Genomic DNA, 57,671 nt, shown 5'->3' with positions numbered 1-57,671 from the left:
CTACAGACGACCGTTGCCTTCTCGATCACGCTCATAGTGCCGAGCGAGCGCAAACGCCGGCAACCAGGCCTCACGCCGCACCGTCCAGCTTTCGTAGGTAGGCGTGAACTGGTCAGGCGCATCGAATGAACCCAGGTTCACTTCGACCTCGTCATTGCTGCGGGCAAACACCGACGAGCCACAGCGAGGACAGAAATGGCGCCCGGCATAGTCCCGGGTTTCGCCCTCGATCGTCACCGCGTCCTCAGGGAATATCGCCGAAGCGTGAAAGAGCGCCCCATGGTGCTTGCGACAATCGAGGCAGTGACAAAGACCGACCCGGTACGGTTGCCCCACCGCCACAAGCCGGACATCGCCGCACAGGCATCCACCCGTAAATCGTTGCATGTCTGCCCTCCTCTCCAAGGGTTTGAAAGTAGCCACTCAACGACTGTAGAGGCTAACAAAGCCTTCACAGCAAAAACTTGCGAAAAGCGACAGTAGGCTAAGCTTACGTCAGCTTATTGCCCTTGATGCTCGCGGCGGCAGTTGTTGGTTTTTCTGGAGAGCGTCTGCAACAGCTATCTCAGACAGGCCCAGACAATTTGCGCAGGATTGCCGTGATGACCGAGCCGTTACTCAGTTTTGACCAACTCAAGCGTGCTGCCGCCTCAGGCGAAATCGATACCGTTCTGGTGTGCATGGTCGACATGCAGGGCCGCCTGGTGGGCAAACGCTTCCAGGTCGAGTTTTTCATCGACAGCGGCCATGAAGAAACCCACTGCTGCAATTACCTGCTGGCCGACGACATCGACATGGAGCCGGTGCCGGGTTACGCCGCTGCCAGCTGGAGCAAAGGTTACGGCGACTTCGTGCTCAAGCCCGACATGCGCACCTTGCGCAAGGTGCCCTGGCTCGAGTGCACGGCGCTGGTGCTGTGCGATGTGCTGGACCATCACCATCGCCAGGACTTGCCCCACAGCCCGCGGGCGATCCTGAAAAAACAGGTCGAGCGCCTGCGTGAACGCGGCTACACCGGCATGTTCGCCTCGGAACTGGAGTTCTACCTGTTCGACGAGAGCTACGAGGCCATCCACAAGCGCAACTACCTCAAGCCAAAAACCGCCGGGCACTACATCGAGGATTACAACATCCTGCAGACCACCCGCGAAGAGCCGGTGCTGCGGGCGATCCGCAAGCACCTCCAGGCCAGCGGCATCCCGGTGGAAAATTCCAAGGGCGAATGGGGCCCGGGCCAGGAAGAAATCAATATCCGTTACGCCGATGCCATGACCATGGCCGACCATCACGTCATCATCAAGCACGCTTGCAAGGAGATCGCTCAACTCCAGGGCAAGGCGATCACCTTCATGGCCAAGTGGCGCTATGACGCCGCCGGTTCCAGCAGCCACATCCACAATTCGCTGTGGGACAAGAACGCCAAAAAGCCGTTGTTCTTCGACGCCAAGGCCGAGTTCGGCATGTCCAAACTGATGCGTTCGTGGGTGGCCGGGCAGCTCAAGTACGCCAACGACATCACCTGTTTCCTTGCGCCCTATATCAATTCCTACAAGCGTTTTCAGGCCGGCACCTTTGCCCCTACCCGAGCGGTGTGGAGCCGGGACAATCGCACCGCCGGCTTTCGCCTGTGCGCCGAGGCCAGCAAATCGATCCGCATCGAATGCCGCATCGGCGGCGCCGATCTGAACCCTTACCTGGCCTTCGCCGCCCTGATCGCCGCCGGGCTGGCGGGCATCGATGAAAAACTTGAGCTCGCTGCGCCCTTCGAGGGCGATGCCTACGTTGACGAGCATCTGCCTGAGGTCTCCAAGACTTTGCGTGAGGCCTGTGCCGCACTGCAGGAGTCCAGCATGTTGCGCGAGGCCTTCGGCGACGAGGTGATCGACCATTACGTGCACACCGCCGAATGGGAACAGAAAGAGTACGACCGGCGCATCACCGACTGGGAACTGCAGCGCGGCTTCGAGCGCTACTGAGAGCATCATGACCAACACTGTTCAACTCATCTCGCCGGTCGATGGCCGGGTCTTCGCCGAGCGTCAGTACGCCGATATCGTACAGATCGAGCAGGCACTGGCGGCGGCCACCTGCGCCCAGGCGCAATGGAAGCGCCGGCCATTGAGCGAACGCGCAGCTTTTTGCAGCGCCGCGGTGGACGCGATGCTGGCCATGAAGGATGAGATCGTCCCCGAACTGGCCTGGCAAATGGGCCGTCCGGTGCGCTATGGCGCCGGCGAACTGCGCGGCTTCGAAGAGCGAGCCCGGTACATGATCACCATTGCGCCGCAAGCCCTGGCGGCGCTCGAAGTCGAACCCGTCGCGGGCTTTCGCCGGTACATCAAGCGTGAGCCAATGGGCACCGTGCTGGTGGTCGCTCCGTGGAATTACCCCTACCTGACAGCGGTCAATACGATCATTCCGGCACTGATGGCCGGCAACAGCGTGATCCTCAAGCACGCTTCGCAAACGCTGCTGGTGGGCGAGCGATTTGCCGAAGCCATGCGCCGCGCCAACCTGCCAGAAGGGTTGTTCCAGAACCTGCTGCTCAGTCACATCCATACCGGCGTGGTCATCGGCTCCAGACAGGTGCAACAGGTGAACTTTACCGGCTCGGTGGCAGCCGGCATGGAAATGCAACGCGCTGCGGTCGAGGGTTTCCTGCGGGTCGGCCTGGAGCTCGGCGGCAAAGACCCGGCCTACGTGCGGGCCGACGCCGACCTCGAACATGCCGTGGAAAACCTGGTGGACGGCAGTTTCTTCAATGGCGGGCAGAGCTGCTGCGCCGTGGAACGTATCTACGTCGACCAGAACATCTACCCGGCGTTTGTCGAACGCTTCGCCGATTTGACCCGTCAATACGTGCTGGGCAACCCGCTGGACGAAGCCACTACCCTCGGACCGCTGGTGAGTCCGGGGGCGGCGGATTTCGTCCGCGGGCAGATTGCCGATGCGCAGGCCTTGGGCGCGAAGGCACTGATCGACCCGCGGGCGTTTGCCGCCGACGTGCCGGGCAGCGCCTACCTCGCCCCGCAAGTGTTGGTCGACGTCAATCATCAAATGTCGGTCATGCGCGATGAAAGCTTCGGCCCGGTGGTCGGCATCATGCCGGTGGACAGCGACGAGCAAGCCATCGCCTTGATGAACGACAGCGAATTCGGCCTCAGCGCTTCAATCTGGACCCGCGACCTGGCCGCCGCCGAACGCCTGGGCGACGAGATCGACACCGGCACCCTGTTCATGAATCGCTGCGATTACCTGGCCCCGGCCCTGGCCTGGACCGGGGTGAAAAACAGTGGACGCGGCGTCACCCTGTCATCCATGGGTTATGAACACCTCACCCGCGCCAAATCCTTCCATCTGCGCCACGAGACCTGAACCATGAGCCTGACTGGAAACTGGAACTACCCTACGAGCATCCGCTTCGGTGTCGGCCGCATCGCGGAACTGGCCGAGACCTGTTGTAGCCAGGGGATCCAGCGCCCGCTGCTGGTCACTGACAGTGGCCTGGGACGCGCGTCGATCACCACGGCTGCGCTCGACGCTCTGCGCGATGCCGGGCTGGGCGCTGCGCTGTTCTGCGACCTCAAGCCCAATCCGGTCGAAGCCAACCTGGCCGGCGGGCTCGAAGCCTGGCGCGCAGGCAACCACGATGGTGTGGTGGCCTTTGGCGGTGGCAGTGGCCTGGACATGGGCAAGCTCATCGCCTTCATGAGTGGCCAGACCCGGCCGGTCTGGGATTTCGAAGACATCGGCGACTACTGGACCCGCGCCGATGAAAGCCGCATCGCCCCGGTCATTGCAGTACCGACCACCGCGGGTACGGGCTCTGAAGTGGGCCGTGCGGCGGTGATCATCGATGATCGCACCCACACTAAACGCATCATCTTCCATCCGAAAATGATGCCACGGGTGGTCATCAGCGACCCGGCCCTGACCGTCGGCATGCCGGCCAAAGTCACCGCCGGCACGGGCATGGACGCCTTGGCGCACTGCCTGGAGTCCTACTGCGCCCCGGGTTTCCACCCCATGGCCGATGGCATCGCGGTCGAAGGCATGCGCCTGGTGAGCAATGCCCTGGTGCGCGCCGTGCACACCCCTTCGGACCTCGATGCCCGCGGGCAGATGCTGGCGGCGGCGGCGATGGGCGCCACTGCTTTCCAGAAAGGCCTGGGCGGGATGCACGCCCTCGCGCATCCGATCGGCGCGCTGTACGACACCCACCACGGCATGACCAACGCCACCCTGATGCCCTATGTGCTCAAATTCAATCGCCCGGCCATCGAGGAACGCATCACACGCCTGGCCGCGTACCTGCACCTGCCCTCCCCGGGCTTCGACAGCTTCCTGGCCTTCGTCCTCAAATTGCGCAAGGACATCGCCGTGCCCCATACGCTGTTCGAACTGGGCGTGGATGATCAACGGGCTGACCTGATCGCGGACATGGCAATAGTTGACCCCAGTGCCGGCGGCAATCCGTTGCCGTTGACAAAGGCCGGCGTGACGGAAATTTTCCAGGCGGCTTTCCATGGCCGTCTCTGACTCGATCGAGGGTCCATGATCGAAACAGCAACAGGTTAGCGGTTGTAAACAGGAGCAGTACGACAAGGGGTTGAAAACCAACCCATCCGGAACCCCGGATGGCTGCGTATCAAACCTGAAGGGGCACACAACGATGAACCCAGCAAGCCAGCCCGGCACCGACGCGCCGCACGACGATGACGTCAAGGTGCTGCACAGCATGGGCTATGCCCAGCAGTTGTCGCGACGAATGGGGGTTTTCTCCAACTTCGCGATTTCCTTTTCGATCATCTGCATCCTCTCCGGCGGCATCAACTCACTGGCCCAGGGCACCTCGGGTGCGGGCGGCGCCTCGATCGGCATCGGCTGGCCGATCGGTTGCCTGATTTCCGGGGTGTTCGCCCTGGCCATGGCGCAGATTTCCTCGGCCTACCCCACCGCAGGCGGCCTGTATCACTGGGGCTCGATCCTTGGCAACCGCTTCACTGGCTGGCTCACGGCCTGGTTCAACCTGCTGGGGCTGGTCACGGTGCTCGGTGCGATCAACGTCGGCACCTACTACTTTTTCTTCGGTGCCTTCGGCCCGGCACTGGGCATGGAGGACACCACCACGACCCGGGTGATTTTCCTGGCCATCCTCACCGGGCTCCAGGCTTTGTGTAATCACCTGGGCATCGGCCTGACCGCCAGGCTGACGGACTTTTCCGGCTACCTGATTTTCGCCACCGCACTGGCGCTGACCATTGTCTGCCTGATCTCGGCCCCCAGTTTCGAGTTCTCCCGGCTGGTGACCTTCGGCAACTATTCCGGCGAAGCCGGCGGCAGCGTCTGGCCACAGGTGTCCAACGGCTGGATCTTCATGCTCGGCCTGCTGCTGCCGATCTACACCATCACCGGTTATGACGCTTCCGCGCACACCTCCGAGGAAACCCGCAATGCCGCCATGTCGGTGCCTCGGGGCATGGTCATGTCGGTGGTCTGGTCGCTGCTGTTCGGCTGGGTGATGCTCAGCGCCTTCGTGCTGATGCTGCCGAGCATGGACGAGGCGGCCAAGCAAGGCTGGAACGTGTTCTTCTGGGCGATGAACACCCAGGTCAATCCGCTGCTCAAGGACGCGCTGTACGTGGCGATTTTCATCTCCCAGGTGCTCTGCGGGTTGGCCACTGTCACCTCGGTTTCGCGCATGATCTTCGCGTTTTCCCGTGACGGCGGCCTGCCCTGCTCGAAAGCCCTGTCCTCGGTCTCGCCGACCTTTCGCAGCCCGGTGGCGGCAATCTGGACCGGCGCTACCCTCGCCGTGCTGTTCGACTGGGGCTCATCGGTGATCTCGGTCGGTGAGACACCGGTCTACACCATCGTGGTCTCCTGCACGGTGATCTTCCTGTTCTTCTCCTTCATCATTCCCATCGTGCTGGGCCTGTTCGCCTACGGGACCTCGAGGTGGCCGACCATGGGGCCGTGGAACATCGGGCGCTTCTGGTACACGGTGTTTGCCCTGCTCTCGGTCCTGTCGATGGTGATCATCTTCGTCATCGGCATCCAGCCACCGAACGACTGGGCGTTGTACATCACCATCGGCTTCCTGGTGTTGACGGCCATCGTCTGGTTCGGCTTCGAAGCGCGCCGCTTCCAGGGCCCGCCGGTGGGCGACATGATCGTCAAGCGCCAGGCCGAAATTGCGGCGGCTGAAGCGGCGTTGAATAAACGCTGAAGTCCTGGAGGAGTTGACTTGTCGGGCCGCCGCATCGCAGCGAAGGCGGCCTTGAGACTTGCGCTGCTCTTTCAGGCCCCAGCGCTGGCAAGCCAGCTCCTGCAGTAGTCAGGTGCATCCGCGCAAAAGCCCCTTCCTCGACATCGGCGGTCGCCATTCACGGCAGGCTCGCCCCTGCCGATGACCCTGTCCCTGGCAATAAAACAAAATCGCCATGTGCTCCCTTCGTTCCTTCATGCGTCGCATGACTTCACTGCCCGTTCCCCCGTCTGGAGTTTCTCAATGCCCTCGCCCCATTCCCTGTCCGCCGCATTGCTCGGCCTGGCCCTCGTCTGTCCGGCGCTGGCCGAGGCCCAGGGCCTTGAGTTGGGACAAGTGCTGATCGGGGCCGAGGACCAGAGCGACGAAGACCAGGGCATCGAGGAGGCCAAGGCCCGGCTCGAGCAGGTGCCCGGCGGCACCAACCTGGTCGACATGCGCCGCCCCCTGCAGGGCCGGGTGGCGAGCAATCAGGATGTGCTGGCCTATCAGCCGGGGGTCTATGCCCAGTCGGCGGGCAACGAAGGGGTGAAGATCTCGATCCGCGGTTCGGGGATCAACCGGGCGCCGGGCGCCCACGCCTCGGGGCTGTACGCCATGCTCGACGGCCTGCCGCTGACCGGCCCCGGCGGCACGCCCTACGAACTGCTGGAGCCGCTGTGGCTTGACCACGTCGAAGTCCTGCGCGGCGCCAACGGTTTCGACCGCGGTGCCCTGGCCCTGGGCGGGGCCATCGACTACGTCAGCCACACCGGCTACAACGCCCCCAAGCTTCAGGTGCGCTACGCGACGGGCAGCCACGGTTATCAGCAGCGCCAAGTCAGTTCCGGGCAGGTGCTGGGCGACTTCGACTACTACATGGCCCTGACCGATGCCCGCGCCGACGGCTATCAGGATCACACCGCCAGCGACAGCCAGGGCGTCATCGCCAACTTCGGTTATCGCTTCAACCCGAACCTGGAAACGCGCTTCTACCTGCGCCACCGCCAGACCGACAACGACCTCGCCGGCCGGGTGACCAAGCACTCCATCGAGCACGACCCGCGGGCGGCCAACCCCGCCTACGTGGCGCGGGACGATCGCCGTGAACAACCGGGCAGCACCTTTATCGGCAACAAGACCACCTACTACATCGATGACGACTCAAGCATCCAGGCCGGCCTTGCCTACCATGACTACCCCATGGACCTGCGCGAGGGCCCCAATCGCCTGAAGGTGGCGTACACCGATGTCAGCGGCACGTTCGACTACAAGCGTCGCGACACCCTCTGGGGCCTGCAGAGCCAAAGCACCCTGGGCCTGCGCGTGACCAGGCACCTGCCCAATGCCGGTGCCAGCGAGGAAGTACGCATCCCCAGCGGCAACACTGCCGGTTATGCGCCGGGCACCGCCATGCGCAACTTCACCTACCAGGGTTCGGACAGCGTCCTGCATGCGGGCAATGACCTGGAGATCGCCGACGACCTGTGGCTGACCACTGGCCTGGCGGCCATCTACACCCGCCGGGAAAGCGCGGTGACTTACCCGCCAGGGGGTGGCAAGACCAGTATGGGCGACTGGGACTACGCTCCGCGCCTGGGCCTGCGCTACCAACTGACCCCCGACCTGCAACTTTTCGGCAATCTCAGCCGCTCGGTCGAGGCACCGCACCCCTGGTCGCTGATCTACAGCTCGAACGTTCGCTTCCCGGCAGACAGCGGCCCGGCTACCGGCACCCAGCGCGATCCGATCGAGCTGCAGAACCAGACCGCGACCACCCTGGAACTCGGCGGTCGCGGCGACAGCGCGATGGGCCAATGGAGCCTGGCCTGGTATTACGCCCAGGTACGCCACGAACTGCTCTCGGTGTTGCCGGACGCCAACGCCACCACACCCTACGAGCTCAACGCCAGTCCGACCGTGCACCAGGGCGTGGAAGCCAGCCTGCTGAGCAACCTGTGGTCGGGCAACGATGGCGCAGAATTGAGCCTGCGCCAGAGCTATACCTTCAGCGACTTCCACTACCAGGACGACGAACGCTTCGGCGACAACCGCCTTCCGGGCCTGCCGATGCACTACTACCAGGGCGAACTGCGCTACGACTGGCCCCAGGGTTTCTTCGCCGCGCTGAACACGCAATGGGTGTCCAAGGTGGCGGTCGATTACGCCAATAGCTACTACGCCGATCCCTATGCGCTGTTCGGCGCGACACTGGGCTACAACGCGCCCAAGGGTGACTGGCAGACGTGGGTAGACATGCGCAACCTGACCGACAAGCACTACGCCGCCACCGTCACGCCGGGCTACGACGACAAAGGTCAGGACGCGGCGCGCTCGACGCCGGGCGAAGGCATGGCGGTGTATGTCGGGGTGTCGTGGAGCCTGTTGTGAGGTCCTGACTTGCGGCCAAGGCTCCACGCCCAACACAAAACATTGTAGGAGCTGGCTTGCCAGCGAAGAGGCCCAAAAGATCACCGCAACATTCAAGGCCGCCTTCGCCGGCAAGCCGGGCTCCTACAGGTCCGCGGTGCCCACGCCATCAAGCCCAACACAAAACATTGTAGGAGCTGGCTTGCCAGCGAAGAGGCCCAAAAGATCACCGCAACATTCAAGGCCACCATCGCCGGCAAGCCGGGCTCCTACAGGTCCGCGGTGCCCACGCCTCCACGCCCACACAAAACATTGTAGGAGCTGGCTTGCCAGCGAAGAGGCCCAAAAGATCACCGCAACATTCAAGGCCACCATCGCCGGCAAGCCGGCTCCTACAGGTCCGCGGTGCCCACGCCTCCACGCCCAACACAAAACATTGTAGGAGCTGGCTTGCCAGCGAAGAGGCCCTAAAGACCACCGCAACATTCAAGGCCACCATCGCCGGCAAGCCGGGCTCCTACAGGTCCGCGGCGAACACGCCTCCACGCCCAACACAAAACATTGTAGGAGCTGGCTTGCCAGCGAAGAAGCCCAAAAGACCACCGCAACATCCAAGGCCGCCTTCGCCGGCAAGCCGGGCTCCTACAGGTCCGCGGTGAACGCGCGCGGAGCTACGAGGTTCGCGCCCCCGGGTTCTGCCAGAACGCGGGATCGGCACTCTTGAGCCGCTCGACCGCGTTATTGATATGGTTGAGCGCAGCGTGGCGCGCGCCTTCAGGGTCGCGTGCGGCGATGGCGGCGTACACGGCAAAGTGTTCGACCCGCACCGTCTTGGCCAGGTCGCGGCGGCGCTCCTCGTTGGAACGGGTGATGCGGATCGCTTCCTTGATGTACTGGGCGATGAATTCGTGCAGTGATGGGTACAGCGGATTGCCCGTTGCCCTGGAAATCGAGTGATGGAACCCCAGGTCTTCCTCGACGCCATCGCGCCCCGCCTGCTCGGCGGCATCGATGGCCTTCAGCGCCTGGTGGATAGCCTCCAGCTGCGCTGGCGAATGCCGCTGTGCCGCCAGTGCCGCCGCCTCCCCTTCGATACCGCGGCGCAGCTCGGTAACCCGCAATACGGCCTCGATAGACCCACTGACATCCAGGTCAATGGTGAACGCCTTGATGTGCGCACCTTCGCTGACGACAGTGCCGCTGCCCTGGCGAACCTCGACCAGACCGGCAGATTTCAGTCGCGAAATCGCCTCGCGGATGACCGTCCTGCTGACCCCGAAACGCTCCGATAGCACGGGCTCCGTGGGCAGGCGGGCACCTGGCAGCACCTCGCCATTGGCGATATAGGCCTTCAGGGCCGCCGTCACCTGGTCGGACAGCGTGCCCTTGGCGGAGTCCTTCAGAACGGCCAGCGCCTCGGCGGAACAGGGAGTTTTGTCAGGAGTGGGCATAGGCATCTCTGGGCTCAAATCGGTGAACGGTACTGCATTTTAGACCCGTCGTCCTCCCTGACTTCTGCTTCTTGAATTCGTATGACGTATTATGATAAAAAACCGACCTTCATGTTAATCCGATAAAAACAAACGTCACCCACTACAAAAATAAGGATGGGGGAAACACATGACTGAATCAGTGATTCAAACCGGTGCCATCGCGCCCGCCGATCGCTTCGAGGACCTGGCGTATCGCAAGGTCGCATGGCGAATTCTGCCGCTGTTGTTGCTGTGCTACCTCGTCGCCTATCTGGACCGGGTGAACGTGGGTTTCGCCAAATTGCAGATGTCCGACGATCTGCAATTTTCCGAAGCCGTCTATGGTCTTGGCGCAGGGATTTTCTTCATTGCCTACTTCCTCGTGGAAATTCCCAGCAACCTGATCCTGCATCGCGTCGGCGCGCGGTTGTGGATCGCGCGCATCATGATCACCTGGGGCATCATTTCCTCGGCCATGGCCCTGGTCAGCACGCCCATGTCCTTCTACATCATGCGCTTCCTGCTGGGGATCGCCGAAGCCGGGTTCTACCCGGGTGTCATCCTCTATCTGTCCTACTGGTTCCCGACCCATCGCCGCGGCAAGATGTACGCCCTGTTCGCGACGGCAGTGCCGCTGTCCGGGCTGATTGGTGCGCCCCTGTCCGGCTGGATCATGAGTGCGTTCAACGGTGACCATGGGTTTGCCGGCTGGCAATGGCTGTTCTTTCTCGAAGGGCTGCCTTCGATCGCCGTCGGCATCCTGGTGATCTTCTGCCTCAGCGACCGGATCTCCAAGGCGAGCTGGCTGACCAGCGAAGAGAAACACCTGCTGCAGACCCGCATCGACGCCGAAACCGCTGGCCATCAAACCCACAGCCTGAAAGAGGTGTTCCTGCAGCCGCGTATCTGGCTGCTGACAGCTATCTACTTCTGCATGATCGCCGGCTTCTACACCGTGGGTTTCTGGTTGCCGACGCTGATTCGCCAGGCCGGCGTCAGCGATGTATTGCAGGTAGGAATGCTCACCGCCATCCCTTATGCCGCCGCGGCCATGACCATGATCCTGGTGTCGCGCAGCGCCGACCGGTTGCGCGAGCGTCGCTGGCACCTGGCGCTGACCGCGGTGCTGGGCGGTATCGGCCTGTTCATCTCCGCCACCTGGAGCGACAACTTCACGGTATCCATGATCGGCCTGACCCTGGGCTCCATGGGCGCCATGAGCACCCTGCCGCTGTTCTGGAGCCTGCCGACCGCGTTCCTCGGCGGTACCGCAGCAGCTGCCGGCATTGCCCTGATCAACTCCTGGGGCAACCTGGCGGGCTTCGTCTCGCCGTACCTGATGGGCTTCCTCAAAGACACCACCCACAGCACCACGATCGGCATGTATGTGATGGCAAGCGCGCTGTTCCTCGGTGCCCTGCTGGTCTTCAGAATTCCCGGAAAACTCGTCAACCGTTGACGTTTGGAGTAACTCATGAAAATTCTCGTGACCGGTGCCGCCGGCTTCCTTGGCCGCCGCCTGATCCAGGCCCTGCTGTCGCGTGGTTCGCTCACCGACCGCGCCGGCCAGTCCCAACCCATCAGGCAAATCGTCGCCTTCGACATGGTTGCACTCCAGGGCATCGATGATCCGCGGGTAACCGTGGTGTGTGGCGATATCGCCGACCCTGAAGTGCTGGACAGCCTGATCGATGCCAGCACTGACAGCATCTTCCATCTGGCTGCGGTGGTTTCCAGCCAGGCGGAGGCCGACTTCGAACTGGGCATGCGCATCAACTTCACCGCGACCCAGGATATGCTCGAACGCATTCGCCTGCTCGGCACCTGCCCGAAATGGGTGATGACCAGCTCCGTCGCGGTGTTCGGCGGGCAACTGCCTGAAAAGGTCCGCGACGATCAGGTCTGGGCTCCTCAGAGTTCCTATGGCACGCAGAAAGCCATGAACGACCTGCTGCTCGCCGACTACAGCCGACGCGGTTTCGTCGACGGCCGCAGCCTGCGCATGCCGACCATCGTTGTGCGCCCGGGCAAACCCAACCTGGCCGCTTCGAGCTTCGCCAGCGGCATCATCCGCGAACCACTCAACGGCCAGCCCAGCGTGTGTCCGGTGGCCCTCGATACGCGGCTCTGGCTGATGTCGCCAGCGCTGGCCATTGAAAACCTGATCCATGGTCATGAGCTCTCAAGCGAGCGATTGACCGAGGGCCGGGTGATCAACATGCCAGGCCTGTCGATTACCGTCGAACGGATGATCGATGCCCTGCGCCAGATCGCCGGCGAGGAAGTGGCCGCACGGATTCGCCTGGAGCGCAATCCGGCGATCGAGCGCATCGTCGGTTCATGGCCCGGGTCCTTCTGCGCCACCTATTCCCGGGACCTGGGGTTCACGGCGGATGAGGATTTCAGCGCCGTGATCGAGCAGTTCATGACTGAATATCTGCCCGGATGAACCCCAAGAAGGAGCTCGACATGTTGAATGCCCCTGCCCGCCCTCTGCTGGGCTGCATCGCTGACGATTTCACCGGTGCCACCGACCTTGCCAACATGCTGGTGCGCGGCGGCATGCGCACCGTGCAAAGCATCGGCATACCCGCTGCCGAGGTCGCCGGGCACCTCGATGCCGACGCGATCGTCATCGCCCTCAAATCCAGGACCCTACCCGCCGCCGATGCCGTGAAGGAGTCGCTCGAAGCCCTGCGCTGGTTGCGTGAGCGTGGCTGCGAACAGATTTTCTTCAAGTACTGCTCGACGTTCGACTCGACCGCCGTCGGCAACATCGGCCCGGTCAGCGAAGCCCTGCTGGAGGCACTGGACAGTGATTTCACGCTCGCCTGCCCGGCTTTCCCGGAAAACGGCCGCACGGTGTTTCGCGGGCATTTGTTCGTCCAGGACCAGTTGCTCAACGAGTCGGGCATGCAGCATCACCCGCTGACACCGATGACTGACGCGAATCTGGTGCGGGTGCTGCAATCGCAGAGCCAAGGCAAAGTCGGCCTGCTGCGGTATGACACCCTGACCCAGGGCGTCGAGAGCATCCGCGCCCGCATGACCCAACTGCGCGCCGAAGGTGTGCGCCTGGCGGTCGCCGATGCCGTGTCCGATGCGGACCTGCACCTGCTGGGCGAAGCCTGCGCAGGCCTTGCACTGCTGACGGGGGGCTCGGGGCTGGCGCTGGGCTTGCCGGATAATTTCCGCCGTGCCGGTAAACTGCGCGACCTGGACGCTGCTCAAGTGCCGACAGTCGAAGGCAGCGAAGTGGTGCTCGCGGGCAGCGCTTCGCAAGCCACCAATGGACAAGTGGCAAGCTGGCTGCAGGCAGGTCGCCCGGCCTTTCGGATCGACCCGTTGGCATTGGCAGCGGGAGAGCCGGTCATCGAGCAGGCACTGGCCTTCGCCGGTGACCATACCGAAACGGTACTGATCTACGCCACCAGCGCGCCGGAGCAGGTCAAGGCGGTGCAACGCGAACTGGGCAGCGAACGCGCGGGGCACCTGGTCGAGCAGGCCATCGGCAGGATAGCCAGCGGGCTGCACCAGGCCGGCGTGCGGCGCTTTGTGGTCGCCGGCGGGGAAACCTCCGGGGCCGTGGTACAAGCCCTGGATATCCAACTGTTGCAGATCGGTGGGCAAATTGACCCGGGGGTGCCCGCCTGCGTGAGCACGCCCGGAGAACCCATGGCCCTGGCGCTCAAGTCCGGCAACTTCGGTGGCCCTGACTTCTTCGCCAAGGCACTCCAGCACCTGGCGGGAGTTCAAGCATGACCAATGAAAACGCCCTGCGCGAAGAAATCTGTGACGTCGGCGGCCTGTTGTACAGCCGCGGCTACACGGTCGGCAGTGCCGGCAACATCAGCGCCCGCCTCGACGATGGCTGGCTGATCACGCCCACGGACGCTTGCCTGGGCCGCCTGGACCCGGCGACGATATCCAAGGTCAACCTGGCAGGGGAATGGGTCAGCGGTGACAAACCGTCAAAGACCCTGGCCCTGCACCGTCAGGTCTATGATCGCAACCCGAGTGTCGGCGGCGTGGTCCACACCCACTCGACGCACCTGGTGGCGCTGACGCTGGCCGGGGTCTGGCAGCAGGATGACATCTTGCCGCCGCTGACCCCCTACCAGGTGATGAAGGTCGGGCACATCCCGTTGATCAACTATGAACGTCCCGGCTCGCCTAAAGTGGCCGAGCGTGTCGCGCAACTGGCCACCAGCGTGCGCGGGGTCATGCTCGAACGGCTGGGGCCGGTCGTCTGGGAAAGCTCGGTGTCGAGGGCCAGTTATGCCCTGGAGGAGCTGGAAGAAACGGCGCGCCTCTGGTTGATGAGTAACCCCAAACCGGCCCCGCTCGACCAGGCGGCATTGAATGAGCTGCATGAGGTTTTTGGCGTGCAGTGGTAACCCCCTTTGCCTTACGCTTGTATTTTTGCTTTCAGGAGTCTCCATGCCTCGTTTCGCTGCCAACCTCAGCATGCTCTACCCGGAACATGAATTTCTGGACCGCTTCGCCGCGGCCGCCGCCGATGGTTTCCAGGCGGTGGAATACATGTTCCCCTACGACTACAGCGCGCAACAATTGAAACAGCGTCTGGACGACAATGGCCTGGTCCAGGCCCTGTTCAACGCGCCACCGGGCAATATGGCGGCAGGCGAAAAAGGCACCGTGTCCTTGCCTGGCCGTGAAGCGGAGTTTCGCGCCGGCTTCGACCAGGCCCTGGAATATGCCGCGATCCTGGGCAATGACCGTATCCACGTCATGGCCGGGCTGCTGGCGTGCGAAGCAGACCGTGCCCGACACCACGAGACCTACCTGGAAAACCTCAGCCACGCGGCAACAGAAGCGGCCAAAGTCGGCGTCACCGTGTTGCTGGAGCCGATCAATACCCGTGATATTCCGGGCTTTTTCCTCAACCACCAGCATCAGGCACAGGCTATCTGCCAAGCCGTGGGCAAGGCCAATCTCAAGGTCCAGTTCGACATCTACCACTGCCAGATCGTCGAGGGTGACGTGGCGACGAAGCTGCGTCGGGATTTCGCCGGCATCGGTCATATCCAGATCGCCGGAGTGCCGGATCGCCACGAACCGGACATGCACAACGAGTTGAATTATCCCTACCTGTTCGAGCTGATCGATAAGCTGGGCTACAGCGGTTGGGTGGGTTGCGAGTATCGGCCGCGCGGCAACACCAGCGAAGGTTTGCAATGGCTGCGCGATTGGCAGGCCCGCTGAATCACTGACAGGCAGCCCCCTTTTTCCAAAGCGCCAGGATCTGCGAAAAACCGGCTCAAACATCTACAATCACGCCTTTCACCGCAGATCAGAAAGGTTTTACAGGTTATGGCGCTCGATCCTCCCACGATGTTGACACTCTCGATCGCCCTCGCAGCGGCCGCCGCGCTGTACCTGGCGATCGAATGGCGCAGCATTCGCGAGCCCTCGCTGCTGTTCTGGAGTGCGGGTTTTGCAACGATCAGCCTGGGGTCGACACTCGCCTTGCTGCGCGGGATCGGCCTTTTGCTGGTCGGTATCTGGTTCGCCAATGGCCTGCTGGTGGTGGCCCACTGGTGTTTCCTGCTGGGTGTCGCGCGCTTCACGCAAACGCGCCTGTCACGTGCCTGGTACCTGATCTTCGTGGTCTGGATGGCCTTGCTGTTGTTGCCGGACGAGCCGTCGTGGTCGAAGGTCATGCTGCTGGCCAATTCGCTGCTGGTCGCGGTGGTGACCCTCAGGGCCAGTTTCCTCCTGCGCCCCCATGGCAAGTCGTTGAGCGTGGGCGCGGTGCAACTGCGTTATGTGCTGCTGGTCCATGGGCTGTTCTATCTGGCCAAGTCGATAACGGCGATCGTTCCCGGCACACTGATCGATCTTGCCGCCTTTCGTGGCGAGATCATTCAGATTTCACTGGTCGAGGGCACGATGGCGATCATGCTGATTGCCTTGTCCATGACCGGTACCGAACGCTACAGGCGCGAAAAGCGCATCGCCCGGCTGGCCGCGCGCGATCCGTTGACCGCCCTGTACAACCGCCGCGCCCTCGAAGTACGGGCAGCGCGTCTGCTCGAAGACATCTCGCCAGCGCGCCCCGGCGCCTTGCTGTTGATCGATATCGACAATTTCAAACAGGTCAACGACCTGTACGGCCATACGGCGGGCGATCGACTGCTGGTCACGCTGAGCGACATGATTCGTTCGGTCCTGCCCGACCGTGCACTGGCGCCGCGGCTGGGCGGTGACGAGTTCGTGATCCTGCTGCGCAACGCCTCGAATGAGCAAATCGTCGGGCTGGGCAGCGCGCTGCGTGAGCAGTTTCAGCACGCTGCCGCACAGACATTCGCCACCCCCGCAGCGGTGACCCTGAGCATCGGCGCCAACCTGTTCGACCATCCGCCAGCCAGCCTGGCGGCATTGATCGAGCAATGTGATGCGGCGCTCTACCAGTCCAAGCGTGGTGGGCGCGACAGCATGCGCTTGTTCGAACACACCTGACCCCTACCCTGCAGAAGCTGTCGAACGAAACGAGGCTACAAGCTTTTGATCCAGAAAAATCAAGGTCAAAAGATCGCAGCCTGCGGCAGTTCCTACAGGATCGTCGCTTACCTCATCGACTTGAATCCGGCCCGCACTTCCCGCGAGAATAGCGCCGGCTGCTCCCACGCGGCAAAGTGCCCGCCCTTTGGCACTTCGTTGTAGTGCACGAGCTTGGGATAAGCCTGCTGCGACCAGCTTTTCGGCGCCGCATACAGTTCATCGGGGAACACGCTGACCGCCACCGGGATCTTGACGCCCTTGACCGCGAAGAAGGTCGAGCGGTTTTCCCAGTACAACCGGGCGGAGGAAATGGCCGTGTTGGTCAGCCAGAACAGCGTGATGTTGTCGAGGACGTCATCAGGTGTAAGGCCCTCCGGTTGCCCGTCGATGGAGCGCGCGATCATGTCGTAGCTTTTGGGGTCGTGATCGAGCATGAAGGCCGCCAGGCCAACGGGTGAATCCGCAAGGCCTGTCAGCGACTGCGGCCTGTCCCCCATCATGATCGCGTAGCCGATGTGCTTGTAGGTGAAGGCAAGTTGATCCGCCGCACGCGTCTCCTCCTGGGAAAGACCCGCGGGTACCGGTTCGCCGCGAAACAGCGCCGCATCGAGTTCAGGCGGGATGACCCCGGGCATGTTCGAGTGAATGCCGATCAATCCAGCTGGCGCCCTGACAGCCATCAGGTCGACGACAATCGAACCCCAGTCACCGCCTTGAGCCCCATACCGGGTGTAGCCCAGACGCTGCATCAGCTCGATGTAGGCATCGGCGATGCGCTCGGGATTCCAGCCCGCCTCGGTAGGCTTCTGCGAAAAACCGTAACCAGGCATCGATGGAATGACCAGGCTGAACGCATCGTCGGCACTGCCACCGTGGGCCGTCGGGTCGGTAAGTGGCCCGATGACTTTCATTAACTCGATCACCGAGCCGGGCCATCCGTGCGCCATCAGCAGTGGCAAGGCGTTTTCATGTTTCGAGCGGACATGGATGAAATGGATATCCAGGCCATCGATATGGGTGATGAAGTTTGGAACGGCGTTTATTTTCGATTCAATGGCTCGCCAGTCATAGCGGGTTGCCCAGTGGCTGGCCAGTTTCTGGATCGTCGCCAGTTGAACGCCTTGGGAAGCGTCATTGACTGTTTCCTGGTCCGGCCAGCGGGTGGCGGCAATACGCCTGCGCAACTCCGCGAGTTCGGCTTCCGGGGCGTAAAAATGGAAGGGGTGTATGTCTGTTTTTATTGGAGTGTTGCTCATAACGTCAAGATTCCTGGGCGCGAAGTGATTCGCAGAGCCAACTTTTGACTGGCTGCTGTTAATGGATTTTTTGAGATTCAGGTTTAACGAAGTCAGCTATCTAACTGACAGGATTGATTTTATAGGGACGCCCCCAGTGCGAATAGAACGGAAAAAACGATCACCTTCGCCTTTTCCGTCCACCTCCGCTGGTCGCCAGATCAACACATTGGCTTTGACTTCATCGCATCTTTGCTTGAGTATTAATCGCGTACGATCTAATCGCTAACGTCATTTATCCCTTGAGATTTGGCCATGAGTAACCACCACAAAATGTTTAGTCCTACCGATCACGCTTGCCATGGCCACAACGGTAACAACTGGATCACTGGAAGCTGTGCCGCATGAAACTGGTCCAGCTTCGAGCCTTCTGCTCAGTGGTCGACAGGGGCAGCTTGCGTTCGGCGGCACGGGAACTGGACATTGCCCAAAGCACGTTGACGGAGTCGATTCAAAGCCTGGAAAGAGAACTGGGCGCCACCTTGCTGGTACGCTCCAATCAAGGCATCAGCCTGACCCCGGCTGGCAAGGTTTTGCTGACCCGGGCGCGCTCGATCGTCGTCGATTGCGATCGCGCGGTGCAAGACGTGCGACAGTGCAATGGCCAGCACGAAGGCCAGATCGCATTGGGCGTTACCGCAGAGCCCCTGGCGGCGTGCCTGATGCCGGTCTTCAGCAGTTTTACCCGCCGCTTTCCCCAGGTGCATCTGCACGTCGCCAGTGGCAAGACCAGGACGCTGATCGAGATGATTCGCGCTGGCCGACTCGACTTCGTGATGTGCCCTCTTACACCCAACGTCTGCGACATCGACCTGCACATCGAGCGGCTCTATCAATCCAAGGCCAGCGTCATTGCGCGCAAGGGGCATCCCCTGGCGAATGCGCGCTCGGTGCACGACCTGGTCGATTGCCAGTGGGTCAGCGTGCGCCCGGCCGGGGTTGCAGGCAGCACGGAGAAGCATCTGCTCGAGTTGTTCCGCGCCCAGGGCTTGCCACCGCCGAAGATCGCGATCACCACCGAATCGCTCCTGGAAATCCTGCAAATCATCTGCGAGACGGATTACCTGACCATCGAGCCCGGCATACTTGCCGACACGAAGCTGTTTTCCTCGGCGCTGGTCTGCATCGAGATTGGCGAGCCCCTGGAGTCCCGTGAGGTGTGCCTGATCAGCCGTCGAGTGTCGCCCTTCACCCAAATGACCCAGGAACTGACCAGCATGCTGATTTCATACTCGCGCTTGCGGCACCGGGCCAGAGGGTGAGGCTTGCATCGGCGCAGAAAGACCAACGGATTGGAAATCACAAGGAAGATCGGCATCTGGATAAAGAAGCGTAAAAGGATCTCTGACGGGCACGCACTTCATCGCCTGGGCACAACGCTGGATCCAAAAGACTTGCGAGTCACCCGGCCTGTTCTACACTGCGAAAGATTCGCAAATACTACTGAGGGCCACAGCGGACGTGGCCTAACGCATTGCCCGGGTCGTTCCTCGCCAAGTCACCGAAGGTCGCGATCATGCCCAGAGCTTTCAGCGTCCGTTTCCTTGCACTCTGCGCGAGCGCAGTCGCTTTGGCATTGAGCGGTTGTGCGACCTGGCACTCCGCTGGACCGGCGTCCCCTGCTCTGCGACAGAACCCCGAATTCACCTACGATGCCCGCGGCGTAACCCACGCCACGCTGACCGCGGCCGAGCAGCAGGTCAATGTGGGCAATGAACGTTACGTGTCCTTGGTGTTCAACGGCGATTACGATTCGCCACTGATTCGCACGCGCCCCGGCGGCACCATGGCGATCCGCCTGGACAACCGCATGGACGAGATCACCAACCTGCATTTCCATGGCATGCAGGTGTCGCCCCTGGACCAGGGGGACAACATTTTCCGCGTGACCCCGCCGCATCAGGTCGCTGAGTACAACGTCAAGCTGCCGCTCGAACATAGCCCTGGCGCCTATTGGTATCACAGCCATTTCCACGGCGGTTCACAGCGCCAGGTGTCGGCCGGGATTGCCGGGCCGATCCTGGTCGATGGCATGCTCGATCCGTTTCCCGAGCTCAAGGGCATCAAGGAACAGGTGCTGGTCCTGCGCAACTTCCAGAAGACCCTGACCGGCAAAGTGGCCAGCGATATCATCACCAGCGCTCCTTCGATTCGCACGATCAACGGCCAGGAAGTGCCTGTCATTGACATCAGGCCCGGTGAGACCCAGCTCTGGCATTTCATCAACATTGCCGCCAACCAGTACTTCCGCATCCGCATCAATGGCCAGTCGATGCAGGTGTTGTCCCGCGACGGCAATACCGTGACCCGCCGGGTCGACGCCGACCAGGTGCTGATCGGGCCGTCGGCACGTTTCAGTGTGTTGGTGGTCGGGCCGCCGGCCGGTTCCTACGAAGTCGAAACGGGTTCCGGAAACACAGGCCCCGCGGGCGATGATTACCCGGCGGCCAAGCTTGCCGTGCTACGTTCCAGCGGCGAACGGGTCGCGACCCGGCAGATCACCAGCGCCTATCCGCCAGCCGAAGACTTCAGCAAGATCGCGGTGAACAAGACGCGCCAGTTCGCCTTTCAGGACTCGGACACCGACCCCAATGCGTTCCTAATCAATGGCACGCGCTTCGAGCTGGACCGGGTCAACACCACGGTCAAGCTCGGTGACGTCGAGGAGTGGCGGCTGTTCAATCCGTCTCAGGAACTGCACCAGTTTCATATTCACCAGGTGGATTTCCAGGTCACCGAGATCAATGGCAAACCAGTGCAATTCAGCGGCTACCGGGACAACGTGTTCATCCCCGCCACGGGCTCGATCACCGTGCGCATCCCGTTTCGCGACCCGGTGATCCTCGGCAAGTTCGTCTACCACTGCCACATCCTCGAGCACGAGGACGGCGGCATGATGCAGGCGATCCAGGTGGTCAAGCCCGAGGACTACGAGCAGGCGGTCAAGCTCGAACCCCTGGGCGGCCTGTACGGTGAAAACAACCAGTTGTGCTCCTACCTGCGCAACACCGGACAGGGCACGAAAGCGTCCAGCCCGCTCATCAAGTAAAGGGGGGGCCGCCATGAGCAACTATCGCTTGGCTGTGTTGTTGCTGGGATCGGTGTGTGGCGTCGAGGCGACGCTGGCCGATGACGGGCAGTACCCCAATGTCGGCATGGATTACGACGCGACCTTCCAGTATGACCATGTGCATGCCGACGTGCCCCAGGGGGGCAATCGCAACAGCACGGACGCCTACCCGGACATCAACAGCACCTTCTACTTTCGCTTCACCCATGACCAGCAGATCCAGCTGTCCACCGAGATCAATCCCGTCGACGGACCGGAGCCCGGGCAGAAGCGCTTTTTCGAAGACGTAGGCCTGGTGATCAACGACCTCAACTACTACCAGAACAATGCCAACTCGGCGTTTTCGGTCGGCAAGTACCACGTGCCATTCGGTCGTGCCCAGGACCAGGCACCGGGTCTGTACACTAACGATTACGTCGCCACCTACGATCTCGACGGCATGCTCGGCGGCACCGTGGCGTATCGGTTCTTCGATCAGCAACTGGGCATGATCGAGCCGAACCTGAGTGTCTATACCGCAGACAATTCGTTCCTCGGCCGGCCGTACCTACGCCATGGCGAGAAACTGCAGCGCAGCGACGGCGGCCCGTCGAACACCGGCAAGCTCGATTCCTACGCCGTGACGGTGAACTGGATCGCCATTCCAGCGGTGCCTTATCTGGAAATGCAGGCGGGCTACATGTTCAACAAACAGGCCGAGGATCAGACGCAGCCCGATCCACCTGGCGAAGACGATGAAACCATCAAGATCGCTTCTGCCCGCTACATCTGGGCCTATGCGCCGAGTACCGATCTGGAGCCGACGCTGGCCGGGCGCTACTTCGATATCGTGCCCTTCGTCGAGTTCGCCGATGTCGACAACGAAGACGGCATCAAAGGCAATGACACCCGCTACCTGACCACCTCGCTGACCTTCGATTTCGGCGACTGGGCCCTGGGCGCGACCCGCACTGACAAGCATCGCCAATCGACGGGGGGCGCGGATCGTCAGGATTACCTCAACGAGTTGAGCCTGACCTACAACATCACCGGGCAGATCAAGCTCGGGCTGTCCGCCGGCACCCAGAAAGAGGATGGCCAGATGTCCGAACTGGTCGGGCTGGCGCTGACTTATTCCGGAGGATACTGATCGATGAGGTGGTTACGCGCGGCAGCAGCACTGCTGTTGATGGCACTGGCAGGCATTACCGGCGCCGCCACCCGCAGCGACATTGGCGGGCCCTTCCAGCTGACCAACCAGAATGGCCAGCGGGTCAACGAGCGAAGTTTCGGCGAACCGGTATTGCTCTACTTCGGCTTCATGACCTGCCCCGCCATCTGCCCCACTGACCTGGCGAAAATGGCCCGCATCAGCCGGCAACTGCAACAACAGCAAGGCATCAAGGTGCGGCCGGTCTTCGTCACCATCGACCCGGAGCGTGACACCCCCGGGAAGCTCAAGGCCTACGTGAAATACTTCGCCAGCGATTTCGTCGGCTTGACCGGCTCTGCGCAAGAGATCACTCGCATCACCGATGCCTACCACGTCTATTACAAGAAAGTGTCGACCGGCGATAAACCGGACCAGTACATGATGGACCACTCTACCCTCCTGTTTTTACTCGACAGCCAGGGTCGCTACCTCAAGCACTTCGGGCGAGGGCTGGACGAGAAGGAAATAGAGAAACAGGTGGTGACTGCGCTGGTTGACGGGACATGAGTTGGACGAAAAGAAGTCGCCGGTCAGTTTGAATGAAGATATCTGCACTCATGTCTTGACCTGTACGACGGCCATTGCAGGGTTTATCACCTGGGCGATCACCGTGCATTCAGTGCCTGGAGTAACTGCAAGGACAAATCTGCATTCGGCTTCTTCGTTACCGGGGGATCGTTCACAAACGAATCCGCAGCGCTCCAGTACTTTTCTCGACCCCACGTTTTCCTTGAATACGTAAGCCACCAGTTGCGTCAGTTGCCAACGGTGCTGCGCCTGCTCGATCAGATGCCTGAGCGCCTGTGTCGCCAGGCCCCGGCCGCAAGCGTCGCGATCGATCCGATAGCCAACTTCGGCGCAACCCTTCGCCGGGTCGATGCTCTTGAGGTTGGCTCGACCGACAATCCTTTCACTGGCGTCTTCGATTACCAACGGATGCCAGGCGCCGACGGCGAAACCGGATAGATAGCCTTGGATATGCTCGGCGACGCCCTGCAATGAGTAAAAAGAAGAATCGCGGGCATCGATATGGGATTCGAACCATTCACGGTTGCGGACTTCGAATGCGAGCAACGCTTCGGTGTCGTTGCTTTTCAGCTCGCGAATCTTGAATGTCTTCATTCATCAACACTCCTGTGTTTCAGGCCGAAAGCGTGGCTGTCAGGTGCCGTAGTGCCCGGCGGAAGACCGGATGACAATCGGCAATCGGCAACTTATCAAGCGGGGCCCAGAAAAAGCTGAAGGCGTGGCCATGGTCATCGAGTGTTTGGTAGGTCCATTGTTCCGGCAGCGGCGCCTGCGCGTGGCACAGTTGAAACGACCATACCTGCTCGAGATGTTCGGCGTTCCAGCAACCCAGATCACTGACAACCGAGGCGTCGTCTATTCCAGACTCCTCGCTCAATTCACGAAGAGCGGCTTCTGCGGGTGTTTCTCCTGGCTCGATTGTGCCTTTGACCAGTTGCACGCCTGCCAGGGGATGGCGGAACAGAAGGATGCGCGGGTCAGCAATGCTGGAGAGAATGACGGGGCACGCCTTGTTCGGCGACATGGCGATCTCCTTATCGACGATGAAGCTAACATCATACGGTCTTTGACCCATATTTGTAGGAGCCGGCTTGCTGGCGATGGCGGCGTGACAGCGGACGGAGTACATATCCATTCCTGCGGTAACGGCCACTTAGGGTTCCGCTCTTACAGCGGGTCACTTTGAAAAGCGCAAAGTAACCAAACGCTCTTGCCCCTGGCGTTCGGTGCCTCGCTGTGGCTCGGCCTCTCGATGGGGCAAGAAAAATCAAAAGCCAAATCAAAAGCCAAATCAAAAGCCATATCAAAAGCCAAAGCGAGGCGGCCTACCGGCCGGCCTTACCGGAAGCCGTACCCTACAGGTGACGGGGTTATCGCTGCGGATCGAGGTTATCCAGCGCGCGATTTACCGCGAGGTCGGCGAGCATGATCACCTGTTGGATGCCCAGCAACATGCTGCGCTGTGGTCCATCCACGAATGTCGCGAAATCGGTGGCCATGACGCTGGCGGATGCCAGGGATTCACAGGTGTGGGCCAGGAGTGTTTCGGTGTCGATGTTTGGGCCGATGAGGAACATCGTACTGGGGTTGTGAGGGGCGGAGGATTTCAGGATGGCGGGTTTGAGGTGAAGCTCGCGGGAAGTTGCGGATTCGGGGGGATTGGGGGTGGGTTTGGGCATGGTGAAACTCCGTTTATACCTTGTGAAGCCACCGCAACCTGTCGCTAAACAAGTAAGGGTGGCAGCTGTGCGCAGGTTAGCGAACCGAGAGGTATAAGACCCGGCAGACCCGAGAGTCTCCCGTGCACAGCCACCATATCGAAAATCGCATGCATAAAAACGCATGCGATTAAGACAAGTGTCTTATTGCGCTTATACCTTGTCGGATCGCTAAATCCGGTCACTGATTGGCAGCGACCCGAAAACGATAAAGACAAGGTACAAGGCGCACAAGCCGGCGGATTCTGGCGTAGTTGTAGGCAACGGCGCAAGGCAATGTAGCCTCGTATTTTTCCTACAGATGTTGCCTGGGTCGGGTACAAGCGTGAGAGATTGGTCGAGTGTCAGGCCGCCTTCGCTGGCAAGCCAGCTCCTACAGGGGAATGCGTTCGCCTGAAATCCGGTCGGCTCGTAGGCCGCCTCGCTTTGGCTTTGGCTTTTCTTGCCCCATCGAGAGGCCGAGTGGAGGTTCTGCGCAGTGGGCCCACGGAGCAGGACCGGAGCGAGGGCATGCCGAGCCTAGGCGAGGCACCGAACGCCAGGGGCAAGAGCGCTTGGTTACTTGGCGCTTTTCCAAGTAACCCGCTGTAAGAGCGGAACCCTAGGTGGCCGTTACCAAAGGAATGGATATGTACCCGGTCAACAAATAACAGGTCGGCTGTCAGGCCGCCTTCGCGAGCAGGCTCGCTCCCACAATTGATCGGGTATGGCCGTGGGAGATGGGTCGCCTGTTAGGCCGCCATCGCAGCGATGCGATACCAGTAGTGGACGGCGGATTCAGTGCAGGCTAAAAAGAAACGTTACCGATGCTGCGTCGGGAACATTTCCCGGCTCTCCAGATCACCCGGCAAAAAAGGGAGTTTGCAACGTGACTGAAGATACCAAAACCAAAGGACCCGCCTCGTACTTTCCTTCAATCGAAAAAAAGTACGGGCAGCCGGTCAGCCACTGGCTTGACCTGCTCAAGACCCTCAACAACAAGAAGCACATGGAAATGGTCGCCTGGCTCAAGACCGAGCACGGCCTCGGTCATGGCCATGCCAATGCTCTGGTCGCCTACTACCTGGCCCACGCAGGTTGAAGCAAGCTCGTCACGCAAGCTTGATAGCGCCACCCTGGATCTCGTCACGGGCGATGCGCAAATCGATGGCGTCCTGGTTGAGCCGATGGATCAGGTTGAGCAGGCGCTGGCGCAGCACCTCGTCCTTGAGCTGTTCAGCGGCGCGCATCACATCAAGCGCCGCGCCCTCGTTGTTGGAGGCCACGGAGTCGAGCAGTTTGCGGATGCTTCTTGATGGCCGGTTCATGGGTCGCTCCCTCGGTTTTGGTTGAGGCGGATCATAGGCGCGTTATGTTTCGTCCATGTTGCAGCCACCAAAGGTTTGCACGGCTTTTCAACAGGGTTGCGATGGCATGGGCTAATCTGCCCTCAGGCTCGACAGGCATGACCGTCCCCCATCAGCTCAAGGCATTGGCAATATGATCATTTCGTCCGCATCCGACTATCGCGAAGCAGCCCGTCGCAAGCTCCCGCGTTTTTTGTTCGACTACATCGATGGCGGAGCCTATGCCGAGCATACGCTGAGGGCCAACAGCGCCGATCTGGCGGACGTCAGCCTGCGCCAGCGCATCCTCAAGAACGTCGAAGCGTTGAGCCTGGAGACCACCCTGTTCGATCAGCGACTGTCCATGCCCATCGTGTTGGCGCCGGTCGGCCTGACCGGCATGTTCGCCCGCCGTGGCGAGGTGCAGGCGGTCAAGGCGGCCGAAAACAAGGGCATCCCGCTGTGCCTGTCCACCGTGTCGGTGTGCTCGATCGAAGAAGTCCGCGCCAATACCCGACAGCCCATCTGGTTTCAGCTGTATGTGCTCAAGGACCGGGGCTTCATGAGAAACGCGCTGGAGCGCGCCAAGGCTGCCGGCGTGCAGAACCTGGTGTTCACGGTCGATATGCCGACGCCCGGCGCGCGCTATCGCGATACCCATTCGGGCATGTCCGGTCCCTATGCATCGTCGCGGCGTATGTTGCAGGCCATCACCCGGCCCGACTGGGCCTTCAACGTCGGCCTGATGGGTCGCCCCCATGACCTGGGCAATGTCTCGAAGTATCTGGGCAAGGCCGTGACCCTCGAAGATTACATCGGCTGGCTGGCCAACAACTTCGACCCGTCGATCAGCTGGAGCGACCTGGAGTGGATTCGCGACTTCTGGAAGGGCCCGATGATCATCAAGGGGATTCTCGACCCCGAGGACGCCAGGGATGCGATCAGTTTTGGCGCGGACGGCATTATTGTCTCCAACCACGGCGGGCGGCAGCTGGATGGCGTGCTCTCCACGGCCCAAGCGCTGCCGCCGATCATGCAAGCGGTCGGCAATGACCTCAAGGTGCTGGTCGATTCGGGGATCCGCTCGGGGCTGGATGTGGTGCGCATGTTGGCACTGGGGGCCAAAGGGGTACTGCTGGGACGCTCCATGGCCTATGCCCTGGCGGCTGACGGTCAACGCGGGGTGGAAAACATGCTGGATATCTTCGCCAAGGAAATGCGCGTGGCCATGACCTTGACGGGGGTCACCTCCATCGACCAGATCGACGAATCCATTCTGGTACGTCATCCCCTCAAGTAAAGACACTCACGGCCAGGAACCGCCCCATGCGCATCGCCCTGCTTTCCGATATCCATCTGTCCGTCGAGGCCCTGCCGTTCCCGGCGGTTGAAGCCGACATCGTGGTCCTGGCCGGAGACATCTCCCGGCCGGCCGCGGCCATCGAGTGGGCCAGGGCATGCCCGACACCGGTGCTGTACGTGGCCGGCAACCACGAATTCTACGGCAGCGACCTGATCTCGACCTACGAGCAGTTGCACAGCTTGTCCCAAGGCACATCGATCCACGTGCTCGAACGCACGGCGCACATTCACGACGGGGTACGGTTCCTCGGCTGTACGCTGTGGTCCGACTACCGCCTGTTTGATCGAGAAGAAGATCGGGCGCAGGGTATCGACATGGCCACCAGACTCATGCGCGACTTCAGCCGCATCAAGGTTGCGCCTGATTTTCCAGACCTGTTTACCCCGGCCATTTCCCAGCTGATTTTCCTGCAGACAGTCGCCTGGCTCGAAGAGTGTTTTGCCGCCGACCGCAGCATTCCCACGGTGGTGATCTCGCATTTCGCACCGACCCGCTCGAGCATCAGCCCGGCGTTCGCCGATTCGCCGATCAACGCGAGTTTCGTGTCAGACCTCGAAGCGCGGATCAAGCAGTGGCAGCCCGCACTCTGGCTGCATGGCCATACCCACGGCAGCTTCGACTACCGGATCGGCAACACCCGGGTCATTTGCAACGCCCGGGGCTATGCCAAAAATGGCATCAATGAAAACGCTCAGTTCGAGGCCGCCCATGTGATTGATCTGAACCTCTGAACCCCCAGCTTTCATACCAAAGCGTTACCCTGCTACACCCAGGTCTGGTGGTCGGCGGCAGGATTTGCCCCTACATTGCCCGCGCCCATGGCCCCGGCGCAAAAAGCGTATCGCACGGAGCATTGCTGGATTTAGAATCAGTCGAGGCCAACCCACCCGCCCCTATTGGCAGTTTCGCCGACGGACATTGACCCATGGACATCGCACCCCGTTTCATCATCCATGAAACCGCCCACTGGATCCTCAACCACCATATGTCTTCGGCGCTCCCCGGCTATCTGGTCCTGGGCACCCGGTACAACGTCAATTCACTGTCCGACCTCCCCGAGCAGGCCCTGGCCGAGATGGGCGTTCTGCTCGCCAAGGTCCAGAAAACACTGCAAGCGGAGCTGCAGCCCAAGTGGCTCTACATCAGCCGGTTCGGCCATGATCCGCGTTTCCCCATCCATTTCCACTACATCCCGGTGTACCCCTGGGTCGAAGACCTGTTCTGGCAGGATGAGCGCTACCGCCTGCTGGAAAACTTCGGCGACAGCGCCAGCGCGCACACCTTGACCGACGGCGCGGAAATGACCCTGTTCATCTGGCGCGAATTCGGCGAGAGCCCGCAACCACCGGCCATCGAGGGCCCTTCGATCGACCAGGTCATCGAGCGCTTGCGCACCTGCTTCAGCCCGGCGAGCCAACGCCTGCTCGTTCAAGCCGGCAGCTGACATCGGCGAACGCGGTGCTAACATGACGGGCGTACCCGGATGCCTCACCAGCGCATCCCTCACCCACTGTCGGCAGTCACCGCATGATCGAAGTCACCGAAGTTTCCATTGCCCAACTGCGCGCTGCGCTCGAATCCGGCCAGACAACCGCCGTCGAGCTGGTCCAGGCCTATCTCGCCAGGATCGATGCCTACGACACGCCCCAGACGCCCACCGCGCTCAACGCGGTAGTGGTACGCAACCCCGATGCGTTGCAAGAGGCACAGGCCAGTGATACCCGTCGCGCCAAGGGCCTGGCCCTGGGCCCGCTCGATGGCATTCCCTATACGGCCAAGGACAGTTATCTGGTCAAGGGGCTCACCGCCGCCTCCGGCAGTCCGGCCTTCAAGGACCTGGTCGCCTATCGCGATGCCTTTACCATCGAACGGCTGCGCGCCGCCGGCGCCATCTGCCTGGGCAAGACCAATATGCCGCCGATGGCCAACGGCGGCATGCAGCGTGGCGTCTACGGTCGCGCAGAAAGCCCGTACAACGCCGACTATCTCACCGCCCCCTTCGCCTCGGGCTCGTCTAACGGTGCCGGGACGGCCACCGCCGCCAGCTTTGCCGCCTTCGGCCTGGCGGAAGAAACCTGGTCGAGCGGTCGTGGCCCGGCCTCCAACAATGGCTTGTGTGCCTACACGCCTTCGCGCGGGGTGATCTCGGTGCGCGGTAACTGGCCGCTGACGCCGACCATGGACGTGGTCGTGCCATTTGCCAGAACCATGGCCGACCTGCTCGAAGTGCTCGACGTGGTGGTCGCCGAAGACCCCGACACCCGCGGCGACCTGTGGCGCCTGCAACCCTGGGTACCGATTCCATCAGTCGCCTCGGTGCGCCCCGCGTCTTACCAGGACCTGGCCGCCAACCCCGCGGCATTGGCTGGCAAACGCCTGGGCGTGCCGCGCATGTACATCAATGCCGACCCTGAAGCCGGCACCAGCGAGGCCCCTGGCATCGGCGGCCCGACAGGGCAGCGCATCCACACCCGGCCTTCGGTGATCGGTCTGTGGGAACAGGCACGCCAGGCCTTGCAAGCCGCTGGCGCCGAAGTCGTCGAAGTGGATTTCCCCCTGGTCTCCAACTGCGAGGGCGATCGTCCCGGGGCGCCGACGGTGTTCAATCGCGGAATCGTGTCCAAGGAATTTCTCCATCACGAATTGTGGGACCTGACGGCCTGGGCGTTCGACGATTTCCTCCAGGCCAACGGCGATCCGCAATTGAACCGCCTGGTGGATGTCGACGGGCCGCTGATTTTCCCCCATGACCCGGGCACCCTACCCAACCGCGAAGGCGACCTTACCGCCGGCATGGACGAGTACGTGCGCATGGCCGAGCGTGGCATCACGCCGTGGGACCAGATCCCAACAGTGCCGGACGGCCTGCGCGGCCTTGAACAGACGCGCAAGATCGATCTTGAGCAGTGGATGGATCGGTTGGGCCTCGATGCGGTGCTCTTCCCGACCGTCGCAGACGTCGGCCCGGCCAATGCCGACGTCGACCCGGCAGCGGCGGACATCGCCTGGAGCAACGGCGTCTGGGTGGCCAACGGCAACCTCGCGATACGCCATCTGGGGGTTCCGACGGTCACCGTACCAATGGGCGTCATGCCGGACATCGGCATGCCCGTGGGGCTGACCTTTGCCGGTCGCGCCTACGACGACTCGAGCCTGCTGCGCCTGGCTTCGGCGTTCGAGGCCACAGGTTCGAAGCGCTTGATCCCGCCGCGCACCCCGGCGCTGGGCAAGTGACAGAGCGGACGGGACCGGCGCTAACGGCGTCGGTCCCGCCCCCGCCACTCACTGGTGCATCCGGGTGCGGGTGGCGCTTTATAAAAGTGCAGGATGCATCGTTGATTTGCACCGACGCTCGACGATCTCCCCTTGCCCGCCCACGTATCGGCAACGATCACGGCCTGAAAGGCATTTCTGGCGCGTGACTTGCTAGGTACACCTCAACCCTGCAGTCAACGCTGATTGCATGCATACGACAAAGGCGCCGTGTGTCCCCCGTTTTCCTGACGGTGGGCCGCATGGCGCCTTTTTTGTTTCCGGCATCGGCAATGGCCGGCAAGAAATTCGAGGGGCGAGGATGGCAAGCAAAACCGTACGCAGTGTATGTCCCTATTGTGGTGTGGGCTGCGGCATCGTCATGCAGGTGGAAAACAACCGGGTCGTCAAGGTCAGCGGCGACAAGGCCCACCCGACCAACGCCGGCAGGCTCTGCACCAAAGGCACCACCTGTGGCCAGGCCATCGCCGAGTCGGGGCGGATGGAACATGCCTACCTGCGCCAGGAACGCCAGCGAGATCCGGTGCGCATTGCCATGGACAAGGCCATCAGCGAGACGGCCAGCCGGTTGCGCGACACACTCGATCGCCACGGCCCCGATGCATTGTCGTTCTACGTGTCGGGGCAAATGTCGCTGGAAGCCCAATACCTGATCAACAAGCTGGCCAAGGGTTTCGTCGGCACCAACAACATAGAATCCAATTCCCGCCTGTGCATGGCCAGCGCCGGCAGCGGCTACAAGCTCTCCCTCGGTTCCGACGGACCTCCGGGCTCGTATCAGGACTTCGATCGTGCGGACCTGTTTTTCGTCATCGGCGCCAACATGGCCGACTGTCACCCGATCCTGTTCCTGCGCATGATGGATCGGGTCAAGGCTGGAGCGAAGCTGATCGTGGTCGACCCACGGCGCAGCGCCACCGCAGACAAAGCCGACCTGTTCCTGCCGATCCTGCCTGGGACCGACCTGGCATTGCTCAATGGCTTGCTGCACCTGCTGGTGAAAAACGGCCATACCGATCCCGGCTTCATTGCGGCGTTCACCGAAGGCTGGGACGCCATGCCCGAATTCCTCGAGGACTATCCACCAGCCAGGGTCGCGCACATCACCGGCCTGCCCGAGGCGGACATTCGTCAGGCCGCGCAATGGATAGGCGAGGCCGCCGAGTGGATGAGCTGCTGGACCATGGGCCTGAACCAGAGTACCCACGGCACCTGGAACACCAATGCCCTGTGCAACCTGCACCTGGCCACCGGCGCGATCTGCCGGCCAGGCAGCGGGCCGTTTTCCCTGACCGGGCAACCGAACGCCATGGGCGGTCGCGAGATGGGCTACATGGGACCAGGCCTGCCCGGCCAGCGTTCGGCGCTGGTCGAGGCGGACCGGGCGTTCATCGAGGATCTCTGGCGCATCCCCCGCGACAGCCTGCCGCGCGCCGCTGGCGGCGGCACCGTGGCCCTGTTCGAAGACATGAGCGCAGGCAAGATCAAGGCCTGCTGGATCATCTGCACCAACCCGGTAGCCTCCGGCCCCAACCGCCAGAAGGTCATCGACGGCCTGCAGGCGGCGCAATTGGTGATCACCCAGGACGCCTACCTCGACACCGAGACCAACCGCTACGCCGATATCCTCCTGCCCGGCGCGCTCTGGGCCGAGGCCGAGGGCGTGATGATCAACTCCGAGCGCAACCTGACGCTGATGCAAAAAGCCGTGGAGCCCCCGGGCGAGACGCTGCCCGACTGGCAGATCATCGCCCGCGTGGCCTGCGAGATGGGCTTCGCCGACGGGTTCTCATACAGCACTGCCGAGGAGGTGTTCGAAGAGATCAAGCGCGCCTGGAACCCCAGGACCGGCTACGACATTCGCGGCGCCAGCTACCCGCGCCTGCGCGACCAACCGCTGCAATGGCCGTGCGCGTCCGAGGCCGCCGCGCCGCGCAATCCGATTCGCTACCTCAACGACGGCGTGAGCCAGACGCTCAAGGTCGAAGCCGATGGCAGCCAGCCGGCGATCGTGTTTGCCACCGAGCGCGGCAAAGGCTTCTTCCTCGCCCGGCCGCACATGATGCCGGCGGAAATGCCGGATGAAGCCTTTCCCTTCGTGCTCAACACCGGGCGCTTGCAGCACCAGTGGCACACCCTGACCAAGACCGGCAAGGTGGCGACCCTGAACAAGCTCAATCCGGGGCCCTTCGTCGAGATCCATCCCGAGGATGCCAGCGCGTTGGGCATCAAGGACAGGGACCCGGTCGAAGTTCGCTCCGTGCGGGGTCGGGCCGTGTTGCCGGCGGTGGTGACCGACCGGGTGCGCCAGGGTAATTGTTTTGCGCCTTTTCACTGGAACGATGTGTTTGGCGAGCACCTGGCGATCAATGCCGTGACCAACGATGCCGTCGACCCGATATCGCAGCAGCCTGAGTTCAAGTTCTGTGCGGTCGCCCTGCAACGCGTCGAACTGATTGACCATCAGTTCCTGCAAACCCCAACGCCTGCTGCCATCGCCCCCTCCCCCGTGCCAGAGGAACTCGCCATGTCGAGCATCGAGACCTTCGCTGATCTGGCGGGCATCCGTCGCCTGCCCTCCCCGCAACTGAACGACAGCGAGCGCACCTACCTCGCCGGTTTTCTCAGTGGCTTGCAATCGACCGCCGGACGCCAGGCGGCTGGTGTGCCGGTGCTGCCGCCCAGCGCGCCTCTGGCTACCGAGACTCGCCTGTGGCTGGACGGGCTCCTGGGCGGGTTGTTCAGCCGGGTCGATGGGGGTATCGCACAACTGGGCAACCAGGCTGAAACTCCGGCACCCATCATCACCGACGACGCGCCCGCCGTGACATTGCTCTGGGCCTCGCAAACCGGCAATGCCGAAACCCTGGCCGAGCGTCTGGCCGCGCGCCTGCGCGACGGCGGTTTCGCCGTGGAGCTGAGCGCTATGGCCGACTTTCCCGCCAGCAAGCTGGCCAGCACGCAGAACCTGGCCCTGATCAGCAGCACCTTCGGCGATGGCGATCCGCCGGACAACGGCGAAGGGTTCTGGCACACCCTCAGCACCACCCAGACTCGCCTGGAATCGCTGCGCTTTGCCGTGCTGGCCCTGGGTGACCCGGCCTACGACCAGTTCTGCCGGCACGGCAGGCAACTCGACCAACGCCTGCAGGAACTGGGCGCCACTCGCCTGCTGGAACGGGTCGATTGCGACACCGAATTCGAAGAGCGCGCCGATACATGGCTGGCGCAACTGCAGAAGACGCTCAAGCCCGAGCCTGCGGTCGTTGTCCAGACGCACGGCGCCGCCAGCCCCGCCGAAACACCCGGCAAGGCCAAACCCCACGCCTCGCGGTTGCTGGCCAATCTTCACCTGAACAGCCAGAGCCCGCACAAGGAGACCCGCATGTTTTCCCTTGACCTGGCGGATTCAGCGCTGGGTTATGAGGCGGGGGACGCCCTGGGCGTGCATCCGCGCAATTGTCCGGAACTGGTCGATGAGTTACTCGCCCTGACCCGGTTGAATGCCGAGGCGACGGTAAACATCGAAAAAGGCGGCGAGGTGTCGTTGCGTCAGGCACTCACCGAACACTATGAAATTGCCCGGCCCAACAGCGACACCCTGGCCTTCATCGCCGAGCGCAGCACCAACCCCGGCTTGAAACAGCTGCTGGGCAATGGGCACAAGGCTCAGTTGAAAGAATGGTTGTGGGGACGTCAATTGGCAGACGTACTGCAGGAGTATCCGCTCGACTGCTCGGCGAGCGAGCTGCTGGGTACCTTCAAGCGCCTGCAACCGCGCCTGTACTCCATCGCTTCGAGCGCCAAGGTGCATCCACGGGAAGTCCATCTCACCGTGGCGGCGGTGCGCTACGGCAAACGCAAGGGCGTGTCCTCGACCTTTCTCGCCGACCGCGCGCAAGACGCCGAGGTACCGGTTTTCATCCAGCCGTCGAAACACTTTCGCGTGCCCACCGATGGTGATGTACCGATGATCATGATCGGCCCCGGCACCGGCGTTGCCCCCTTCCGCGCCTTCTTGCAGGAACGCCGGGCGCGGGGCGATCAGGGCAGGAACTGGCTGTTCTTCGGTGAACAGCACGCCGCCAGCGATTTCTATTACCGCGATGAACTGCAAGGCATGCAGCACGATGGCCTGCTGACGCACCTGAGCCTGGCGTTTTCCCGTGACCAGGCCGAGAAAATCTACGTACAGGACCGCATCCGCGAACAAGGCGCCGAACTCTGGCGCTGGCTGCAGGACGGCGCCCGGTTGTACATCTGTGGCGATGCCAGCTGCATGGCCAGGGACGTCGACCAGGCGTTGCGCCAGGTCGCGCAGCACCATGGCGGCCTGGACCCGCAAGGCGCTGCCGATTATTGGCGCCAGATGAGTGAGCACAAGCGGTATTTGCGGGATGTCTATTGAGTGGTTGGAACATTGTAGGAGCCCGGCTTGCTGGCGAAGACGGCCGTGAGTATTGCGCTGGTCTCGTGGGCCTCTTCGCTGGCAAGCCAGCTCCTACAGGTCCGTGGAAAGCCACGGATTCATGGCCAACACAAAACATTGTAGGAGCCCGGCTTGCCGGCGAAGGCGGCCTTGAGTATTGCGCTGGTCTCGTGGGCCTCTTCGCTGGCAAGCCAGCTCCTACAAGTCCGAAGACAACCACGGATTCATGGCCAACACAAAACATTGTAGGAGCCCGGCTTGCCGGCGAAGGCGGCCTTGAGTACTGCGCTGGTCTTTCGGGCCTCTTCGCTGGCAAGCCAGCTCCTACAGGTCCGAGGACAACCACGGATTCATGCCCAACACAAAACATTGTAGGAGCCCGGCTTGCCGGCGAAGGCGGCCTTGAGTATTGCGCTGGTCTCGTGGGCCTCTTCGCTGGCAAGCCAGCTCCTACAGGTCCGAAGACAACCACGGATTCATGGCCAACACAAAACATTGTAGGAGCCCGGCTTGCCGGCGAAGGCGGCCTTGAGTATTGCATTGTTCTTTCGGGCCTCTTCGCTGGCAAGCCAGCTCCTACAGGTCCGAGGACAGCCAAGGACTCATGGCCAACACAAAACAGTGTAGGAGCCCGGCTTGCCGGCGAAGGCGGCCTTGAGTATTGCGCTGGTTTTTCGGGCCTCTTCGCTGGCAAGCCAGCTCCTACAGGTCCGAGGACAGCCAAGGACTCATGGCCAACACAAAACATTGTAGGAGCCCGGCTTGCCGGCGAAGGCGGCCTTGGGTATTGCATTGTTTTTTCGGGCCTCTTCGCTGGCAAGCCAGCTCCTACATGGTCCGAGGGCAGCCAAGGACTTATGGCCAACACAAAACATTGTAGGAGCCCGGCTTGCCGGCGAAGGCGGCCTTGAGTATTGCGCTGGTCTTTCGGGCCTCTTCGCTGGCAAGCCAGCTCCTACAGGTCCGTGGAAAATCACGGACTCATGGCCAACACAAAACATTGTAGGAGCCCGGCTTGCCGGCGAAGGCGGCCTTGAGTATTGCGCTGGTTTTTCGGGCCTCTTCGCTGGCAAGCCAGCTCCTACAGGTCCGAAGACAACCACGGATTCATGGCCAACACACAACATTGTAGGAGCCCGGCTTGCCGGCGAAGGCTGCCTTGAGTATTGCGCTGGTCTTTCGGGCCTCTTCGCTGGCAAGCCAGCTCCTACAGGTCCGAAGACAACCACGAATTCATGCCCAACACAAAACATTGTAGGAGCCCGGCTTGCCGGCGAAGGCGGCCTTGAGTATTGCATTGTTCTTTCGGGCCTCTTCGCTGGCAAGCCAGCTCCTACAGGTCCGAGGACAGCCAAGGACTCATGGCCAACACAAAACATTGTAGGAGCCCGGCTTGCCGGCGAAGGCGGCCTTGAGTATTGCGCTGGTTTTTCGGGCCTCTTCGCTACAGGTCCGTGGAAAACCACGGATTCATGCCCAACTCAAAACATTGTAGGAGCCCGGCTTGCCGGCGAAGGCGGCCTTGAGTATTGCGCTGGTCTTTCGGGCCTCTTCGCTGGCAAGCCAGCTCCTACAGGTCCGTGGAAAACCACGGACTCATGGCCAACACAAAACATTGTTGGAGCCCGGCTTGCCGGCGAAGGCGGCCTTGAGTATTGCGCTGGTCTTTCGGGCCTCTTCGCTGGCAAGCCAGCTCCTACAGGTCCGAGGACAGCCAAGGACTCATGGCCAACACACAACATTGTAGGAGCCCGGCTTGCCGGCGAAGGCTGCCTTGAGTATTGCGCTGGTCTTTCGGGCCTCTTCGCTGGCGATACGCCACTGACGCCTTCATAGCAAACATTTCGAGGCGTAATTTTCCGGCGCCTTGAAAGATTCCGCCTATGGACTACAAATACTCCAGCTATTAGCCGTCTGCCCAAGGGCGGTCTAGCCTTATCTAACGCCGGTGCGGTCTGGCCGGTCGAGACCTGATAAGAAGATAAAGCAGGAGTCAGTAACCGACTAGGCACACCTGGGTACATCGCGTTGGCAATTCGCTTGCCAGTGCCGCTGATGCCCGTTTGGCCACGATGATCAGTTGATCGACTTGCTGGGCCAACAGCCTGAGTCATTGATTTCACTCAACGCTATCGAACCTTGACCGGGACGATGGCTGAATGAACACGACCAAAGGTAGCTCACAGATGGGAACTGAAACGAAATGCCCGTTCAATCACGCCGCTGGTGGTGGCACCACGAACCGCGATTGGTGGCCGAACCAGCTGAATCTGAAGATCCTGCACCAGCACTCGCCCCTGTCTACCCCCGCGGACGAGGGCTTCAACTACGCCCAGGCGTTCAAGAGCCTGGATTTCGCCGCGCTCAAGCGTGACCTCACCGCCCTGATGACCGACTCGCAAGACTGGTGGCCGGCGGACTTCGGTCACTACGGCCCGCTGTTCGTCCGCATGGCCTGGCACTCCGCCGGCACCTACCGGACCGGCGATGGCCGAGGCGGCGCCGGCTCTGGCCAGCAGCGCTTCGCTCCGCTCAACAGTTGGCCGGACAACGTCAGCCTGGACAAGGCCCGTCGCCTGCTGTGGCCGATCAAGCAAAAGTATGGCAACAGCATTTCCTGGGCCGACCTGATCGTCCTGACCGGTAACGTCGCACTGGAATCCATGGGCTTCAAGACTTTCGGTTTTTCCGGCGGCCGACCTGACGTCTGGGAACCGGACGAAGATGTGTACTGGGGCTCGGAAAACAAATGGCTGGGCGGTGACGTTCGCTACGACAAGGCGCAAAAACCCGTGCAGGAGCCCGGCGACGGCCCGCTCGTTGCCGAACCGGGGAAAAACGAGGAGAGTCGTACGGAGCAAGGCCGCAATCTGGAAAACCCTCTGGCGGCCGTGCAAATGGGCCTGATCTATGTGAACCCGGAAGGCCCGGAAGGTAACCCGGACCCGGTAGCCGCCGGCAAGGACATCCGCGAGACCTTCGGCCGCATGGCCATGAACGACGAAGAAACCGTGGCACTGATTGCCGGCGGCCACGCGTTCGGCAAGACCCATGGCGCCGGCCCTGCCGACAACGTCGGTCCCGAGCCCGAAGCGGCCGGCCTTGAAGAACAGGGCCTGGGCTGGAGGAACAAGTTCGGCAGCGGCAAAGGCCCGGACACCATTACCAGCGGCCTGGAAGTGACCTGGACCACCACACCCACGAAGTGGAGCAACAATTTCCTGGAGAACGTGTTCGGCTTCGAATGGGAACTGACCAAGAGCCCGGCGGGCGCCCACCAGTGGACCCCGAAAAACGGTGCCGGTGCCGGGATCATTCCGGACGCGCACGACCCCTCCAAACGGCGCAATCCAACCATGCTGACCACGGACCTGGCGCTGCGCTTCGACCCGACCTACGAACCGATTTCCCGGCGCTTCCTGGAGAATCCCGACCAATTGGCCGACGCGTTCGCCCGCGCCTGGTACAAGCTGATCCACCGCGACATGGGGCCGCTGTCGCGCTACCTCGGCCCGGAAATGCCCAATGAAGAACTGCTGTGGCAAGACCCGATACCCGCAGTCGATCACCCACTGGTCAACGACAGTGACGTCGCAGCGCTGAAAAGCAAGCTGCTGGCTTCGGGCCTGTCGGTCTCGCAACTGGTTTCGACAGCGTGGGCGGCGGCGTCCACCTTCCGCGGTTCGGATAAGCGCGGCGGCGCCAACGGCGGGCGTTTGCGCCTGGCCCCACAGAAATTCTGGCAGGCCAACCAGCCCGACCAACTGGCGATCGTGCTGGCAAAACTCGAGGGTATCCAGCAGGAATTCAACGCCGGCGGCAAGAAAATCTCCCTGGCCGACCTGATCGTCCTCGCCGGCTGTGCAGGCGTTGAACAGGCCGCGAAAAATGCCGGGCACACGATCACGGTGCCGTTCACCCCGGGGCGCATGGACGCTTCCCAGGAACAGACCGATGTCGAGTCTTTCGGTTTTCTCGAACCGATCGCCGATGGCTTCCGCAATTACCTCAAGGGTAAATACAGCGTATCGGCGGAGTCGCTGTTGATCGACAAGGCGCAGTTGCTGACCCTGACCGCACCGGAAATGACCGTGCTGATTGGCGGCCTGCGCGTGCTCAAGACCAACGTCGGCCAAACTTCCCACGGGGTCTTCACCACGCGGCCTGAAGCACTGACCACCGATTTCTTCACCAACCTGCTGGACATGGGCGTGGAGTGGAAACCGGTGTCGGACGCCCAGGAAGCGTTTGAAGCGAGCGATCGCAAGACCGGCCAGAAAAAGTGGACGGGCACTCGGGTCGACCTGGTCTTCGGCTCCAACTCGCAGTTGCGCGCGTTGTCGGAGTTCTATGCCAGTAACGGCGAGGAAAAGTTCATCAAGGACTTCGTGGCGGCCTGGACCAAGGTGATGAACCTTGACCGCTTCGACCTGAGGTGAGCTGACCGCCCGGCGTGAATGGGCGAGCGCGCAGCCATGACTGCGCGCTCGCCGATCACTCAGTGGGGTGCGCGATGGATGGTCTTGAGCAGGTCTTCGGGGCTGATGTGCCCGACGACCTGCTGCACGCTGCCCGGTTGCGGCAGATCGAGGATGTGCCCCTTCATCTTACCGATCACGTGCATCTCGCAAGGCTTGCAGTCGAATTTCAACGTCAGCACTTCGTCGCCATGGATCAACTGCATCGGCGCGACCTTGGTGCGCACGCCCGTCACGCCCTTGGCCTGCTTGGGACACAGGTTGAAGGAGAACCGCAGGCAGTGCTTGGTGATCATCACCGGTACTTCGCCCGTCTCTTCATGGGCCTCATAGGCCGCGTCGATCAGCTTCACCCCGTGACGGTGATAGAAGTCGCGGGCCTTCTGGTTATAGACGTTGGCCAGGAACGACAGGTGCGACTCCGGGTACACCGGTGGCGGCGTGGTTTCGGCTTTGCGGCCGCCCCGTGGGTGGGCCGCAATGCGTGCCACGGTCAGCGCTTCGATCACTTCGCGGCGCAAGGCCTTGAGCTGCGAGTTGGGGATGAAGAACGCCTGCGGAGCGTCCAGCTTGACGTTGGTGGCGTGGTACTCGGTGGTGCCCAGTTGGCCCAGCAGATCGTGCAGTTGGTCCAGGGCCTGCTCCGGCTTGTTGGCCACGCCGAATGGCCCCTCCAGGGCGACGCTGGCGCTGATGCCCTCTTCGCTGGTGGCGGTCAGTTCCAGGCGCTCTTCACGCAGGCGCGCCAGCCAGGAAAGACCGATCCGGCGCTCGGCGGAGGTCTTTTGCAGCGCCTGGGCCCAGTTGTGATCCAGGTTGCGGCTCAACGGGTGATTCGGGCGCAACTGGTGCAAGCCCTTGGGCATCTCGTTCGGCTCGACCCGGTAGCGATAGCGTTTCTCGCCGTCCTCTTCGAATTCGCCTTTGGGCTCGGCAATGTTGGTGCGCCAGCCCACCACTTCACGCTTGACCAGCACGTTGAGGCCGTCACCGTTGGACAGCGGCTCGTGGGTGACCACCAGCAGGTCGCGCTTGCCGACTTTTTCCACCACGCCCACCGGCAGGCCGGTGAAGGTCGGCGAGTCGAAGGCGCCGATGTCGATCTTGCGCTCGCTGACGAAGTAGTCGGTGCTGCCACGGTGGAAGGTCTTGTCCGGGTCGGGCAGGAAGAAATGCGCGGTGCGGCCGCTGGACGCGCGGGCGAGGTCCGGACGATCTTCAAGCACAGCGTCCAGGCGCTGGCGGTAGTAGGCGGTGATGTTCTTCACGTAGCCCATGTCCTTGTAGCGCCCTTCGATCTTGAACGAGCGCACGCCGGCTTCCACCAGGGCGCGGATGTTGGCGCTCTGGTTGTTGTCCTTCATGGACAGCAGGTGCTTCTCGTAGGCGATCACCCCACCCTTTTCGTCCTTGAGGGTGTACGGCAGGCGGCAGGCCTGGGAGCAGTCACCGCGGTTGGCGCTGCGGCCGGTCTGCGCGTGGGAAATATTGCACTGGCCGGAAAACGCCACGCACAACGCGCCGTGGATGAAGAACTCGATCGCAGCCTCGGTTTCGTCGGCAATGGCGCGGATTTCCTGCAGGTTCAGCTCGCGGGCCAGTACCAGTTGCGAAAAACCGGCCTGGTCGAGGAACTTCGCCCGCTCCAGGGTGCGGATGTCGGTCTGGGTGCTGGCGTGCAGCTCGATCGGCGGGATGTCCAGTTCCATCACGCCCAGGTCCTGGACGATCAGCGCATCGACGCCGGCGTCGTACAACTCATGGATCAGCTTGCGTGCCGGCTCCAGCTCATTGTCGTGCAGGATCGTATTGATCGTGGTGAACACCCGGGCGTGGTAGCGATGGGCGAACTCCACCAGTGCGGCGATATCGCTCACCTCGTTGCAGGCGTTATGCCGGGCGCCGAAGCTTGGGCCGCCAAGGTAGACGGCATCGGCGCCATGCAGGATGGCCTCGCGGGCGATCGCCACGTCACGGGCGGGGCTGAGCAATTCCAGGTGATGTTTGGGCAGGGACATAATATTTTTTAGTCAGGCTGTCACGGTCGAGGCGCGCATTGTAGCGGTGAAATGCCCAGGCGGCACCCGTGTACTGCCAGGTGGCGGGTTCCGGGCGCGAAGATGCGCCTGCGCGTACCACAAACCCCTTGTAGGAGCTGGCTTGCCAGCGAAGGCGGCCTTGAGTATTGCGTTGCTATTTCGGGGCCTCTTCGCTGGCAAGCCAGCTCCTACAGGTTCGCGTGTGGGATTACAGTTAGGCTTTGGCGGCCATTGCGGTGACTTCCACCCGCATCCCTTCCACCGCCAGAGACGCTACACCCACTGCGGCGCGTACTGGCCACGGCTTGGCGAAGAAGCGCTTGTAGACCTCGTTGAACGCGGCGCGGTCGGCCATGTCGGTGAGGTAGATGGTCAGGTGCAGCACCCGGTCCATGGAACTGCCGGCGCGCTCCAGCGCCACTTTCAACGCCTGCAGGGTGCATTCGCTTTGCAGGGTGATATCGCCCAGTTCAAGGCTGCCATCGGCACGGGTCGGAATCTGGGTGGAGACCAGCATGCCGCCGAAACCGGCGACGTCGGAGGAAATGGAGTCCGCATCGGGATCGGGAACGAAGGTCAGGTCTTGGTTTGCCATGGGGGTCTCTTGCTTGAGTGGGTAAGGCGGCGCTCGCGCATGTCAGCCGGGGCATTCATGGCGCAACGCCGGTTGCCCAGCCAGTTTACGGAACCCTCACGCCACCCGCTCGACTTTATCCGCTCGACGCTTCTTGCCCTCGCCGTTACCGCGCATCAACACCCAGCGCACGACCTTGTTCCAGGCATAACCCACCGCAACGCCGCCGACGATGGCGAGGACCACCGCGAGTACCGGATAGTCGCCAAGGCGCCGGGCCACCGACTGAAACTGGAAATGCGTCAAGTAGATATACAGCGTCGAGGACGCAATCAATGCCATGCCACGGGCCATGATCCCTGGCACGGGAATAGACCGCACCCAGATCACCAGGAGCGCGGCAGGCACGGCGATATCGACATGGCTCCAGATCTCCGCGGCGAACGGTCCATACCCCAGCATTGCCATCATGTCCTGCCAACCCACTACCAGCACGGTCACGACGCTGACGATCAACTTCTGGCGGGTTGTACCAGCGCTGTGAATGGCCATGCCGAGCACCATGATCGCCAGGTAATGCTGTGGCACGCGATTGAGCAGCGCGCTCGCATCGAACACCAAGGCACTGATCAGCACATCGGCCACCGCCAACACGCACGACGCGATGACAAAACAACGAAACGGGTCTGCACTGATGATGTTCCTGACGCGCTCGAACGACAGCACGAAGCCGATGATCACCAGCATCTGCACCAGCAGTTCTATGTACCAATAGGCGAAGTTGCCGACTGTATCGGCTGTAAACCAGTTGGAAATCAGCAGCAGCGATTGCCAATGCACTTTGTCGAACAGCATTTGCACCAACGCCGTGTACAGGATCGTCGGCACCGCGATGCTGGCAACGGACTTCACCAGCGTGCGCACGCTCCCGTACTCGTTGATGGCCTTGAATTGAAACCGTGCCAGGCTGACCCCGGAAATCAGGAACAGGGTCATGGTCTCGCCGAAAACCGGCCAGTGTGAAAACAGATGAAAATGGCCAATGACGATCAATACGATGGAAACCACGCGCATGAACACCGGCACTTCCATTGCCCGTATCGAGAACCTCGAGGCCTTGGTGTCGCTGGCCAGTTCACACAATTCAACGACCGGAATCATTTCCCATTGGTCGGGCAGATGACCGATCAGTTCCTCCAGCACCATTGAAGCCTGGACGAACGAGAGTGAATCCCCGCCCAGTTCGACGAAGGTCAATTGCGGATCGATGCGCGGCACTTCAAGAATTTGCGCCCATGCCTGGGTCAACTTGAGCGCCAGCGGAGACAGGTCCTGGCTGGAATTGACGGGCGCCGCCTGGTTATCGACCAGCGCCTGCAACGCCCGCTTGTCGATCTTGCCGTTAGGCGTCAGTGCAATGGAATCCACGAACACGAACAACGCCGGCACCATGTAGTCGGGTAGCTGCTGCCCCACATGCTCACGCAGTTCAACCGATGAAACAGGCTGGGTGGAAACACAACAGGCCACCAGTTTCACGTTCGATCGGTCGCTATCGGCCAACACCACACACTGCTTGATCCGGGGGTGCCTGGTGATCGAGCCTTCGATTTCAGCAAGCTCGATGCGATGACCACGGATCTTGACCTGGCTGTCACCGCGCCCCCGGAACATGACACTGCCATCGGCCAGATAAGTGCCCAGGTCGCCAGTTCGGTAGCAGATATCACCTTCGGCCCGGGTAAACGGGTTGACCACGAACTTTTCTGTGGTCAGTGCCGCGTCACCGTAGTAACCCAGGGACAGATAAGGGCTGCGTATCAGGATTTCTCCGGTTTCGCCTTCGCCAACCAACTGGTTGGCCTCATTGACCAGCAACAGTTGCGCGCCCTCGATGCCTTTACCCAGCGGGATCCTTGAGTTGTCGAGCGCCGGATCGACCTGATGGAAGGCCATCGCCTGCGGCGTTTCGGTGGTGCCGTAGAAGTTGACGCTGATGGCGTTGGGGGCGATCAGGCAGATTTGCTGGTACAGGGTGTTGCTCAAGGCATCGCCACCCCAAAACAGGTAGCGCAGCTCACCGAACTGCAAGCCACTGATTTTCGCCCCGGTCTCAATGAGTTTGCCCAGGGGCGGCGTGAGGTGAATGACCGAGATCCCGTGCTGGTGTATCCATTTGGCCAATGCCGCTGGATCGACAACGGTCGACTGGGCCGGGATAACGACCTTTGCACCAATCGACAGCGGCGTGAACACGTCCCTGTAGACCGGATCGTGGCCCAGTCCCGACAGCAGGGAAAAGCAACTCTCCCTGGTCAACGAATGACGCTGGCTATGCCATTCGATGAAATGAACCAAGGGCGAGTGATGGGTGACAATCCCCTTCGGCTCGCCGGTACTGCCCGATGTGAAGGTGATATACGCCGGGTGTGCGGGGTTGACGTCGGGCAAGCCCCTTGGCTCGACGGCGAAGGCCTTCAGCGCGTCGCCGGGCATTTCCGGGATGTTGACCACGCGGACCGCGGACGAACGCAGGGGATCGACCTCGAAGGCGGCCTCGCCACAGACCAGGACAAAGCTCGGCTCGAGCACCTGGATGATCTGCTCGATGCGCGAACGTGGATAAGCCATATCGGCCACGGTGAAGGTCAAGCCGGCGCGCGAGGCACCGAGCATGGCGTAGACCAGGCCAGCGCAGCGACCGGAAACGATCACGACCCGGTCGGAAGCCTTCGCGCCCTGTCCAAGCAAAAAGGACGCAAGACGCTGGCTGATCGCTTCAAGTTCGCCGTAGCTGCACGTGGCGTCATGAGAAACCACCGCCACGGCATCAGGTGTGCGTCCAGCGTGCTGCAGGAAATCCATGAATATCGGACGTTCGACGCAATACTCCAGATCCAGCGTCGGGTTCGGGCGCGCATCCTGCATATTATTGATCAACTCCCCAGGGCCTGTACGAGGTAGACACGACGGGAGGCTCGCAATCCGGAGATTCCCCCCCAAGAAGCTAGCACAGCTGCCATGGCCCGCCAGTGCGCCGGTCAACATGCGCAGGCCCCGTCAGCCTCGCCATTGCCTCGGACTGACCCCGGTCTTGCGCCGAAACGCCCGGGCCAGTGCCGAAGGGCTTTCATAACCGACCTCTTCGGCGATCAAGGCAATGGGCTTGCCTTCACGCAGGCGTTTCTGCGCCAGGCTGATGCGCCAGCTGAGCAGATAATCCGCCGGGGCCTGCCCGACCACCCGCTTGAAGTGCTCGGCGAAACTGGCCCGGGACATGTTGGCCGCCACCGCCAGTTCGGCCACGCTCCAGGCCTTGCCGGGTGACTCGTGCATGAGGTTCAAGGGGCGCGCCAGGCGCGTATCGGCCAGGCCTGCCATCATCCCCGGCTGCTGATTTCGACTGCTCAGGAGGTGGCGCAACAACAGGATCACCACCAGCTCGAACAGCCGATCCATCACCGCCTCACGGCCGCAGGTTCCGTCGAAGGCTTCGTTGAACAACCATTGCAGCGTGCTGGCCAGGGCCGGGATGTCCTCCAGTTTGAGCACCAGATAATCCGGTAGGGCCGTGGCCAGGGCATTGCCCGCACCGCCATCGAAGTCCAGGGACGCGCACACCAGTTGCGTATCGTTTTCCTGCGAGGCAAACAGACGATGACGATAGGGCCGGGGAAAAAAAATCAGGGTCGGTTCCGTAAGATGCAGTTCACGGTCATCCGCGAGCCTGAGGGAGATTTCGCCCGCCTGGAGCAGATGCAGATGCCCGCAGGCCTGGCTGCCATCGAACGCCGTGGTGCCGCAAAAGGTACCGCTGTGAAAGGTCCCGGCATTGACGCCGAAATACGCTAGCAATGTGGACAAGCGATCCATGAAGGGCCTCCGGCAGCAGTTCTGGACGATCTGTCGCATATCCTCGACGATTTGCATCCAATAGGCCAACCCGACTCTCTAGCATTCACTCCGTACCCAGCGCCCTTCGCGCATCCATTACGGAGAATCACCATGTCACGCATTATCCCTGTCAGCCTGGAACACGCCACCGAGACCACCCGCCCCTTGCTCGACGGCGTGCAGAAGAAAATCGGTTTCCTGCCCAATGTGTTCCGCGTCCTGGCCCACGCCCCCGCCGTACTGGCCTCGTATCTGCAGAACTCGGCGGCATTGGCCAAGACATCCTTGAGCGCTGCGCAGAAGGAAGCGATTTTCCTCGCCACCTCCCAGGTCAACGGCTGCGACTACTGCCTGGCGGCGCACACGTTGTTCGCCGGCAAGGCCGGGCTTTCCAGCCAGCAAATCCTCAGCGCCCGCGAAGGCCGGCTCGATGCCTATGCGTTGCTCGCCCGGCAAATCAGCGAAAGCCGTGGTCACCTGGACAGCGAGCAAATCGCCGCGGCCCGCGCCGCCGGAATCGATGACGCGAAGATCATCGAAGTGATCGCCCACGTGGCCTCGCAAACGCTGACCAACTACCTGAACAACGTCGCCCTGACCGACATCGATTTTCCGGCCATCGACGCCTGAATCACCCTGCGGCCAGCGATGGCGGCGTAACGACCACCATCGCATCGCCAGCAAGCCGGCTCCTACAGATGCGCGTAATGCCCCCATTCAACATGCCCCCGCAAATCCTGTAGGCGCTGGCTTGCCAGCGATCAGGTATTGGTCTTCAACTTGGTCCACAGCCGCGTGGTCAAGCGGGCGATGGAGGCTGGCAGGTCTTCTACCGTGAACAGCTTGTCCATCACCGACTTGGGCGGGTAGATCGCCAGGTCCTGCTTCACCGCCGGCACCACCTCGGCGTCCGCGGCGCTGTTGGGGTTGGCGTAGTGGATGCTGTTGCTGATGTTGGCGATGACCTGCGGTTGCAGCAGGTAGTTCATGTAGGTGTAGCCGTTCTTCTGGTGCGGTGCGCTCTTGGGCATGACCACCATGTCGAACCACAGGGTAGAGCCTTCATCCGGGATCGAATAGGCAATGTCGATGCCGTTGTTCGCCTCCCTGGCACTGGCGGCCGCCTGCACGATGTCGCCGTTGAAGCCGATCACCGCGCAGACGTTGCCGTTGGCCAGGTCGCTGATGTACTTGGAGGCGTGGAAATACTGGACGTAAGGCCGGATCTTCAGCAGCGCCTGTTCGGCTTTCTTGTAGTCGGCAGGCTCGTGGCTGTGGGGCGGCAACCCCAGGTAGTTTAGGGTGATCGGCAGCACTTGCGTCGGGTTGTCGATGATCGCCACGCCACATTCGCTGAGTTTCCTGATATTGGCCTCATCGAAAAACAGGCTCCAGGACCGGGTGACGTCGATGTTGCCGAAGATCGCCTTGATCTTCTCGACGTTGTAACCAATGCCCGCGGTGCCCCACATGTAGGGATAACCGTACTGGTTGCCGGGATCGTTGACCTCGAGCTTTTTCATCAGCACCGGGTCAAGGTTGCTCCAGCCCGGCAGCTGGCTCCTGTCGAGTTTCTGGATGGCCCCGGCCTTGATCAGGCGCGAGAGGAAATGGTTCGACGGGCTGACCACGTCATACCCGGTGTTGCCGGTCATCAACTTCGATTCCAGCACTTCGTTGCTGTCATGGATGTCGTAGGTGGCCTTGATCCCGGTTTCTTTGCTGAACGTGGCCAGGGTGTCGTCGGCGATGTAGCCGTTCCAGTTGGAAATGTTCACGGTTTCATCGGCGTAGGCGGCGACGCTGAACGTAGAGAGCAGTGCCACCAGGGAAACAGTATTGACGCGCATGTTCGATCACCTTCGTGTTGAAGTGCTTTTGTTGTAGGGGCAAGGCGGTGTTCTAGATTTCGCTTCTGGCCCGGGCCTTCTCTACGCGCATGCGCAGCATGGCACCGATATCCAGCAAGGGTTTGGGCGGCAGCCAGCCGGGCTGGGCGCGATCGATCACCGATTGCAGGAGCGGCGAGTCGATACCCGATGCCAGCTCCGCCAGCAGCCGTCCCCACAACGTGCCCCGCGCCACACCGGAGCCGTTGCACCCTGCCACGGCGAACACGCCCTCCTCGACCTTGGCGAAATACGGTTGCCCGGAGCGCGAAGCGCTGAGGTGACCTGTCCAGGTGTACTGGATGTCCTGCGCGCCCAACATCGGGAAACGCCGCTGCAAACCCAGGACATGGTGCTGGCGTCGGGTCGCCAGTTCTCCGGGCGACAAGTCGTGGGCGCGATATTCGGCGGTGTTGCGGATCATCACCCGGCGATCCGGGGTCAGGCGCACCGTAGCCCCCAGGGGCCGGGTCGACAGCACGCCCCAAGGCTCGACGGCGCCAAGGGCCTGGAATTCTGCGTCGCTCAGGGGCCGGGTCAGGCTGGCGCTGAGTTCCATGGCGAAGGTGCCGCTGTCACTGATGCCGGAACGGGGAATGAAGGCATTGAGGCAAACCAGCACTTGCCCGGCCTCGATGCAGCCCTGGGCGCCGCTGGCGCGGATACGTCCATTACCCAGGCGCTGCAGACTGCTGATCTCGGTGTTTTCAAACAGGGTCACCTGCGGCGGCAGTGCATCGAGCAGCCCCTTGACGTACTTCGCCGGTTGCAGCAACGCATTACCATTGCCGCACCAGATCGCCGCCTGGTAATGCCCGGTTCCCAGTTTCTGGCGCAACGGCTCACCTCGCAGGAACTCTGCAGAAGCACCCACCGCACGCAAGGTCTGCAGCTTGGCCTCGACCTCGGTCAACTTGCGCGGATCGCTGACCGCAAAGAAATACCCCGATTCGTGAAAGTCGCATTCGATGCCGTGCCGGGTTATGCGCTTGCGCACCTCGTCGCTGGCGGCACGGCCAATCGCGGTATCGGCCTGGTAGCCGGCGAAACCCGCAGTGCCCTGCAACTCGGCATGGCTCGGATGCTCGTGGGCGACCACGAACCCCGAGTTGCGCGCCGATGCACCTTGCGCGGCGCGCTGGCGGTCGACCACCACGATGCGTGCCTGGGGATGCAGTTGCGCCAATGAGTGCGCGGCACACAGCCCGGTGATGCCGCCGCCGATCACCAGCCAGTCGGCCTGCTGCGTGCCCTTGAGCGGGTCGCGCAACGGGCTGTCCCCGGCTTGCGCAATCCAGCCACATACGTTTTCCATGCGTCACCTCGTAGACTGTCTTTGAGCCGGCCTCTCGGACATCCGCATGCACTATTTGCATGAGTGATTGGAGATGACGGCAGCCATGACTAGAATCTAAAGGGACAGTGCAACGACAACCAACGTTATTAAATCATCCAGGTATTCTTAAAACGCATGGATAACATTCGCCACATGCCCTCGCTACAGGGCCTGCAGGCCCTGGTCGAGGTTGCAGATTCAGGCAGCTTCACCCAGGCGGCACAAACGCTGTGCCTGACACAAAGCGCCGTGAGCCGCAAAATCCAGCAATTGGAGAGTCACTACGGCACCGCGATGTTCATCAGGACCAGCCGCAGCCTGCAGCTGACAGCCGAAGGCGAACAGGTGCTCGCCAGTGCGCGGCACATCCTTGAACACCTCAAGGCCCTGGAGGACCGCATTGCTCCGCAAAAGCGCCCGTTCCGCATCCGCATGCACGTGTCATTGGCGGTGCGCTGGCTGCTGCCCCGGCTGAGTGATTTCTACCGCCATCATCCACAGGTATCCCTGGCGATCGAGACCGTCGCCACCGAGGTGGTGGAACCGGCCAGCGACAGCGACGCCTACATCCTCTACCTGCCCGAACCGTCCGGGGCCGCGGATTGCCTGACCCTGTTCGAGGAAGCGCTGGTGCCGGTGTGTGCGCCCGGCCTGGGGTTGGCCTCACAGGAGGACCTTGCCGGCTTTGCGCTATTGCACCGTTCGAGCGACAGGAACGACTGGCGGTATTGGCTGGCCGCCAACGACGGCAGGTCACTGGACGAGTTTCGCCACCTTCCCTTCAACCTCGACGAACTGGCGCTGGATGCCGCCGCGCGCGGGCTGGGTGTAGCCATGACCGACATGACCTTGGCGGGCGAGTCGATCGAACGCGGCGTGCTGGTCATTCCGTTTGGCGAGCCGTTGAAGACCTGGGGGATTTACGCGCTGTGCCTGCAGCCGTCAGCGGCGGCGCACCCGGCGTGCGGGGCGATCTTGCAGTGGTTTGGCGAGCAGGTAGGAACAGCCCGCGACCTGTAGATACGCTGTTTCCGGTCAAGCTTTCGCTGAAAAGCCAGGCCGCGTCCATGGCGTCCTGACAGCCGATTCATCTCCCGCGTCTACACCCGATTCCCTGTAGGAGCTGGCTTGCCAGCGAAGGCGGCCTACCAGCCGGCCTCATCGGGTGCGTGAACACATTCCGCTGTGGATCGGGTATGGCCGTGCGAAATGGATCGACTGTCAGGGCGCCTTCGCTGGCAAGCCAGCTCCTACAGGGGGACCAATACCTCAGTCATCTTCATGCAACTTGATCCCACGCGCATGCAGCAGAGGTGGTACCACCAGCACCAGCAGCGTCAGGGCCATGAACACCGCCGAGATGGGCTGGGTCAGGAATATCGTCCAGTCCCCCTCACTGATCGACAGGGCATTGCGCAACTGTTTTTCGGCCATCGGCCCCAGCAGCATGCCGACGATCACCGGCGCCACCGGGAAATCGAAACGCCGCATCAATACCCCGGCCCAGCCGATCCCCAGCATCAGCAGCAGGTCGAAGGAGGAATGGCGCATGCCGTACACGCCGATGGTGGCGAACACCAGGATTCCAGCGTTCAGGTAAGGCCGGGGGATCTGCAGCAGCTTGACCCACAGGCCCACCAACGGCAGGTTCAATACCAGCAGGATGACGTTGCCGATGTACAGCGAGGCCACCAGGGTCCAGACCAGGTCGGCGGAGGTTTCGAAGAGCATCGGCCCCGGTTGCAGGTTGTAGTTCTGGAACGCCGCCAACAGGATCGCCGCCGTCGCCGACGTCGGTATGCCCAGGGTCAGCAACGGCACCAGCGAGCCTGTGGCGCTCGCATTGTTGGCCGCTTCCGGGCCGGCCACCCCTTCGATGGCGCCTTGGCCCTTGTTGGCCGAAAACTCCTTGGGGTACTTGCTCAGCTTGCGCTCGGTGGAATAGGACAGGAAGGTCGGGATCTCCGCACCGCCTGCCGGGATCGAGCCAAACGGGAAGCCGATCAGTGTGCCCCGCAGCCAGGCCGGCACCGAGCGTTTCCAGTCGGCACGGGTCATCCACAACGACGTCAGGCGGTGCCGGCCTTCCGCTTGCTCGGTTTGATAAAGCAGGCTGTACAGGGCCTCGCCCACCGCGAAAAGACCGACCGCCACCAGCACCACCTCGATGCCATCCACCAGTTCGGGCACGCCCAGGGTGTAGCGGGCAATGCCGGATGTCGAGTCGAGGCCGATCAGGCCGATGGTCAAGCCAATTCCCAGTGAAGCGAAACCACGCAGCATCGATGCGCCGAGCACCGCCGACACGGTGGTGAAGGACAGCACCAGGATCGCGAAGTACTCCGCCGGGCCGAAATTCAACGCCAGCCTGGCCACGACCGGGGCGAACAGGGTCAGCAGCACCGTCGCAATGGTGCCTGCGACGAAGGAGCCGATCGCCGCCGTCGCCAGCGCGGGCCCGGCCCGGCCATTGCGCGCCATGAGGTTGCCTTCCAGGGCCGTGACCATGGAAGACGACTCTCCGGGCGTGTTGAGCAGGATCGAGGTGGTCGAACCGCCGAACTGCGCGCCGTAGTAGATCCCGGCGAACATGATCAGGGCGCCCGTCGGATCGACCTTGGCGGTGATCGGCAGCAGCAAGGCCACCGTCAGTGCCGGCCCGATGCCCGGCAAGACACCGATGGCGGTGCCCAGCAGGCAGCCGATGAAACCCCACAGCAGGTTGATCGGCGTCAACGCCGCGGAAAAGCCCATTGCCAGGCTGGCGAGAATGTCCATGCTGTCGATCTCCTTGGATCAGATCCAGGCGTTGACCAGCGGCGGCAGGGAAACCCCCAGCCCGGCATTGAACAACCAGTAGATCGGCAGGGTCAGGGCCATGCCGATGGCCAGGTCGCGCAGTGGATGACGACTGCCAAAACCGCGGGCCGAACAGGCGAACAGCAGCCCGGCGGACAGCACGAAACCGATGACGTTGATGAGCAGCGCCACACCGATCAACCCTGCGGTGACCCAGGCTGCGCCGGCCTTGCCGCCCGCCACGGTGTGGACCTGTTGGTTATCCAGTTCGCGAAAACCGCCGCTGAACGCCTGATAACTCAACAACACGCCCACGGCCCCGAGAAACCCCGCGACCACCCAGGGGTATACATAGGCAGGCAAAATGACGAAGCCCATCTCCGGCGGAAAGCGCCAGGCGCCCACCGCCAGCACCAGGCTGAGGACCATCAGGCCGATGCCGATGGCCAACTGGGTCGGCACCACTGCGCGGGATCCGGTCATGTCAAAGCAACCCGACCTTGACCAGCATCGCGCGCAACCGCACGTGTTCCTCGTTGACGAATTTGCCGAAATCGTCACCGGTCAGCACGCTCTCCGTCCAGGCGTTGGTCTTGATGTTGTCCTGCCAGACTTTGCTCTTGCTGGCGGCCAGCACGGCGTCGGTCACTTCCTTGCGCTGCTCGGGGGTAAGGCCGGCTGCGCCGTAGACACCGCGCCAGTTGCCGATGATCACGTCGTAGCCGCTTTCCTTGAGGGTTGGCGCATCGATCCCGGGCACACGTTCGGGCGCGCCGATGGCGAGCACGCGGAACTGTTCGTTCTTGATGTATTGACCCAGCTCGGCGTAACCGCCGGTGATCACCTTGATCTGGCCACCAAGGGCCTGGGCGACGATTTCACCGCCACCGCCGGTGGCGATGTAATTGACCTTGTTGACCGGCACATCCAGCTTGCCCGCGAGCTCAGCGATGCCGATATGGTCGATCGAGCCTTTGGAACCACCGCCAAAGGTCACGCTGGTGGGCTTGGCCTTGAAATCCTTGATCAGGTCATCGAGGGTCTTGTAGGGCGAGTCCTTGCGCACCGCGAGTACGTTGTATTCGGTGAACAACCGGGCGATGGGCGTCACGTCCTTCAGGCTGATCTGCGGTTTGTTCTGCTCGATGCCCGCCACCATGATCGCACCGACCACCAGCAGCGCATTCGGGTCGCCCTTGGTGCTGTTGGCAAACTGCGCCAGGCCTAGCGTACCGCCCGCGCCCCCCTTGTTCTCAAAGGTGACGGCCTTGGCGACTTTGGCTTCGATCAGGGCCTTGCCCAGCACCCGGGCCGTCTGGTCATAACCGCCGCCCACGGAACCGGGGGCCATGAACTTGACGGTGTCTAGCGCAAAGGCCGGGGTACAGAGCGCGGCAGCGGTAACGCCGACCAGCAGGCAGCGCCTGAAATTACGGAGCAAAGCGAACATGGGCATCTCCTGAGTACCTTGTTTTTATGGGTGCCATTTGCACATCGACAGTAACCCCTGCCCGACAGCATCCGGCCTGTCTTCAAGCGTAGGCCATGACGCCACTGGTCGAGAGGTTTTCAATCGTCCCGACTGCGACGCAGACCTGCAGGGGCCGGCTTGCCGGCGATAGCGGCCGCCAGTATTGCGGTGATCCTTCGGGCCTCTTCGCTGGCAAGCCAGCTCCTACAAGGTTTTGTGTTGGCCGAGGGGCATGCTCGCCGCGGACCTGTAGGAGCCCGGCTTGCCGGCGAAGGCGGCCTTGAGTATTGCGCTGGTCTCTTGGGCCTCTTCGCTGGCAAGCCAGCTCCTACAGGTCCGTGGAAAACCACGGATTCATGCCCAACACAAAACCTTGTAGGAGCTGGCTTGCCGGCGAAGGCGGCCGCCAATATTGCGGTGATCTTTCGGGCCTCTTCGCTGCGATGCGGCGCCCCGACAAGCCAGCTCCTACAGGTCCGTGGAAAACCACGGATTCATGCCCAACACAAAACATTGTAGGAGCCCGGCTTGCCGGCGAAGGCGGCCGCCAATATTGCGGTGATCCTTCGGGCCTCTTCGCTGACAAGCCAGCGCCCTCGCGGGGCATATCCGAGCAAAAAAAGCTCTTTCGAGCGCATCATGGCCTAACCTCATAGGCGCAATGACTATCAACCAGTCGAGCACGCCCATGCGTCATGCCGTGAACCTACTGATCCTCATCGTTTTCGCGATATCGGGAACGAGCGCCGGATGGCTGTCGGCCGCACCCCTGTCCGATACCCCTACCCTCGCCACGGTTTCCCCCTCCGCCAGCGTTTCCGACAGCGACCTGGAAGCGCTGCAGGGCCAACTCGGCAGCTACAAGCAGCAGGTATCACAGGCCAGCAACTACAGCCAGCTCGAAAGCCCGCAGGATCTGGTGCAGGCCCTCGTCAAGGAGGTCGATCGCCTCTCGGCACTGCTGTTGCCCGAGCAGGACCAGCTGCAGGCGCAACTGGGCGTGCTGGGCCCGCCGCCACTGGCGGATGCGCCTCCCGAAAAGGCCGATATCGCCCTGCAGAGAACAACCCTGACCGAGCAGAAATCCCGGGTCGACGGCAAACTGAAAACCCTGGTATCGCTCAAGGCCAGCGCCGCCGAATTGCTGTCGCAGATTGCCGCCATCCGCCGCAACCTGCTGGAAACCGAAATGACCCAGCAGACCAGGAGCATACTCAACCCCTGGTTCTGGGCGCCCCTGCTCAAGCCGCCAGAGCATGACCGGGAAAAATTCAGCGCCTTCCTGCAGCAGATCGACGACACCCTGGACGCCACCTGGCATCCCGGCGAGCGACTGCTGACCTGCCTGTTGATCGCGATCGCCCTGTTGCTGTGGGTCGTGGGACGGCGCCTGGCCGAACGCGGGCTGACCTGGTTGTGCATCCATCGCATGCCGGAAGGTCGGCTGCGCCGCAGCGCCCTGGCCCTGGCCTCGGTCATCGCCACGGTGCTGACGGCCTGGATAGCCTTGCGCCTGCTGTTTTTTGCTTTCACCCGGGAAGTGCCGCTGTCGCCACAACTGGCGGGGTTCTCCCAGGACTTCGAAAAGATCGTCTATACCTGCGTGCTGATCATCGCCCTGAGTCGCGCGCTGCTGTCCACGCAGCACCCCTCATGGCGCCTGCCAAACTTTGCCGATCCCCTCGCCCTGGCGATGCAACCTTACCCGGCACGGCTGGCCTGGGCACTGCTGTTGCTGGTATCGCTGGCGCAGATGACCAATGCCACCAGCATGAGCGCGGAGCTGGTGATCTCGGTGCGCGGCCTGGTCGCCCTGATCGTCTCGGTCATGATCGCCATGCTGCTGATGCGCGTCAGCAAAACCCGTCGGGAGATGGTCATGGCGGGTGTCGCCCCCGAGGCGGGCCGGACCTTCGCCGGGCTTATCTATTCCTTCGCCAGCATTGCGATCGTGATTTCACTGCTGGCCTTGCTCGCCGGCTACATATCGCTGTCGCGCTTCATCACTTACGAACTGGTGTGGTTCTACATCATCTTCGCCGGCTTTTATTTGCTGACCCAGCTGGTAAAAGACGGCTGCGAACACCTGTTTTCCCCCCGTGCCTCCACCGGCAAGTCGCTGAAACAGCTATTGGGCATTGGCGATACGCGGCTGGAACAGATTTCGATCATCCTCTCCGGTGCCGGTCGTGCCTCGTTGCTCTTGATCGCGCTGATCACCCTGGTGGTGGGTGGCATCGGATCGACGCTCGAACAACTGGCCACCAACATCCTCGCCATCCTCGGCGGCGACGGCCTGCGAAAACTCAACATCGTCCCGGCCAACCTGCTGCATGCCTTGCTCGCGGTGATCATCGGCGTCTACCTGATTCGTTCGCTGCGGCGCTGGCTGGACAACGAGTTGCTGCCCAAAACCGAAATGGACCCGGGCATGTGCGCCTCGCTCAGCACGCTGTTCTCCAACATCGGTTATGCCCTGGTGCTCCTGCTGATGCTGTCATCGCTGGGGGTCAAGTGGACCAACCTGGCCTGGATCGTCAGCGCCCTGTCGGTGGGCATTGGCTTCGGCCTGCAGGAGATCGTCAAGAACTTCGTCTCCGGGATCATCCTGTTGACCGAACGTCCGGTGAAGGTCGGCGACCTGATCAGCATCAGCGGGGTCGAGGGTGACATCCGCCGGATCAACGTGCGCGCCACCGAAATACAGCTGGCCGACCGCTCGATCGTGATCGTGCCGAACTCGCAGCTGATTTCGCAGAACCTGCGCAACGTCACCCTCGGCGGTAGCGCCCAGGGGGTGGCGAGCCTTGAACTGATGTTCCCGCTGGACATTGACCCCGAGCAGGTGCGCAGCTTGCTGTTAGACACCTTCAGCGAGCACGAGACCATCCTGGAAAAGCCGGCGCCGGTGGTGCGCTTCAGCCAGCTCAAGCCTGAAGGCATTACCCTGACCGTCACCGGTTATGTCAGCAGCCCGCGGATGGTCGTTTCGATCAAGAGCGAGCTGCTGTTCGAGATTCTCAAGCGGCTGGGCGCCGCCGGGATACAACTGGCGAAACCGCCAGCAGCGTAATGCAAATCACACTGTGAGAGCGAGCCTGCTCGCGATGGGCGTCAACGATAAAGCGCGCGGCCTGACAGACCGCATTATCCGCACGTTTTCGTCGGAACGCCGCCCGGAGCCGGCACGCTCCCACAGGTACGCATTCTTCTACAAGTTCATCAATGGGCGATGCACACCGATTTCAGCTCGGTATACGCCTCGATCACCGCACGACCGAACTCGCGGCCCATGCCCGATTGCTTGACGCCACCGAACGGCATGGCAGGGTCGAGCAGCACGTGGGCATTGACCCACACCGTACCGGCTTCGATGCGCGGCACCAGGTTCATGGCCTTGCCCAGGTCGTTGGTCCACAGGCTGGCGGCCAGCCCGTAGCGGTTGTCGTTGGCCAGCGCGATGACGGCGTCTTCATCGTCGAACGGCATCACCCCCAGCACCGGACCGAACACCTCTTCGCGCGCCACGGCCATGCTGTGGTCGATGTCGGCGAGGATGGTCGGCTGGACGAAGAAACCTTCCCCTTCCAGCAACTCGCCGCCAGCCACTACCCGCGCACCTTCCTGGCGGGCCAGCTCGATGTGCTTGAGCACGCTTTGCTGTTGCTTGCGCGACACCAGCGGGTTGATCGCCGCCTCACAGTTCATGCCGGCGCCAATCGGCATCGCCGAGACCGCCGCTGCCAGGGCTTCGACAAACTGGTCGTGGATCGAGCGATGCACGTAGAAGCGCGAGGCCGCCGCGCACACCTGGCCGTTGTTCAGCAGGCCGCCGAGGATCGCGCCCTGCACGGCTTTTTCGATGTCGGCATCGGCGAGCACGATCATCGGGTTCTTGCCGCCCAGTTCCAGGGAGAAGCGGGTCATGTTTTCCATGCACGCCACGCCGACGCTCTTGCCCACGGCCGTGGAGCCGGTGAACGACACTTTGCTTACCAACGGGTGCGCGGTCAGCACGCCGCCGACCGAGGCCCCGCCGCCGGTCACCACGTTGAACACGCCCGCCGGAATACCCGCTTCCAGGGCCAGTTCGGCCAGGCGCATGGCAGTCAACGGGGTTTCCATCGCCGGCTTGATGATCACCGTGCAACCGGTGGCCAGCGCCGGCATCAGTTTCCAGGCGGCGATCAGCAGCGGGAAGTTCCACGGCACGATGCCGACCACGACGCCCACCGGCTCACGCTTGGTGAACGCCGTGAACTTGGCACCGGGCGGCAGCGGGATCGACACATCGAAGGTCTGCCCTTCGATCTTGGTCGCCCAGCCGGACATGTAGCGCATGAACTCCACCGTGGCGTTCAGATCCAGTGCGCGGGCCATGTTG

42 protein-coding genes (1 of these 42 cut by a window edge) are annotated in these 57,671 nt (G+C 62.1%); 25 read left to right on the top strand and 17 right to left on the bottom strand.

Features of this window, described 5'->3' with window-relative positions:
- On the bottom strand, positions 1 to 387 hold the full coding sequence (locus BKX96_RS06315; RefSeq protein ID WP_077183070.1) for a GFA family protein: 387 nt from the start codon (positions 385 to 387) through the stop codon (positions 1 to 3).
- Between the two features lie 215 nt (positions 388 to 602).
- Here BKX96_RS06315 and BKX96_RS06310 point away from each other — a divergent pair, with 215 nt between their 5' ends.
- From BKX96_RS06310 to BKX96_RS06290, 5 genes are all read left to right on the top strand, one after another.
- Positions 603 to 1,976 carry a glutamine synthetase family protein gene (locus tag BKX96_RS06310; RefSeq protein ID WP_046816431.1) on the top strand — a complete coding sequence of 458 codons (1,374 nt, stop codon included), beginning with the start codon at positions 603 to 605 and terminating at the stop codon, positions 1,974 to 1,976.
- A 7-nt stretch (positions 1,977 to 1,983) separates the two neighbouring features.
- Positions 1,984 to 3,375: an aldehyde dehydrogenase family protein gene (locus tag BKX96_RS06305; protein ID WP_077183069.1), complete on the top strand. Its 1,392-nt coding sequence runs from the start codon at positions 1,984 to 1,986 to the stop codon at positions 3,373 to 3,375.
- 3 nt (positions 3,376 to 3,378) lie between these two features.
- Positions 3,379 to 4,539: an iron-containing alcohol dehydrogenase gene (locus BKX96_RS06300; RefSeq protein ID WP_077183068.1), complete on the top strand. Its 1,161-nt coding sequence runs from the start codon at positions 3,379 to 3,381 to the stop codon at positions 4,537 to 4,539.
- A 133-nt stretch (positions 4,540 to 4,672) separates the two neighbouring features.
- Complete coding sequence (locus tag BKX96_RS06295) at positions 4,673 to 6,229, top strand: amino acid permease (protein WP_077183067.1); 1,557 nt, start codon at positions 4,673 to 4,675, stop codon at positions 6,227 to 6,229.
- Positions 6,230 to 6,511: 282 nt separating this feature from the next.
- Positions 6,512 to 8,638, top strand: a complete 2,127-nt coding sequence (locus BKX96_RS06290) for a TonB-dependent receptor family protein (RefSeq protein ID WP_077183066.1) — start codon at positions 6,512 to 6,514, stop codon at positions 8,636 to 8,638.
- A 650-nt stretch (positions 8,639 to 9,288) separates the two neighbouring features.
- On the opposite strand, the gene BKX96_RS06285 is transcribed toward BKX96_RS06290, so the two are convergent.
- A complete protein-coding gene (locus tag BKX96_RS06285; protein WP_046816424.1) occupies positions 9,289 to 10,074 on the bottom strand; it encodes a FadR/GntR family transcriptional regulator in 786 nt (261 codons plus the stop codon).
- A 163-nt stretch (positions 10,075 to 10,237) separates the two neighbouring features.
- Between BKX96_RS06285 and BKX96_RS06280 the strand changes: the two genes are divergently transcribed.
- The 6 genes from BKX96_RS06280 (at position 10,238) to BKX96_RS06255 (ending at position 16,572) form a co-directional block, all read left to right on the top strand.
- Positions 10,238 to 11,548 carry an MFS transporter gene (locus BKX96_RS06280; RefSeq protein WP_046816423.1) on the top strand — a complete coding sequence of 437 codons (1,311 nt, stop codon included), beginning with the start codon at positions 10,238 to 10,240 and terminating at the stop codon, positions 11,546 to 11,548.
- 15 nt (positions 11,549 to 11,563) lie between these two features.
- Positions 11,564 to 12,538: a D-erythronate dehydrogenase gene (denD, locus tag BKX96_RS06275; protein WP_046816422.1), complete on the top strand. Its 975-nt coding sequence runs from the start codon at positions 11,564 to 11,566 to the stop codon at positions 12,536 to 12,538.
- Between the two features lie 20 nt (positions 12,539 to 12,558).
- Positions 12,559 to 13,851 (top strand): 3-oxo-tetronate kinase, encoded by a 1,293-nt coding sequence (gene otnK, locus BKX96_RS06270; protein ID WP_077183065.1) that lies wholly within the window; start codon positions 12,559 to 12,561, stop codon positions 13,849 to 13,851.
- Positions 13,848 to 14,486 carry a 3-oxo-tetronate 4-phosphate decarboxylase gene (gene otnC, locus BKX96_RS06265; RefSeq protein WP_077183064.1) on the top strand — a complete coding sequence of 213 codons (639 nt, stop codon included), beginning with the start codon at positions 13,848 to 13,850 and terminating at the stop codon, positions 14,484 to 14,486. The genes otnK and otnC overlap by 4 nt, the downstream gene beginning before the upstream one ends.
- A gap of 43 nt (positions 14,487 to 14,529) precedes the next feature.
- Positions 14,530 to 15,315, top strand: coding sequence for a 2-oxo-tetronate isomerase (gene otnI, locus BKX96_RS06260; RefSeq protein ID WP_077183063.1), 786 nt, complete (start codon positions 14,530 to 14,532; stop codon positions 15,313 to 15,315).
- A 108-nt stretch (positions 15,316 to 15,423) separates the two neighbouring features.
- The gene (locus BKX96_RS06255) at positions 15,424 to 16,572 is read left to right on the top strand and encodes a GGDEF domain-containing protein (RefSeq protein WP_179092129.1); all 1,149 of its coding nucleotides are present in this window, start codon (positions 15,424 to 15,426) and stop codon (positions 16,570 to 16,572) included.
- Positions 16,573 to 16,679: 107 nt separating this feature from the next.
- Here the strand turns inward: BKX96_RS06255 and BKX96_RS06250 are convergent, their stop codons facing one another.
- The gene (locus BKX96_RS06250) at positions 16,680 to 17,870 is read right to left on the bottom strand and encodes an epoxide hydrolase family protein (RefSeq protein WP_077183062.1); all 1,191 of its coding nucleotides are present in this window, start codon (positions 17,868 to 17,870) and stop codon (positions 16,680 to 16,682) included.
- A 383-nt stretch (positions 17,871 to 18,253) separates the two neighbouring features.
- Here BKX96_RS06250 and BKX96_RS06245 point away from each other — a divergent pair, with 383 nt between their 5' ends.
- The 4 genes from BKX96_RS06245 (at position 18,254) to BKX96_RS06230 (ending at position 22,678) form a co-directional block, all read left to right on the top strand.
- Positions 18,254 to 19,171 carry a LysR substrate-binding domain-containing protein gene (locus BKX96_RS06245; RefSeq protein ID WP_077183061.1) on the top strand — a complete coding sequence of 306 codons (918 nt, stop codon included), beginning with the start codon at positions 18,254 to 18,256 and terminating at the stop codon, positions 19,169 to 19,171.
- 254 nt (positions 19,172 to 19,425) lie between these two features.
- A complete protein-coding gene (locus BKX96_RS06240; RefSeq protein WP_077183060.1) occupies positions 19,426 to 20,958 on the top strand; it encodes a multicopper oxidase family protein in 1,533 nt (510 codons plus the stop codon).
- 13 nt (positions 20,959 to 20,971) lie between these two features.
- Positions 20,972 to 22,108 (top strand): hypothetical protein, encoded by a 1,137-nt coding sequence (locus tag BKX96_RS06235; protein ID WP_077183059.1) that lies wholly within the window; start codon positions 20,972 to 20,974, stop codon positions 22,106 to 22,108.
- Between the two features lie 3 nt (positions 22,109 to 22,111).
- Positions 22,112 to 22,678 (top strand): SCO family protein, encoded by a 567-nt coding sequence (locus tag BKX96_RS06230; RefSeq protein ID WP_077183058.1) that lies wholly within the window; start codon positions 22,112 to 22,114, stop codon positions 22,676 to 22,678.
- A gap of 48 nt (positions 22,679 to 22,726) precedes the next feature.
- Here BKX96_RS06230 and BKX96_RS06225 read toward each other — a convergent pair whose 3' ends face one another.
- The 3 genes from BKX96_RS06225 to BKX96_RS06215 all read right to left on the bottom strand — a co-directional run bounded on the left by BKX96_RS06225 (position 22,727) and on the right by BKX96_RS06215 (position 24,378).
- Positions 22,727 to 23,293 carry a GNAT family N-acetyltransferase gene (locus BKX96_RS06225; protein WP_082240456.1) on the bottom strand — a complete coding sequence of 189 codons (567 nt, stop codon included), beginning with the start codon at positions 23,291 to 23,293 and terminating at the stop codon, positions 22,727 to 22,729.
- Positions 23,294 to 23,312: 19 nt separating this feature from the next.
- Positions 23,313 to 23,723 (bottom strand): NUDIX hydrolase, encoded by a 411-nt coding sequence (locus BKX96_RS06220; protein ID WP_077183148.1) that lies wholly within the window; start codon positions 23,721 to 23,723, stop codon positions 23,313 to 23,315.
- Between the two features lie 346 nt (positions 23,724 to 24,069).
- Positions 24,070 to 24,378 carry a DUF6124 family protein gene (locus BKX96_RS06215; RefSeq protein ID WP_077183057.1) on the bottom strand — a complete coding sequence of 103 codons (309 nt, stop codon included), beginning with the start codon at positions 24,376 to 24,378 and terminating at the stop codon, positions 24,070 to 24,072.
- Positions 24,379 to 25,285: 907 nt separating this feature from the next.
- On the opposite strand from BKX96_RS06215, the gene BKX96_RS06210 reads away from it, so the two are divergent.
- Positions 25,286 to 25,498, top strand: coding sequence for a DUF4287 domain-containing protein (locus BKX96_RS06210; RefSeq protein ID WP_046816416.1), 213 nt, complete (start codon positions 25,286 to 25,288; stop codon positions 25,496 to 25,498).
- A gap of 10 nt (positions 25,499 to 25,508) precedes the next feature.
- Here the strand turns inward: BKX96_RS06210 and BKX96_RS06205 are convergent, their stop codons facing one another.
- A complete protein-coding gene (locus BKX96_RS06205; protein ID WP_046816415.1) occupies positions 25,509 to 25,724 on the bottom strand; it encodes a hypothetical protein in 216 nt (71 codons plus the stop codon).
- Positions 25,725 to 25,896: 172 nt separating this feature from the next.
- Between BKX96_RS06205 and lldD the strand changes: the two genes are divergently transcribed.
- The 6 genes from lldD (at position 25,897) to katG (ending at position 39,246) form a co-directional block, all read left to right on the top strand.
- Positions 25,897 to 27,042 (top strand): FMN-dependent L-lactate dehydrogenase LldD, encoded by a 1,146-nt coding sequence (gene lldD / locus BKX96_RS06200; RefSeq protein ID WP_077183056.1) that lies wholly within the window; start codon positions 25,897 to 25,899, stop codon positions 27,040 to 27,042.
- 26 nt (positions 27,043 to 27,068) lie between these two features.
- Entirely contained in the window at positions 27,069 to 27,836 is a 768-nt protein-coding gene (locus BKX96_RS06195) for a metallophosphoesterase (RefSeq protein WP_077183055.1), read from the top strand.
- Positions 27,837 to 28,030: 194 nt separating this feature from the next.
- Complete coding sequence (locus tag BKX96_RS06190) at positions 28,031 to 28,549, top strand: HIT family protein (RefSeq protein WP_046816412.1); 519 nt, start codon at positions 28,031 to 28,033, stop codon at positions 28,547 to 28,549.
- 83 nt (positions 28,550 to 28,632) lie between these two features.
- Entirely contained in the window at positions 28,633 to 30,339 is a 1,707-nt protein-coding gene (locus BKX96_RS06185; RefSeq protein WP_077183054.1) for an amidase, read from the top strand.
- Positions 30,340 to 30,679: 340 nt separating this feature from the next.
- Positions 30,680 to 34,786 (top strand): bifunctional nitrate reductase/sulfite reductase flavoprotein subunit alpha, encoded by a 4,107-nt coding sequence (locus BKX96_RS06180; protein WP_077183053.1) that lies wholly within the window; start codon positions 30,680 to 30,682, stop codon positions 34,784 to 34,786.
- Positions 34,787 to 36,993: 2,207 nt separating this feature from the next.
- Positions 36,994 to 39,246 carry a catalase/peroxidase HPI gene (katG, locus tag BKX96_RS06175; protein WP_077183052.1) on the top strand — a complete coding sequence of 751 codons (2,253 nt, stop codon included), beginning with the start codon at positions 36,994 to 36,996 and terminating at the stop codon, positions 39,244 to 39,246.
- Between the two features lie 59 nt (positions 39,247 to 39,305).
- Here katG and BKX96_RS06170 read toward each other — a convergent pair whose 3' ends face one another.
- From BKX96_RS06170 to BKX96_RS06155, 4 genes are all read right to left on the bottom strand, one after another.
- Positions 39,306 to 41,303: a peptidase U32 family protein gene (locus BKX96_RS06170; protein ID WP_077183051.1), complete on the bottom strand. Its 1,998-nt coding sequence runs from the start codon at positions 41,301 to 41,303 to the stop codon at positions 39,306 to 39,308.
- Between the two features lie 235 nt (positions 41,304 to 41,538).
- Entirely contained in the window at positions 41,539 to 41,919 is a 381-nt protein-coding gene (locus BKX96_RS06165; protein ID WP_046816407.1) for a RidA family protein, read from the bottom strand.
- 96 nt (positions 41,920 to 42,015) lie between these two features.
- The gene (locus BKX96_RS06160; RefSeq protein WP_077183050.1) at positions 42,016 to 44,826 is read right to left on the bottom strand and encodes an amino acid adenylation domain-containing protein; all 2,811 of its coding nucleotides are present in this window, start codon (positions 44,824 to 44,826) and stop codon (positions 42,016 to 42,018) included.
- A 132-nt stretch (positions 44,827 to 44,958) separates the two neighbouring features.
- On the bottom strand, positions 44,959 to 45,771 hold the full coding sequence (locus BKX96_RS06155) for an AraC family transcriptional regulator (RefSeq protein WP_077183049.1): 813 nt from the start codon (positions 45,769 to 45,771) through the stop codon (positions 44,959 to 44,961).
- A gap of 132 nt (positions 45,772 to 45,903) precedes the next feature.
- On the opposite strand from BKX96_RS06155, the gene BKX96_RS06150 reads away from it, so the two are divergent.
- Positions 45,904 to 46,422, top strand: a complete 519-nt coding sequence (locus BKX96_RS06150; RefSeq protein WP_077183048.1) for a carboxymuconolactone decarboxylase family protein — start codon at positions 45,904 to 45,906, stop codon at positions 46,420 to 46,422.
- 131 nt (positions 46,423 to 46,553) lie between these two features.
- Here BKX96_RS06150 and BKX96_RS06145 read toward each other — a convergent pair whose 3' ends face one another.
- Together BKX96_RS06145 and BKX96_RS06140 are read right to left on the bottom strand one after the other, a co-directional pair.
- Positions 46,554 to 47,642, bottom strand: a complete 1,089-nt coding sequence (locus BKX96_RS06145) for a polyamine ABC transporter substrate-binding protein (protein WP_077183047.1) — start codon at positions 47,640 to 47,642, stop codon at positions 46,554 to 46,556.
- A 52-nt stretch (positions 47,643 to 47,694) separates the two neighbouring features.
- On the bottom strand, positions 47,695 to 48,996 hold the full coding sequence (locus tag BKX96_RS06140; RefSeq protein ID WP_077183046.1) for an NAD(P)/FAD-dependent oxidoreductase: 1,302 nt from the start codon (positions 48,994 to 48,996) through the stop codon (positions 47,695 to 47,697).
- Positions 48,997 to 49,152: 156 nt separating this feature from the next.
- On the opposite strand from BKX96_RS06140, the gene BKX96_RS06135 reads away from it, so the two are divergent.
- Positions 49,153 to 50,037, top strand: coding sequence for a LysR substrate-binding domain-containing protein (locus BKX96_RS06135; RefSeq protein WP_077183045.1), 885 nt, complete (start codon positions 49,153 to 49,155; stop codon positions 50,035 to 50,037).
- A gap of 249 nt (positions 50,038 to 50,286) precedes the next feature.
- Here BKX96_RS06135 and BKX96_RS06130 read toward each other — a convergent pair whose 3' ends face one another.
- From BKX96_RS06130 to BKX96_RS06120, 3 genes are read right to left on the bottom strand one after another with little or no spacing between them, the layout of a single operon-like run.
- Positions 50,287 to 51,795 (bottom strand): tripartite tricarboxylate transporter permease, encoded by a 1,509-nt coding sequence (locus tag BKX96_RS06130; protein WP_046816400.1) that lies wholly within the window; start codon positions 51,793 to 51,795, stop codon positions 50,287 to 50,289.
- A gap of 18 nt (positions 51,796 to 51,813) precedes the next feature.
- Entirely contained in the window at positions 51,814 to 52,299 is a 486-nt protein-coding gene (locus tag BKX96_RS06125; protein ID WP_077183044.1) for a tripartite tricarboxylate transporter TctB family protein, read from the bottom strand.
- 1 nt (position 52,300) lies between these two features.
- A complete protein-coding gene (locus BKX96_RS06120; protein ID WP_077183043.1) occupies positions 52,301 to 53,266 on the bottom strand; it encodes a Bug family tripartite tricarboxylate transporter substrate binding protein in 966 nt (321 codons plus the stop codon).
- A 709-nt stretch (positions 53,267 to 53,975) separates the two neighbouring features.
- Between BKX96_RS06120 and BKX96_RS06115 the strand changes: the two genes are divergently transcribed.
- The gene (locus tag BKX96_RS06115) at positions 53,976 to 56,360 is read left to right on the top strand and encodes a DUF3772 domain-containing protein (protein ID WP_077183042.1); all 2,385 of its coding nucleotides are present in this window, start codon (positions 53,976 to 53,978) and stop codon (positions 56,358 to 56,360) included.
- A 149-nt stretch (positions 56,361 to 56,509) separates the two neighbouring features.
- On the opposite strand, the gene BKX96_RS06110 is transcribed toward BKX96_RS06115, so the two are convergent.
- A protein-coding gene (locus tag BKX96_RS06110) for an aldehyde dehydrogenase family protein (RefSeq protein ID WP_077183041.1) crosses the window boundary here: on the bottom strand, positions 56,510 to 57,671 show its 3' portion. 329 nt of this gene lie beyond the right edge of the window; only the last 1,162 of its 1,491 coding nucleotides appear in the window; its start codon lies off the right edge, out of view — the gene reads right to left on this strand; it ends in the stop codon at positions 56,510 to 56,512.

This window comes from Pseudomonas putida, assembly GCF_001976065.1.
Taxonomy (GTDB): domain Bacteria; phylum Pseudomonadota; class Gammaproteobacteria; order Pseudomonadales; family Pseudomonadaceae; genus Aquipseudomonas; species Aquipseudomonas serbica.
This window is presented reverse-complemented; position numbering and strand designations above follow the sequence as displayed.

Bases quoted from the DNA above. Each gene is read 5' to 3' on its own strand.
- BKX96_RS06315 (WP_077183070.1), bottom strand. From the start codon at position 387: ATGCAACGATTTACGGGTGGATGCCTGTGCGGCGATGTCCGGCTTGTG.
- BKX96_RS06310 (WP_046816431.1), top strand. From the start codon at position 603: ATGACCGAGCCGTTACTCAGTTTTGACCAACTCAAGCGTGCTGCCGCC.
- BKX96_RS06305 (WP_077183069.1), top strand. From the start codon at position 1,984: ATGACCAACACTGTTCAACTCATCTCGCCGGTCGATGGCCGGGTCTTC.
- BKX96_RS06300 (WP_077183068.1), top strand. From the start codon at position 3,379: ATGAGCCTGACTGGAAACTGGAACTACCCTACGAGCATCCGCTTCGGT.
- BKX96_RS06295 (WP_077183067.1), top strand. From the start codon at position 4,673: ATGAACCCAGCAAGCCAGCCCGGCACCGACGCGCCGCACGACGATGAC.
- BKX96_RS06290 (WP_077183066.1), top strand. From the start codon at position 6,512: ATGCCCTCGCCCCATTCCCTGTCCGCCGCATTGCTCGGCCTGGCCCTC.
- BKX96_RS06285 (WP_046816424.1), bottom strand. From the start codon at position 10,074: ATGCCTATGCCCACTCCTGACAAAACTCCCTGTTCCGCCGAGGCGCTG.
- BKX96_RS06280 (WP_046816423.1), top strand. From the start codon at position 10,238: ATGACTGAATCAGTGATTCAAACCGGTGCCATCGCGCCCGCCGATCGC.
- denD (WP_046816422.1), top strand. From the start codon at position 11,564: ATGAAAATTCTCGTGACCGGTGCCGCCGGCTTCCTTGGCCGCCGCCTG.
- otnK (WP_077183065.1), top strand. From the start codon at position 12,559: ATGTTGAATGCCCCTGCCCGCCCTCTGCTGGGCTGCATCGCTGACGAT.
- otnC (WP_077183064.1), top strand. From the start codon at position 13,848: ATGACCAATGAAAACGCCCTGCGCGAAGAAATCTGTGACGTCGGCGGC.
- otnI (WP_077183063.1), top strand. From the start codon at position 14,530: ATGCCTCGTTTCGCTGCCAACCTCAGCATGCTCTACCCGGAACATGAA.
- BKX96_RS06255 (WP_179092129.1), top strand. From the start codon at position 15,424: ATGGCGCTCGATCCTCCCACGATGTTGACACTCTCGATCGCCCTCGCA.
- BKX96_RS06250 (WP_077183062.1), bottom strand. From the start codon at position 17,870: ATGAGCAACACTCCAATAAAAACAGACATACACCCCTTCCATTTTTAC.
- BKX96_RS06245 (WP_077183061.1), top strand. From the start codon at position 18,254: ATGAAACTGGTCCAGCTTCGAGCCTTCTGCTCAGTGGTCGACAGGGGC.
- BKX96_RS06240 (WP_077183060.1), top strand. From the start codon at position 19,426: ATGCCCAGAGCTTTCAGCGTCCGTTTCCTTGCACTCTGCGCGAGCGCA.
- BKX96_RS06235 (WP_077183059.1), top strand. From the start codon at position 20,972: ATGAGCAACTATCGCTTGGCTGTGTTGTTGCTGGGATCGGTGTGTGGC.
- BKX96_RS06230 (WP_077183058.1), top strand. From the start codon at position 22,112: ATGAGGTGGTTACGCGCGGCAGCAGCACTGCTGTTGATGGCACTGGCA.
- BKX96_RS06225 (WP_082240456.1), bottom strand. From the start codon at position 23,293: ATGAAGACATTCAAGATTCGCGAGCTGAAAAGCAACGACACCGAAGCG.
- BKX96_RS06220 (WP_077183148.1), bottom strand. From the start codon at position 23,723: ATGTCGCCGAACAAGGCGTGCCCCGTCATTCTCTCCAGCATTGCTGAC.
- BKX96_RS06215 (WP_077183057.1), bottom strand. From the start codon at position 24,378: ATGCCCAAACCCACCCCCAATCCCCCCGAATCCGCAACTTCCCGCGAG.
- BKX96_RS06205 (WP_046816415.1), bottom strand. From the start codon at position 25,724: ATGAACCGGCCATCAAGAAGCATCCGCAAACTGCTCGACTCCGTGGCC.
- lldD (WP_077183056.1), top strand. From the start codon at position 25,897: ATGATCATTTCGTCCGCATCCGACTATCGCGAAGCAGCCCGTCGCAAG.
- BKX96_RS06195 (WP_077183055.1), top strand. From the start codon at position 27,069: ATGCGCATCGCCCTGCTTTCCGATATCCATCTGTCCGTCGAGGCCCTG.
- BKX96_RS06190 (WP_046816412.1), top strand. From the start codon at position 28,031: ATGGACATCGCACCCCGTTTCATCATCCATGAAACCGCCCACTGGATC.
- BKX96_RS06185 (WP_077183054.1), top strand. From the start codon at position 28,633: ATGATCGAAGTCACCGAAGTTTCCATTGCCCAACTGCGCGCTGCGCTC.
- BKX96_RS06180 (WP_077183053.1), top strand. From the start codon at position 30,680: ATGGCAAGCAAAACCGTACGCAGTGTATGTCCCTATTGTGGTGTGGGC.
- katG (WP_077183052.1), top strand. From the start codon at position 36,994: ATGGGAACTGAAACGAAATGCCCGTTCAATCACGCCGCTGGTGGTGGC.
- BKX96_RS06170 (WP_077183051.1), bottom strand. From the start codon at position 41,303: ATGTCCCTGCCCAAACATCACCTGGAATTGCTCAGCCCCGCCCGTGAC.
- BKX96_RS06165 (WP_046816407.1), bottom strand. From the start codon at position 41,919: ATGGCAAACCAAGACCTGACCTTCGTTCCCGATCCCGATGCGGACTCC.
- BKX96_RS06160 (WP_077183050.1), bottom strand. From the start codon at position 44,826: ATGCAGGATGCGCGCCCGAACCCGACGCTGGATCTGGAGTATTGCGTC.
- BKX96_RS06155 (WP_077183049.1), bottom strand. From the start codon at position 45,771: ATGGATCGCTTGTCCACATTGCTAGCGTATTTCGGCGTCAATGCCGGG.
- BKX96_RS06150 (WP_077183048.1), top strand. From the start codon at position 45,904: ATGTCACGCATTATCCCTGTCAGCCTGGAACACGCCACCGAGACCACC.
- BKX96_RS06145 (WP_077183047.1), bottom strand. From the start codon at position 47,642: ATGCGCGTCAATACTGTTTCCCTGGTGGCACTGCTCTCTACGTTCAGC.
- BKX96_RS06140 (WP_077183046.1), bottom strand. From the start codon at position 48,996: ATGGAAAACGTATGTGGCTGGATTGCGCAAGCCGGGGACAGCCCGTTG.
- BKX96_RS06135 (WP_077183045.1), top strand. From the start codon at position 49,153: ATGGATAACATTCGCCACATGCCCTCGCTACAGGGCCTGCAGGCCCTG.
- BKX96_RS06130 (WP_046816400.1), bottom strand. From the start codon at position 51,795: ATGGACATTCTCGCCAGCCTGGCAATGGGCTTTTCCGCGGCGTTGACG.
- BKX96_RS06125 (WP_077183044.1), bottom strand. From the start codon at position 52,299: ATGACCGGATCCCGCGCAGTGGTGCCGACCCAGTTGGCCATCGGCATC.
- BKX96_RS06120 (WP_077183043.1), bottom strand. From the start codon at position 53,266: ATGTTCGCTTTGCTCCGTAATTTCAGGCGCTGCCTGCTGGTCGGCGTT.
- BKX96_RS06115 (WP_077183042.1), top strand. From the start codon at position 53,976: ATGCGTCATGCCGTGAACCTACTGATCCTCATCGTTTTCGCGATATCG.